The 50,162-nt window shown below is 69.4% G+C and carries 49 protein-coding genes (1 of these 49 only partly in view); 23 read left to right on the top strand and 26 right to left on the bottom strand.

What is annotated here, in order from left to right; genetic code table 11:
• The 3 genes from nadC to nadA all read right to left on the bottom strand — a co-directional run.
• Positions 1 to 797: the 5' portion of a carboxylating nicotinate-nucleotide diphosphorylase gene (nadC, locus tag NA8_RS12540; RefSeq protein WP_063050548.1), read on the bottom strand. Its footprint begins 64 nt before the window's first position; the window shows 797 of its 861 coding nt (coding positions 1–797); it begins with the start codon at positions 795 to 797; its stop codon lies off the left edge, out of view.
• 70 nt (positions 798 to 867) lie between these two features.
• Positions 868 to 2,433 (bottom strand): L-aspartate oxidase, encoded by a 1,566-nt coding sequence (locus tag NA8_RS12545; RefSeq protein ID WP_063050549.1) that lies wholly within the window; start codon positions 2,431 to 2,433, stop codon positions 868 to 870.
• Between the two features lie 121 nt (positions 2,434 to 2,554).
• A complete protein-coding gene (gene nadA / locus NA8_RS12550) occupies positions 2,555 to 3,598 on the bottom strand; it encodes a quinolinate synthase NadA (protein ID WP_063050550.1) in 1,044 nt (347 codons plus the stop codon).
• Between the two features lie 76 nt (positions 3,599 to 3,674).
• Between nadA and NA8_RS12555 the strand changes: the two genes are divergently transcribed.
• Positions 3,675 to 4,436, top strand: coding sequence for an NUDIX hydrolase (locus tag NA8_RS12555; RefSeq protein WP_063050551.1), 762 nt, complete (start codon positions 3,675 to 3,677; stop codon positions 4,434 to 4,436).
• 626 nt (positions 4,437 to 5,062) lie between these two features.
• Entirely contained in the window at positions 5,063 to 5,266 is a 204-nt protein-coding gene (locus NA8_RS12560) for a cold-shock protein (RefSeq protein WP_040741190.1), read from the top strand.
• A 30-nt stretch (positions 5,267 to 5,296) separates the two neighbouring features.
• Here NA8_RS12560 and NA8_RS12565 read toward each other — a convergent pair whose 3' ends face one another.
• The 5 genes from NA8_RS12565 to bioB form a co-directional block, all read right to left on the bottom strand.
• A complete protein-coding gene (locus tag NA8_RS12565) occupies positions 5,297 to 6,916 on the bottom strand; it encodes an alkaline phosphatase D family protein (protein WP_063050552.1) in 1,620 nt (539 codons plus the stop codon).
• An 83-nt stretch (positions 6,917 to 6,999) separates the two neighbouring features.
• Positions 7,000 to 7,533 (bottom strand): DUF1353 domain-containing protein, encoded by a 534-nt coding sequence (locus NA8_RS12570; protein ID WP_063050605.1) that lies wholly within the window; start codon positions 7,531 to 7,533, stop codon positions 7,000 to 7,002.
• An 88-nt stretch (positions 7,534 to 7,621) separates the two neighbouring features.
• A complete protein-coding gene (locus NA8_RS12575; RefSeq protein WP_063050553.1) occupies positions 7,622 to 8,266 on the bottom strand; it encodes a DUF2567 domain-containing protein in 645 nt (214 codons plus the stop codon).
• On the bottom strand, positions 8,266 to 8,493 hold the full coding sequence (bsaP, locus tag NA8_RS12580; RefSeq protein ID WP_062970925.1) for a biotin synthase auxiliary protein BsaP: 228 nt from the start codon (positions 8,491 to 8,493) through the stop codon (positions 8,266 to 8,268). Before bsaP ends, NA8_RS12575 begins: the two co-directional genes overlap by 1 nt.
• A 33-nt stretch (positions 8,494 to 8,526) precedes the next feature.
• Positions 8,527 to 9,573, bottom strand: a complete 1,047-nt coding sequence (bioB, locus tag NA8_RS12585; protein ID WP_063050554.1) for a biotin synthase BioB — start codon at positions 9,571 to 9,573, stop codon at positions 8,527 to 8,529.
• Positions 9,574 to 9,677: 104 nt separating this feature from the next.
• Between bioB and NA8_RS12590 the strand changes: the two genes are divergently transcribed.
• Positions 9,678 to 10,262 (top strand): TetR/AcrR family transcriptional regulator C-terminal domain-containing protein, encoded by a 585-nt coding sequence (locus tag NA8_RS12590; protein WP_063050555.1) that lies wholly within the window; start codon positions 9,678 to 9,680, stop codon positions 10,260 to 10,262.
• A 33-nt stretch (positions 10,263 to 10,295) separates the two neighbouring features.
• On the opposite strand, the gene NA8_RS12595 is transcribed toward NA8_RS12590, so the two are convergent.
• The 8 genes from NA8_RS12595 to NA8_RS12630 form a co-directional block, all read right to left on the bottom strand.
• Positions 10,296 to 11,438 carry an alpha/beta hydrolase family protein gene (locus NA8_RS12595; protein ID WP_157106663.1) on the bottom strand — a complete coding sequence of 381 codons (1,143 nt, stop codon included), beginning with the start codon at positions 11,436 to 11,438 and terminating at the stop codon, positions 10,296 to 10,298.
• 109 nt (positions 11,439 to 11,547) lie between these two features.
• Complete coding sequence (locus tag NA8_RS12600) at positions 11,548 to 12,900, bottom strand: LLM class flavin-dependent oxidoreductase (protein ID WP_063050557.1); 1,353 nt, start codon at positions 12,898 to 12,900, stop codon at positions 11,548 to 11,550.
• The gene (locus NA8_RS12605; RefSeq protein ID WP_174550073.1) at positions 12,897 to 13,649 is read right to left on the bottom strand and encodes an ABC transporter ATP-binding protein; all 753 of its coding nucleotides are present in this window, start codon (positions 13,647 to 13,649) and stop codon (positions 12,897 to 12,899) included. The genes NA8_RS12600 and NA8_RS12605 overlap by 4 nt, the downstream gene beginning before the upstream one ends.
• The gene (locus NA8_RS12610) at positions 13,625 to 14,485 is read right to left on the bottom strand and encodes an ABC transporter permease (RefSeq protein ID WP_157106672.1); all 861 of its coding nucleotides are present in this window, start codon (positions 14,483 to 14,485) and stop codon (positions 13,625 to 13,627) included. The genes NA8_RS12605 and NA8_RS12610 overlap by 25 nt, the downstream gene beginning before the upstream one ends.
• Positions 14,485 to 15,576, bottom strand: coding sequence for an ABC transporter substrate-binding protein (locus NA8_RS12615; RefSeq protein ID WP_084466737.1), 1,092 nt, complete (start codon positions 15,574 to 15,576; stop codon positions 14,485 to 14,487). Before NA8_RS12615 ends, NA8_RS12610 begins: the two co-directional genes overlap by 1 nt.
• 63 nt (positions 15,577 to 15,639) lie before the next feature.
• Entirely contained in the window at positions 15,640 to 16,803 is a 1,164-nt protein-coding gene (locus NA8_RS12620) for an alpha/beta hydrolase (RefSeq protein ID WP_063050558.1), read from the bottom strand.
• Positions 16,804 to 17,175: 372 nt separating this feature from the next.
• Positions 17,176 to 17,850, bottom strand: coding sequence for a dethiobiotin synthase (gene bioD, locus NA8_RS12625; protein ID WP_063050559.1), 675 nt, complete (start codon positions 17,848 to 17,850; stop codon positions 17,176 to 17,178).
• A complete protein-coding gene (locus NA8_RS12630; RefSeq protein ID WP_063050560.1) occupies positions 17,847 to 18,995 on the bottom strand; it encodes an 8-amino-7-oxononanoate synthase in 1,149 nt (382 codons plus the stop codon). The genes bioD and NA8_RS12630 overlap by 4 nt, the downstream gene beginning before the upstream one ends.
• A 73-nt stretch (positions 18,996 to 19,068) precedes the next feature.
• On the opposite strand from NA8_RS12630, the gene NA8_RS33730 reads away from it, so the two are divergent.
• Positions 19,069 to 19,443 carry a hypothetical protein gene (locus tag NA8_RS33730; protein ID WP_157106664.1) on the top strand — a complete coding sequence of 125 codons (375 nt, stop codon included), beginning with the start codon at positions 19,069 to 19,071 and terminating at the stop codon, positions 19,441 to 19,443.
• Here the strand turns inward: NA8_RS33730 and NA8_RS12640 are convergent.
• Positions 19,430 to 19,912 (bottom strand): MarR family winged helix-turn-helix transcriptional regulator, encoded by a 483-nt coding sequence (locus NA8_RS12640; RefSeq protein ID WP_157106665.1) that lies wholly within the window; start codon positions 19,910 to 19,912, stop codon positions 19,430 to 19,432. The two genes, NA8_RS33730 and NA8_RS12640, sit on opposite strands and share 14 nt — an antisense overlap.
• A gap of 59 nt (positions 19,913 to 19,971) precedes the next feature.
• Between NA8_RS12640 and NA8_RS12645 the strand changes: the two genes are divergently transcribed.
• Complete coding sequence (locus NA8_RS12645; protein ID WP_063050562.1) at positions 19,972 to 20,343, top strand: cupin domain-containing protein; 372 nt, start codon at positions 19,972 to 19,974, stop codon at positions 20,341 to 20,343.
• A gap of 4 nt (positions 20,344 to 20,347) precedes the next feature.
• On the opposite strand, the gene NA8_RS12650 is transcribed toward NA8_RS12645, so the two are convergent.
• Positions 20,348 to 21,628 carry an adenosylmethionine--8-amino-7-oxononanoate transaminase gene (locus NA8_RS12650; protein WP_063050563.1) on the bottom strand — a complete coding sequence of 427 codons (1,281 nt, stop codon included), beginning with the start codon at positions 21,626 to 21,628 and terminating at the stop codon, positions 20,348 to 20,350.
• A gap of 291 nt (positions 21,629 to 21,919) precedes the next feature.
• Here NA8_RS12650 and glgX point away from each other — a divergent pair, with 291 nt between their 5' ends.
• Both glgX and treY read left to right on the top strand, forming a co-directional pair.
• On the top strand, positions 21,920 to 24,040 hold the full coding sequence (gene glgX, locus NA8_RS12655) for a glycogen debranching protein GlgX (protein ID WP_063050564.1): 2,121 nt from the start codon (positions 21,920 to 21,922) through the stop codon (positions 24,038 to 24,040).
• Between the two features lie 35 nt (positions 24,041 to 24,075).
• A complete protein-coding gene (treY, locus tag NA8_RS12660; protein ID WP_063050610.1) occupies positions 24,076 to 26,484 on the top strand; it encodes a malto-oligosyltrehalose synthase in 2,409 nt (802 codons plus the stop codon).
• Here the strand turns inward: treY and NA8_RS12665 are convergent.
• Together NA8_RS12665 and NA8_RS12670 are read right to left on the bottom strand one after the other, a co-directional pair.
• A complete protein-coding gene (locus tag NA8_RS12665; protein WP_084466738.1) occupies positions 26,470 to 27,681 on the bottom strand; it encodes a T6SS phospholipase effector Tle1-like catalytic domain-containing protein in 1,212 nt (403 codons plus the stop codon). The two genes, treY and NA8_RS12665, sit on opposite strands and share 15 nt — an antisense overlap.
• A gap of 93 nt (positions 27,682 to 27,774) precedes the next feature.
• Entirely contained in the window at positions 27,775 to 28,008 is a 234-nt protein-coding gene (locus tag NA8_RS12670) for a hypothetical protein (RefSeq protein WP_063050565.1), read from the bottom strand.
• 87 nt (positions 28,009 to 28,095) lie between these two features.
• Between NA8_RS12670 and NA8_RS12675 the strand changes: the two genes are divergently transcribed.
• Together NA8_RS12675 and ilvA are read left to right on the top strand one after the other, a co-directional pair.
• Positions 28,096 to 28,530: a nitroreductase family deazaflavin-dependent oxidoreductase gene (locus NA8_RS12675; RefSeq protein WP_063050566.1), complete on the top strand. Its 435-nt coding sequence runs from the start codon at positions 28,096 to 28,098 to the stop codon at positions 28,528 to 28,530.
• A 67-nt stretch (positions 28,531 to 28,597) separates the two neighbouring features.
• The gene (gene ilvA, locus NA8_RS12680) at positions 28,598 to 29,962 is read left to right on the top strand and encodes a threonine ammonia-lyase IlvA (protein ID WP_157106666.1); all 1,365 of its coding nucleotides are present in this window, start codon (positions 28,598 to 28,600) and stop codon (positions 29,960 to 29,962) included.
• 110 nt (positions 29,963 to 30,072) lie between these two features.
• Here the strand turns inward: ilvA and NA8_RS12685 are convergent, their stop codons facing one another.
• Positions 30,073 to 31,323 carry a serine hydrolase domain-containing protein gene (locus NA8_RS12685; RefSeq protein ID WP_063050567.1) on the bottom strand — a complete coding sequence of 417 codons (1,251 nt, stop codon included), beginning with the start codon at positions 31,321 to 31,323 and terminating at the stop codon, positions 30,073 to 30,075.
• Between the two features lie 110 nt (positions 31,324 to 31,433).
• Entirely contained in the window at positions 31,434 to 33,176 is a 1,743-nt protein-coding gene (gene treZ, locus NA8_RS12690) for a malto-oligosyltrehalose trehalohydrolase (protein ID WP_157106667.1), read from the bottom strand.
• 300 nt (positions 33,177 to 33,476) lie between these two features.
• Between treZ and NA8_RS12695 the strand changes: the two genes are divergently transcribed.
• Positions 33,477 to 34,094: a class I SAM-dependent methyltransferase gene (locus NA8_RS12695; protein WP_063050568.1), complete on the top strand. Its 618-nt coding sequence runs from the start codon at positions 33,477 to 33,479 to the stop codon at positions 34,092 to 34,094.
• A gap of 3 nt (positions 34,095 to 34,097) precedes the next feature.
• Here the strand turns inward: NA8_RS12695 and NA8_RS12700 are convergent, their stop codons facing one another.
• Positions 34,098 to 34,499 carry a hypothetical protein gene (locus NA8_RS12700; protein WP_063050569.1) on the bottom strand — a complete coding sequence of 134 codons (402 nt, stop codon included), beginning with the start codon at positions 34,497 to 34,499 and terminating at the stop codon, positions 34,098 to 34,100.
• A 154-nt stretch (positions 34,500 to 34,653) separates the two neighbouring features.
• Here NA8_RS12700 and NA8_RS12705 point away from each other — a divergent pair, with 154 nt between their 5' ends.
• Both NA8_RS12705 and NA8_RS12710 read left to right on the top strand, forming a co-directional pair.
• The gene (locus tag NA8_RS12705; RefSeq protein WP_063050570.1) at positions 34,654 to 35,226 is read left to right on the top strand and encodes a TetR/AcrR family transcriptional regulator; all 573 of its coding nucleotides are present in this window, start codon (positions 34,654 to 34,656) and stop codon (positions 35,224 to 35,226) included.
• Between the two features lie 73 nt (positions 35,227 to 35,299).
• Complete coding sequence (locus NA8_RS12710; protein ID WP_063050571.1) at positions 35,300 to 36,496, top strand: Cmx/CmrA family chloramphenicol efflux MFS transporter; 1,197 nt, start codon at positions 35,300 to 35,302, stop codon at positions 36,494 to 36,496.
• A gap of 82 nt (positions 36,497 to 36,578) precedes the next feature.
• On the opposite strand, the gene NA8_RS12715 is transcribed toward NA8_RS12710, so the two are convergent.
• Together NA8_RS12715 and NA8_RS12720 are read right to left on the bottom strand one after the other, a co-directional pair.
• Entirely contained in the window at positions 36,579 to 36,788 is a 210-nt protein-coding gene (locus tag NA8_RS12715; RefSeq protein WP_063050572.1) for a DUF397 domain-containing protein, read from the bottom strand.
• A complete protein-coding gene (locus NA8_RS12720) occupies positions 36,785 to 37,672 on the bottom strand; it encodes a helix-turn-helix domain-containing protein (RefSeq protein ID WP_063050573.1) in 888 nt (295 codons plus the stop codon). Before NA8_RS12720 ends, NA8_RS12715 begins: the two co-directional genes overlap by 4 nt.
• A 230-nt stretch (positions 37,673 to 37,902) precedes the next feature.
• Here NA8_RS12720 and NA8_RS12725 point away from each other — a divergent pair, with 230 nt between their 5' ends.
• The 4 genes from NA8_RS12725 (at position 37,903) to NA8_RS12740 (ending at position 39,110) form a co-directional block, all read left to right on the top strand.
• Positions 37,903 to 38,085, top strand: a complete 183-nt coding sequence (locus NA8_RS12725) for a hypothetical protein (RefSeq protein WP_063050574.1) — start codon at positions 37,903 to 37,905, stop codon at positions 38,083 to 38,085.
• Positions 38,086 to 38,286: 201 nt separating this feature from the next.
• The gene (locus NA8_RS12730) at positions 38,287 to 38,559 is read left to right on the top strand and encodes a hypothetical protein (RefSeq protein WP_063050575.1); all 273 of its coding nucleotides are present in this window, start codon (positions 38,287 to 38,289) and stop codon (positions 38,557 to 38,559) included.
• A gap of 6 nt (positions 38,560 to 38,565) precedes the next feature.
• Positions 38,566 to 38,913 carry a hypothetical protein gene (locus NA8_RS12735; RefSeq protein WP_063050576.1) on the top strand — a complete coding sequence of 116 codons (348 nt, stop codon included), beginning with the start codon at positions 38,566 to 38,568 and terminating at the stop codon, positions 38,911 to 38,913.
• Positions 38,910 to 39,110, top strand: a complete 201-nt coding sequence (locus tag NA8_RS12740; RefSeq protein WP_157106668.1) for a hypothetical protein — start codon at positions 38,910 to 38,912, stop codon at positions 39,108 to 39,110. The genes NA8_RS12735 and NA8_RS12740 overlap by 4 nt, the downstream gene beginning before the upstream one ends.
• Positions 39,111 to 39,128: 18 nt before the next feature.
• On the opposite strand, the gene dnaE is transcribed toward NA8_RS12740, so the two are convergent.
• Entirely contained in the window at positions 39,129 to 42,677 is a 3,549-nt protein-coding gene (gene dnaE, locus NA8_RS12745) for a DNA polymerase III subunit alpha (protein ID WP_084466740.1), read from the bottom strand.
• 318 nt (positions 42,678 to 42,995) lie between these two features.
• On the opposite strand from dnaE, the gene NA8_RS12750 reads away from it, so the two are divergent.
• From NA8_RS12750 to NA8_RS12780, 7 genes are all read left to right on the top strand, one after another.
• Positions 42,996 to 43,433 carry a hypothetical protein gene (locus NA8_RS12750; RefSeq protein WP_063050614.1) on the top strand — a complete coding sequence of 146 codons (438 nt, stop codon included), beginning with the start codon at positions 42,996 to 42,998 and terminating at the stop codon, positions 43,431 to 43,433.
• A 248-nt stretch (positions 43,434 to 43,681) separates the two neighbouring features.
• Entirely contained in the window at positions 43,682 to 44,878 is a 1,197-nt protein-coding gene (locus NA8_RS12755; RefSeq protein WP_063050578.1) for a sensor histidine kinase, read from the top strand.
• 49 nt (positions 44,879 to 44,927) lie between these two features.
• On the top strand, positions 44,928 to 45,725 hold the full coding sequence (locus tag NA8_RS12760) for a LytR/AlgR family response regulator transcription factor (protein WP_063050579.1): 798 nt from the start codon (positions 44,928 to 44,930) through the stop codon (positions 45,723 to 45,725).
• Positions 45,722 to 46,087, top strand: a complete 366-nt coding sequence (locus NA8_RS12765; RefSeq protein WP_063050580.1) for a hypothetical protein — start codon at positions 45,722 to 45,724, stop codon at positions 46,085 to 46,087. Before NA8_RS12760 ends, NA8_RS12765 begins: the two co-directional genes overlap by 4 nt.
• A 78-nt stretch (positions 46,088 to 46,165) precedes the next feature.
• Entirely contained in the window at positions 46,166 to 47,920 is a 1,755-nt protein-coding gene (locus tag NA8_RS12770; protein WP_063050581.1) for a sodium/solute symporter, read from the top strand.
• A gap of 158 nt (positions 47,921 to 48,078) precedes the next feature.
• Positions 48,079 to 48,435, top strand: coding sequence for a DUF485 domain-containing protein (locus NA8_RS12775; protein WP_063050582.1), 357 nt, complete (start codon positions 48,079 to 48,081; stop codon positions 48,433 to 48,435).
• On the top strand, positions 48,432 to 50,069 hold the full coding sequence (locus tag NA8_RS12780; protein WP_174550074.1) for a monocarboxylic acid transporter: 1,638 nt from the start codon (positions 48,432 to 48,434) through the stop codon (positions 50,067 to 50,069). Before NA8_RS12775 ends, NA8_RS12780 begins: the two co-directional genes overlap by 4 nt.
• Positions 50,070 to 50,162: the final 93 nt, after the last annotated feature.

The following is a 50,162-nucleotide window of genomic DNA, read 5'->3' on the forward strand; positions in this document are numbered from 1 at the left end:
TCGACGCCGGTGCGGGCGTAGTCGGCGGCGACGTCCAGGCTCAGGCCGCCGGAGGACTCCAGTTTCGTCTGCGGGGACGCGGCGTTGCGGCGCTGGACTGCCGCCTGGGTCTGCCAGAGCGGGAAGTTGTCCAGCAGCACGAGTTCCACGTTCTCCGCGAGCACGGCGTCGAGTTGTTCGAGGCTGTCGACCTCGACCTCGCAGGCGATGTCGGGAGCGGCCGCGCGGACCGCGCGCAGCGCCTCGACCACCGAACCCGCGGCGACCACGTGGTTGTCCTTGATCAGCGCGGCGTCGCCGAGACCCATGCGGTGGTTGACACCGCCGCCGACCCGCACGGCGTACTTCTGCAGCCCGCGCAGTCCGGGCAACGTCTTGCGGCTGTCGCGGATGCGACAGCGGGTGCCCGCGACGGCGTCCACCCAGGCGGCCGTCGCCGTCGCGATGCCGGACAGATGACACACCAGGTTGAGCATGGTGCGCTCGGCGGTGAGCAGTTTGCGCGTCGGCGCGATCACCGTCAGCACGGGCTGTCCCGGCGACACCCGGGTGCCGTCGGCGACGCGATCGGTGATCTCGTACTCGCCCGCGCCGATCACCTCGTCGAGTACCAGCACACCGGCGTCGAGCCCGGCCACGGTCCCCGGTTCGCGCGAGACCACCGACGCCTTGATCACCGCCGCCTCGGGCACGGTGGCCGTCGTCGTGACGTCCGGGCCGTAGCGCAGGTCCTCGTCCAGCGCGGCGCGGATGAGGCGCAGCACCTCGTCGCGATCCAGGGCGGCATCCAGAGCCATCGAAGTGTTCCTCTCTCGCCGAGCGGGGCGGTGGACAGCTCGTGGCATGTCCTGCTCGGCGCGCGTGTGGTCAGGGAAGTGGTGCGTACTCGGGCGCGCCGTCGTCGTCCAGCCGGATCGGGAGACTGTGGCGGAGTTCGTCCACGGCGTCCGGGTGATCCGACCGGGTGTGACAGCCACGGCTCTCGGTGCGGGCGAGCGCGGCCAGCAGCAGGGTGCGTGCCGCGAGGGTGAGCGCGGCGTCCTCGATTCCGGTGATCGGATGTGCGGCGGTGTGCGGGTCGCGGCGGACGACCACGTCGTCGAGCCGCTTGAGCGCTTCGGCGAGGCCGGCGCGGTCGCGGACCACCGAGGCGTGCGTGGTCATCAGGCTCTGCACCACAGCGCGGTCGGCGAACTCGGCGGTGCGAGTGGAGATCTCGCTCACCCCGGCGCGCTCACCGAACCGCTCGGCAGCGGCGGCCCCGGCGCGCTCGCCCACCACCAGTCCCTCCAGCAAGCTGTTGGACGCCAACCGGTTCGCCCCGTGCAAACCGGTGCGCGCGACCTCACCGGCCGCGTACAGGCCGGGCACTCCGGTACGGCCGTGGGTGTCGGTGACGACTCCCCCGCACTGGTAGTGCGCGGCCGGCGCGACCGGGATGAGGTCCGTGCGCGGATCGATGCCCGTCGCCAGGCACGAGGCGGTGATCGTCGGAAATCGTTGCGCGAAACCGTCGATCGAGCGCGCGTCGAGATAGACGTGCTCGGTGCCGAGCGCCCGCATGCGCGCCGCGATGGCACGGGAGACGACATCGCGGGGAGCAAGGTCGCCGCGCGGATGCACCCGCGCGGTCACCGAATTGCCCTCGGTGTCGACCAGCGTCGCACCTTCGCCGCGCACTGCTTCGCTGATCAGCGGCCTGCGCCCCATTCCGCCCGGGGTGTACAGCACGGTCGGGTGGAACTGCACGAACTCGAGATCGGCGACAGCCGCACCGGCCCACAGTCCGAGCGCGATGCCGTCCGCGGTGGCGCCCGGCGGATTGGTGCTCAGCGCGTACAACTGACCGAGGCCGCCGGTGGCCAGCAGCACGGCAGGCGCGTGGACGACACCGAAGCCCTTCTCCGACACCGCGACCACGCCCCGCACACCGTTCGGCCCGGTGACGATCTCGCCGACCGCCGCGCCGAACAGCACCGGCAGACCGGCTTCGTTCAGCGCCCGCTGCACCTCCGCGCCGGTGGCATCGCCGCCCGCATGGATGATCCGGCGGGTGCTGTGGCCCCCCTCGCGGGTCCGCGAGATCTGGCCGTCGCGGCCGAGGTCGAACACCGCGCCCAGGTCGGTCAGAGCGGCCACCGCGGCCTGCCCGCCCTCGACGATGGAACGCACGGCGTCCACCTCGCACAATCCGGCGCCCGCCTCCACCGTGTCGTGCACGTGTGATTCGACCGAGTCACCGTGCGGCGCGACGACGGCGATGCCGCCTTGGGCGTACTGGGTGGACGTATCGGTCGGGCCGCCTTTACTGAGCGTGAGCACCCGCAGACCACGCAGTGAGGCGGTACGCGCCGCGGTCAGTCCCGCGACGCCGCCGCCGATCACGACCAGATCGGCCTCGGCCTCCCAGTCGATCGAAACCCGGGTTGTCATCGGCCCGCGCCTCTCTGTCTCCCGATCCGCGAACGTTCCCCCGCGCGGACACGGTGGTCAGCGCCGTGGCCACCGTGTTCCGCCGGAGAACGACCCACCGCCCTACGGACAGCGGTCGGACTCATTCACCGCCGCCGGGATTGCCGATCGCGATCATCCGCTGCACCGAATTGCGTCCCAGCGCGGCGGTTTCGGGATCGACGTACACCTCGTCACGGCCTTCGACCAGGCAGCGCAGCAGCGCCGCCGGGGTGATCATCTTCATGTACTTGCACGACGCCCGGTCGTTCACGGCCTGGAAGTCGATGCCGGGGGCGGCCTTGCGCAGCTGGTGCAGCATGCCGACCTCGGTGGCCACCAGCACCTGACTCGACTTCGCCGCCTTGGCGGCGTCGATCATGCCGCCGGTGGACAGGATGTGCACGCGATCGGCCGGGAACGCGCCCTCGCCCGCCAGGTACAGCGCCGAGGTGGCGCACCCGCATTCGGGGTGCACGAACAGTTCCGCGTCCGGATGGGTGCGCGCCTGCTCGGTCAGCTCGTCGCCGTTGATGCCCGCGTGCACGTGGCACTCACCGGCCCAGATGTGCATGTTCGCGCGGCCTGTGACCCGCTTGACGTGCGCGCCGAGGAACTGGTCCGGCAGGAACAGCACCTCGCGGTCCGGGTCGATCGAGGCGACCACGTCCACCGCGTTGGACGAGGTGCAGCAGATGTCGGTGAGCGCCTTCACCTCGGCCGTGGTGTTGACGTAGGACACGACCATCGCGTTCGGGTGCTCGGCCTTCCACGCGCGCAGTTCGTCGGCCGTGATGGAATCCGCGAGCGAACAACCGGCGCGCTGATCCGGGATGAGCACGGTCTTGGCCGGGCTGAGAATCTTGGCGGTCTCGGCCATGAAGTGCACGCCGCAGAACACGATGGTGTCCTCCGGCGCCTCGGCCGCGATCCGCGACAGCGCCAGCGAATCGCCGACGTGGTCGGCTACGTCCTGGATCTCCGGCAGCTGATAGTTATGCGCCAGGATCGTCGCGTTGCGCTCCCGAGCCAATCGCTTGACTTCCTGCGCCCACTCCGGCGTTGCCTCGACACCCGCGAACCCGGTGGGCCCGTCGAACACCTGCCCCATCAGCGGGGGCGCCAGTTTCGCACCCGTCGTCGCCATGGATGGCTCCCTTCCTCGTGCGGTCGGCCGCGCGCCGATTCGCACCAAACCAGGTTTTCGACTTACAATCGAAAACGTGGCCCATAGTAGCACCATCCACGAATCGCTCACCGCGGTGTTCCAGGTTCGCCGCTTCCCCGCCGACATCGCCGCAGGTCACCGCCCCGCAGACCGTGCGGAAAGCATGCTGCGGCGGTGCCCGCCCGATCAGCGGACCGAACTCGCGGTGTTGCTGTGGGAACGGGCACTCGACCCACAGAAGGGCACCTGGTCGCTACCCGGCGGCAGGCTGCGCGACGACGAGGATCTCGACACCTCCGCCCGCCGCCAGCTCGCCGAGAAGGTCGACGTGCGCGAGCTGAGCCATCTGGAACAGCTCTCGGTGTTCAGCGCCCCCGACCGGGTGCCGAGCCCGCGCCGCATCGCCTCGGCCTACCTCGGCCTGGTTCCGCTGACCGCCGACCCCCACCTGCCCTCGGACACCGCCTGGCACCCGATCTCGGCGCTGCCGGACATGTCCTTCGACCACCGCACGGTCGTCGACCACGCCCGCACCCGCCTGGCGGCGAAACTGTCCTACACCAATATCGCCTTCGCCCTCGCGCCGGACCGTTTCACGATGTCGACGTTGCGTGAGATCTATTGTGCGGCGCTCGGTTACGACGTGGATACGACGAACCTCCAACGGGTGCTCTCCCGTCGCAAGGTGATCACCCCCACCGGCGCCACCGCCGCCCCCGGCCGTGCGGGCGGGCGCCCCGCCGCGGTCTACCGCTTCACCGACTCGGGGCTGCGAGTGACGGACGAGTTCGCCGCCCTGCGCCCGCCAGGCTCCTGATCGAGCGCCCCTCGTCAGGGGCACGTGCGCGAGAGAATTCCAGATCAGTAGTCGGTGGCTACTTTCCGGTGCTTGTCCTGGCGTCGATACTGCCGCTTACTCGGTACCGGACGAGCGGCGTTGCTGCGGCGCAAGGCATCTCGCCGCCGCCAAGCCGCCAGATCCGCGCGCTCCTGTGCAACGGGAGGCGTCTCGGCCCCCACGTGATGCGCTCGATCCATCGCCCTGCCCCCTTTCGACGCGGCTGCTTCCGGCCGCCCACGCTATCTCCGACACCGTCCCCGCCTCCACTGTTTTTCGCCGCGGACAACAGGCCACGGCGGCCGTCCGGATACGTTCGCCAGGCGGGAACCGCTCGCGTATCCCGGTGCCGGTCTTCGCCGCAGCCGAACATCACGGCTTGGACAATCGACCGGCCCGAAGCCGATGGAAAAGCGCGTCGGCCGCCCCCACGGCCCGATCGAGCGTGTCACGCCGTGGATAGGCGAGTGCCGCTTGTGTCGGTTAGCTCACAAACCGAGGTCCGCGGTGTCGCGCGGTGCCGATTCGTGGCAGTGTTGACCTCTGAGACCGGGCTATCGAAGTGATTCGCTCGGCTCACCTACAGAAAAGAATGAAGTAAAGCAATGGCTCAAGGCAGTGTGAAGTGGTTTAACAGCGAAAAAGGCTTCGGCTTCATCGCGCAGGACGGCGGCGGCGCCGACGTCTTCGTTCATTACTCCGCCGTGTCCGGCTCGGGATTCAAGTCCCTTGAAGAAGGACAGCGCGTGGAGTTCGAGATCGGCCAAGGACAGAAGGGCCCCCAGGCTCAGGACGTCCGCGCGATCTGATCGACGTAGCTAGGTAAGAGCCCCGCGCCTCTAGAGGCGCGGGGCTTTTGCGTGCGGTGGCGCGAGTTCCAGTTCGGCCACCTTGACCAGCCCCTCGTCCGGCCGTGCGGTCTCCAGCGTGAACCGTGCGGAGCGGCCACGGACGACGAGGGAGGCGATCGAGTTGCCGAAATGCGGGCCGCTGATCTTCCGCCACCGGACCGGATCGGGTGAGATTCCACGCCGATCCGCGAGCCACCGCAGCGCCGACGCGATCGGCGCCGCCCACGACAGTGCGAACGCCGGATGGAACATCTCGGGCGGTTCGTTGTGCACCGGCGAGCACACCAGTTGCAGCACTTGCGATTTCGTCGGCGGCGTGTACGTGGCGCGTGCGACATAGCTGTGGTGCACGTCCCCGGACAGCACACAGATCGTGCCCGGTGCGCCCGGCGCGTCACCCAGCCGATGAATCAGCCGGGCCAACCGTTCGAAGGACGCGCGGAACGCGGGCCAGTGCTCCAGATCCGCTGCCTGCCTGACCTTCTCGCCGAGCCGGCCGCGCCATCCCGGCAGATCCGCGGCACGCTCGTTGAGCGATTGGAAGTGGCTCAGCGCGGGCGCCATGAGCCATGGCAGCGATGATCCGATCAGCAGGTGGTCGAAGTCGCCCGCGGCGTTCCGCTCGATCCAGTCGAACTCCTCCGGCCCGACCATCAGCCGCTGCCCGTCGAGGATCCGGCCGTTACGGGTGTCGATCACCAGCAGCCGGACCCGGCCGAAGTCGCGGTAGTAGCTCCAGCGGGCGGGTTTGCGGCCGTCGACCTCCTTGTCGGCCTGCTCCGCGAAGTCCTCCAGTAGCTCCCGCACGTCCGTACCCGCCCCGGTGACCTGGCGGTAGAGCGGGTCCTGCGCCAGCTCGCCGGGGCCGAGGTTGCCGATGTGCTGGTACACCCAGTAGGACGCGAGCCCGGCGCGGATGCGCTTGCGCCACCACGGCTTCGCCGCCATCTGCTCGCGCCATGCGCGCGAGGTGTTCCAGTCGTCTCGGACATCGTGGTCGTCGAAGATCATCGACGTCGGCACGGTCGACATCAGCCAGCGGATCTCCGGGTCCGCCCACGACTCGTGGTACAGCTCCGCGTATTCGCGGAACGACACGACCTCGCCGCGCGGCTCCTGCCCGTCGCGCCGCTTTGCGAGCCACTCCCGCATCCGCGGTGTCGGCTCGTCGGCGTAGACCTGGTCGCCGAGGAGCAGCAGGGCATCCGGCCATTCCCGCTCGGGCGAGCGCATCATGCGCCGGGCGTACGCGTCCAGCGCGTCCACCCCCAGCTTGTCGGCCTCCAGCGCGCCCGGCGCGGCCTTGGCCGCCCGGCACGACCCGAACAGGATCTTCTCCACGGTGCGCGTGCGAATCCGGCAAGGCGGCAGCTCGGATCCCGGTTCGGGCCACACCGCCACACCATCGAGCCGCACCTGGTAGGGAACCGACGCACCGGGTTGCAGTCCGTCGATCGAGACCAGCGCGAAGTGCTGCTCCCCCACCTGGAACGTGCGGGCGAGCCGTCCCAAGACATCCACCTCGCACGCGTCATCGGTTTCCACCCAGACGGTCGCCGACGTCGCGTCGACATGCCGCAACACCGGCCCCAAAACCAGATCCGCCATACCTCGAACGCTACGTGGTGGGTGGAGATTGTGCCGACCTCGCCGCGAGCGCGAGATGTCGCCGGAGGGGTCGTCGTGACCGGTCAGGCCGTCTTCATCTGCGGATCCGGGGGCGGGGCTTCGGTCCGCCGAGTCACCCGGGATGCGGCCCAGAAGACCAGTTCCACCAACCAGAACAGCAGGAGGAAGACCGTCACCACGGTGACGGGTACCGCGAGGAAGAGCACCGACGGAACGGCGACGACGACGAACCGGGCGACGTCGGCCGGGCCGGCGCCACGCAACCCGTGGGCCGCGCGTACGGCCGCCCACATCATCCAGCGGTGCGGCAGTGATACGCCGAGCTCGTGCAGGCTCCGGCGGAAGATGCCGTCGGCGTCGGCCACGCTCACCGTGTCCGAACCGAGCAGGTAGTCGTGCAGGATCGCGGCGCGGGTGTAGCTGCCGTAGCGCGGGATCAGCCAGATCAGCGCGCGCGGTACCGAGGCGAAATCGGTCCGGAAACCGGCGGGAACCACGAATTCCTCCGTCGCGCCGCGATAGACGAGGGGTTCGGCCACCCGCCAGAACTTGGCGTCGAGCTCTTCGACGACCGGCCCGCCACCGACAAAGGTCACGTCCTGTTCCTTCCGCGCACGCTTCGCTCCCTCACCCACGGTGGCAGGCAAGCCTTCCGTCGTCGCGGCGGCCCGCACGGGCGACGCGTCAGTACCGCGGGCGGTATTCGGGTACCGAATACCCTTCCGCGGCAGGCTCGTAGCCACGATAGGGCAGCTGCGCCCCACTCCCGGTTTCACCGTAGGACCGAAGGGAGCCGAAGGCTTCCTCCTCGTCGCGGGCGGTGCGGCGTCCGCTGCCGAGATCCTCGGACGTACTGAGCGCGGCGAGGAACAGCATGACGAACGACGCGATCAGCGGCTGCACGATGAACGCGAGCGCACTGCCGAGTTCGATGGGCAACGTGACGATCTGCCCGACCGGCGGGTCGTGCGGGCGCGGATGCAGCCATTCGGCGACCTGCTCCCCCACCTGCGCCATCACCACCGCGCCCACGCCGGAACCGACCAGCAGACCCAGTTGCAGCAGCGGCCCGCGCGCCGAGCGCCACCGCCACACGGCGAGCGCGCAGAGCAGACCGAGCACCGCGCCCGCGAGCACGAACAACGCCAGGGCGTCGAATTGATGCGCGCTCTCCCCGGTCAGCGCGACTCCGCGGCCCGGCTCGACCACCAGCAGCCGCTCGGTCGGCGCCAGCAGGCCCCATCCGGCTCCGGCGAGCGCGCTCACCACCACCACGGCGACGGCGATCACCGCCGCCGCGCGCACCTCACCGCGCAACGGCGACGCCACTAGCGGCGTTCCAGTTCGGCCGAGTCGGTGACGCCGTGCCGGGAGCACTTGGCCCACCAGCCGTCCGGGCTCACCTGCACGATCATGCGGCGACCGCACTGTTCGCAGAAACGCGGCGGTTCCAGGCCCAGCGCGGCGGCGGCCGGGATCGCGTCGTCGAGACCCGGCACGATTCGCTTGCCGGTGAACGGGTTGTAGCGCTCGTCCATATTCATGACAGTACCCATGCTCGCCTGCCTCATCGTCGCAACCGAGCCGGGTCAGAGTGTTTCGTTGAGCGCCTTGATCGGCATCTTCAGCTCACCGAGCAGATCCAGGTCCTGTTCGGCCGGGCGGCCGAGGGTGGTCAGGTAGTTGCCGACGATGACGGCGTTGATGCCGCCCAGGATGCCCTGTTTGGCGCCGAGATCGCCCAGGGTGATCTCGCGGCCGCCCGCGAAGCGCAGCATGGTGCGCGGCAGCGCCAGCCGGAACGCGGCGACGGCGCGCAGCGCGTCGGACGCGGGCAGCACCTCGAGGTCGCCGAACGGGGTGCCCGGCCGCGGGTTGAGGAAGTTCAGCGGCACCTCGTCGGGCTCGAGCTCGGCCAGGTTCGCGGCGAACTCGGCGCGCTGCTCCAGCGTCTCGCCCATGCCCAGGATGCCGCCGCTGCAGACCTCCATGCCCGCCGCGCGGACCATGCTCAGGGTGTCCCAGCGCTCCTCCCAGGTGTGCGTGGTGACCACGTTCGGGAAGTAGGAGCGGGAGGTCTCCAGGTTGTGGTTGTAGCGGTGCACGCCCATCGCGGCCAGTTGATCGACCTGCTCCTGCGTGAGCATGCCCAGCGAGCAGGCGACCTGGATGTCGACCTCGTTGCGGATCGCCTCGACGCCGGCGGCCACCTGGGCCATCAGGCGCTCGTCGGGGCCACGCACGGCGGCCACGATGCAGAACTCGGTGGCGCCGGTCTTCGCGGTCTGCTTGGCGGCCTCCACCAGGCTCGGGATGTCCAGCCACGCGGCCCGCACCGGCGACTGGAACAGCCCCGACTGCGAGCAGAAGTGGCAGTCCTCAGGGCATCCGCCGGTCTTGAGGCTGATGATGCCCTCGACCTCCACTTCGGGACCGCACCACTTCATGCGCACCTCGTGGGCCAGGGCGAGCAGCTCCTCCAGCCGGTCGTCGCCCAGACGCAGCACCTCGAGGGTCTGCTCCTGGTTCAGCCCCTCCCCGCGTTCGAGCACCTGCTCGCGGGCGATCGACAGAATGTGCGACGTCCCGACCTGCGTCGGTCCTGGCGCGGCGGCGTCTACGGGTGCCTGGGTCACTGCAACGAATCCCTTCGTCCGGCCGAGGTGGCCGTGCAACTTGAACGGTGTTCAGGCTAGGGTAGCGGTAGGAGTGAGTCAAAGCACGACGGGAAGGGCATCGAGTGCAGCTGCACCGGGCGGACGTGGTCGACGGCGCCATCGCGATTCTGGACCGATACGGCCTGGCCGACCTCACCATGCGCAGGCTGGCCGGTTCCCTCCACGTCCAGCCGGGCGCGTTGTACTGGCACTTCCCCAACAAGCAGGCGCTGCTCGGCGCGGTCGCGGACAAGATCCTCGCGCCCATGGAGGACCCGATCCAGGCCGAGGAATGGTCCGGGCAGATCACCGAATTGGCCCACCGGCTGCGCGACTGCCTGCTGGCCTACCGCGACGGCGCCGAATTGGTCTCGGCGACATATGCTTCCCGGCTCACCACGAGCAAGGGACGAGAACGACTGGTGAGCGCCGCGATCCGCGCGGGCATGCCGCGCCAGGAGGCCGAACTCACGGCGTTCACGCTGCTCTACTACGTCCTCGGCGAGACCGTGGACGAGCAGTCGAGGATGCAGATGGACTCGGCGGGCGCACTGCCCGACGGCGCGTCGCCGCTGGAGGAAACCACGGACGCCACAGCCCGTTTCGACTTCGGTCTGCAACTGTTCGTCGCGGGCGTGCGCCACCTGCTCGGCACCCGCGTCCGCTGAGGCCGGGCGCGGCTCGCGGGTGCGCGTCCGGCGTCAGCGCAGGTGCGCGTTCAGGAAAGCCAGCGCATCCGGAAGCGAAGCCAGGAACGCGCCGCTGTGGTCTTTGCCAGGGTATTCCTCGACCGTCACCCGTATCCCGGGGTTGGCCTCCTGCAGGCGCCTCCCGTAGTCATCGGTGTCGGTAGGAAGGACATCGACGTCGTCGGTGCCGTAGCCGATCATGAGATCACCGGTGAACCGGTCTTGCGGGTATCCCGCCAAGGCGGTGACGTCGTCGGCGAAGGTAGGCGTCGGCCGGTCTGGGTCGGCGAACAGCGCCGCCGGTCGACGGCCCTGCGCGCTCAGGACCAGATCGGAAAGGCAATCGTAGGCGGCTTTCGCCACGAATTCCTTGCCGAAGTCGGAGAGATACGGCGTGACGCTGCCGGGTTTCCATTCCTCCAGCGAGGCCAGGAAGTACGCCGCGTAGGCGATCTGGTTCTTCGAGCCGGTCGAGGTCGGCCGGAACATCTCCGGCAGGCTCTTGCTCGGGTCGGTGCGCAGACCGGTGGCTACCACCCCGCTCAATCCCGTGGCGGGACCGCCTTTCTCGGCATTCGAGGCCGCCGCGCTCATCGCGGCGTGCGCCCCTTCCGACTGCCCGATCACCACCCATCTACGCGACAGCGGAAAGGGGGCGTTGCGAATCGCCGCTACCGCGTCCGATATCGACGCTCCCTCGATGTTCGAGTTGTAATAGCTGAACTGCCCTGCGGTGCCGAGCCCTTGATAGTCGGGAGCCAGCACCGCGTACCCGTCGGCCAGAATCCGATCGAAGTAGGCGGAATTCCGCTCGGACTGCGGGCGGCGCGACGGCGCGCAGGCATCGCCGATGCCCGCCGTCCCGTGTGCCCACACCACCAGCGGCCACCCGCCCTGCGGCGGCAGTCCCGCGGGCAGATACAGCGCGCCGGACGCCTGCGCGGGCATTCCGTGCTGATCGGTCGTGGTGTAGCCGACCTCGAACGACGCCGCGGCCGCGGCGAACGACCAGGCGGGATCGAGCAGTCCGATGCTGCTCAGCCGTCCGGTTTCCGGACCTTCCGCCGCCGCCGATGGCATCGCGACAGCGGCCGCGACGCAGATGCTCATCCAGGCGGCGGCAAGACCGTTCCGCCGAAGCAACCAGAGGGACACGCCGCAGCACCATACCGACGCAAGCCGGGCAGCATCCCTGTCGACACCCGCCAGTAGTGACAATTCCGCCGACCGGAAACCGCCCCGCGGCTGCGAGGCTCCGCGCCGTTCACCGCGTCAGCGCGGGCCGGCGGGCGAAGCGGCTGTCGGGGCGGGGCAGGCCGAAGTGGTCGCGCAAGGTGGTGCCGGTGTACTCGGTGCGGAACAGTCCGCGCTCTTGCAGGATCGGCACGACCGTTTCGGCGAAGACTTCCAGTCCGCCCGGGTAGTACGGCGGCATCACGTTGAAGCCGTCGGCGGCGCCTTTGCGGAACCATTCCTCGATGGTGTCGGCGACCTGTTCGGGCGTTCCGGCGAAGACCCGGTGACCGCGCGCGCCCGCGAGGCGGTGCAGCAGACCGCGCACGGTCGGCCGTTCGCGCTGCACGATGCCCGCGACGACCTGCAACCGGCTCTGCCCGTTGTCGGTCACATCGCCCGCGGCGTCGAACAACTCGACCGGGATCGGCTCGTCCAGCGGCAGGTGCCGCAGGCTGATCCCGACGATGCCCTCCAGCTGGGCCAAGCCGTATTCCGGCACGGTGAGCTCGTTGAACTCCTGTTCCAATCGCTTGGCCGCGGCCTCGGTGTCGGCGATGAACGGGCTGATCCCGGGCAGGATCTTGACGTGCTCGGGATCGCGCCCGAAACCGCGGGCCTGTTCCTTGATGTCGGCGTAGAACGCTTGCGCGTCGCCGAGCCGCTGATGCGCGGTGAAAATCGCCTCGGCGTACTTGCCCGCGAACGCCCGGCCCTCGTTCGACGCGCCCGCCTGCACCAGCACCGGGTAGCCCTGCGGGGTGCGCGGTGCGTTGAACGGCCCGCGCACCCGCAGGTATTCGCCCTCGAAGTCGATCGGATGGATCTTGTCCGGATCGGCGTACACGCCGGAGGCCCGGTCATCGACGATGGCGTCGTCCTCCCAGCTGTCCCACAGCGCGACCACGGCGTCCACGAATTCCCGTGCTCGCGCGTACCGTTCGGCGTGGTCGGGATGCTTGTCCAGGCCGAAGTTCGCCGCGGCGAGATCGGTTCCGGTGGTCACGATGTTCCAGCCCGCGCGCCCGCCGGAGATGTGGTCCAGCGTGGAGAACAGCCTGGCCAGGTTGTAGGGCTCGTAGTACGTGGTCGAGGCGGTGGCGATGAGGCCGAGATGCGTGGTCGCCGTGGCGATCGCGGTGAGCAGGGTGATCGGCTCCAGGCCGGAGGCCGCGTTGTGCCGAACGTTGGTGCGCAGCGCGGGACCGTCGGCGAAGAACACCGCGTCCAGCTTCGCCGCTTCGGCGGTCCGTCCGATCTCTTGGTAGTAGGCGACGTCGTAGATCCGCTCGGGGCTGCTCCACGGATGGCGCCAAGCGGCCTCGTGATGGCCGGAGGGGTAGATGAAGGCGTTGAGGCTGAGTTGGCGCGGTGCGGTCGTCATGAGGCTTTCTTCTCGTCGGTAGGTGTGTTCGCGACCTCGACGCCCAGGCCGGCCAGCAGCAGGGATCGGTGCCGCAGGAACGCGGGATCGCCGTGGCGGCGGGGACGTTCCAGGTCGATGCGCTGGTCCACCGCGATGAGCCCGTCGTCGAGCACCAGGACGCGGTCGGCGAGCAGCACCGCCTCGTCCACGTCGTGGGTGACCAGCAGGACGGCGGGCCGGTGCTTCGCGCACAGGTCTTGCAGCAGCGCGTGCATCTTGATCCGGGTGAGCGCGTCCAGCGCGCCGAAGGGCTCGTCCGCCAGCAGGAGTTCGGGTTCGCGCACCAGCGAACGCGCCAGGGCCACGCGCTGTTGCTCGCCGCCGGACAGCTCCTTGGGCCAGGCTGTCTCCCGGCCTGCGAGCCCGACTTCCGCCAGTGCCGCACGACCACGACCGGCCGCGTCCGAACCACCGAGACCGAGGGTCACGTTGTCCAGCACGCGCGACCAGGGCAGCAATCGGGAGTCCTGGAACACCACGGAACGCTCGGCGGGCACGCTCAGCTCGCCGGATCCCGGCACGTCGTAGTCCAATTCGGCCAGCGCCCGCAGCAATGTGCTCTTGCCCGACCCGCTGCGGCCGAGCAGTGCGACGAACTCGCCGCGGGCGATGTCGATATCGAGGTCGCGCAGCACCACCCGGTCGCCGAAGCCACGGCGCAGCCGCCGGGCGCGCACGACGTTCAGTCCCCGAGTGTCTGCCGCCATGACAGCGCCTTCCTTTCCGCGGCGCGCACCAGGATGTCGCCGAACAGGCCGAGCAGGCCGTAGATCACGAGGCCGACGACGATGATGTCGATCTGGCCGTAGGTGCGGGCCTGGGTCATCAGGTAGCCGATGCCGCTGGTGGCGTTGACCTGTTCCACCACGACCAGCGCCAGCCACGAGATGGTGACGGCCAGCCGCAGGCCGGTGAAGAAGCCGGGCAGCGATCCCGGCAGCGCGATCCGCCCGACGAATCCCCACCGCGACAGCCCCACCGTCTGGGCGAGTTCCACGTACCCGGCGTCGACGCTGCGCAGGTGCGCGTGTGTGTTCAGGTAGATCGGGATCGCCACGCTGGTGGTGATCACCACCAGCTTCATCTCCTCGCCGATGCCGAACCACACGATGAACAGCGGGATCAGCGCGAGGGTGGGAATGGCGCGCTTGATCTGGATCGGCCCGTCCACCAAAGCTTCACCGACGCGGCTCAGCCCGGCCAGCAGCGCCAGGACCAGGCCGATCGCCACGCCGAGCCCGAGACCGATCGCGGCGCGCTGCACGGAGGTCAGCAGATTGCCCTGCAGCCGGCCGTCGGCGATCAGGTCACCGGCGGTCTCGGCGACCGTCCACGGTGCGGGCAGGGTTTCCGGATCCAATGCGCCCGTGGCGGAACCGGCCACCCACGCGGCGACCAGCAGCGCGGGGCCCACCGCGATGCCGAACGGGATCGGGCGGCCCGGCCCCAGGCGCGGCCGGGCCGGTTTGCGTTTCGCCAGAACCGGCTGCGCGGAGCGGCCGAGGCCGATGCGGCGCAGTACCGCGGCGTCCAGGGTCGCCATCATCGTGCCTTCGGTTCGAACGACGCGCCGCTCTCGGTGACCGCCTGGGTGATCGCGGCGTCGAAGCGCAGGTCGAAACCGTCGGCCGCCCGCACCTTCTCGGGCAGTTCGCCCGCCTTGGCGATGGCATCGATGGTGGACTGCTGGCGGTCGACGAGCTGCTGGTCCAGATGCGGGAAGACATAGGTGCCCAGTGAGTCCACGATGCGCTCGGCGTCGTCTGCGCTCACCTTCTGGTTCTCCACGTAGTACCGGCGTGCCCACTCCTCCGGGTGGGTGTTGGCCCACTGGTAGGCCCGGACGAACGCACCGACCAACGCGCGGGTGGCGGCCGCCTTCGCCGGGTCCCGCACGACGGCGCGGCGGGCATACAGGTAGGCGAGGCCGCCGTAGATGCCCGCGGTCTCGGAGTCGGGGACCAGCGAGGCGCCCGGTGTGCGCAGGAACCGGGTGACGTTCGGTTCGATCAGCGGCGCGACATCGACCTGGCCGGTGCGCACGGCGTCGGGGAACTCGGCCAGTTGCAGCCGGATCAGCTGCACGTCGGAGGTGGTGAGCCCGGCCTTGTCGATGGCGCGCAGCACGGCGGCCTGCTGGGCCGTGCCCTCGGCGTAGGCGATCTTCCTGCCCTTCAGATCGGTGAGCTTCGGCACCGACTTGCCCGGCGCCACCGCGAGTTTCAAGGCGGTGGTGCTGGTCTGGTAGGACGCGACGATCGGCACGTCCTGCCCCGCCACCAGTGCGTGGATCGGCGGGACGTCGCCGACCTGCGCGACGTCGGCGGCGCCCGCGCGGAACGCCTCCAGGATGGCGGGGCCGCCGACGAAGTTGGCGAACTCCACCTCGAACGGAAGCTTGTCGAGTTCGCCGGAGATGCGCAGCACGGACTGCAGGCGCTCGGACTGGTCGGCGATTACGAGAGTGGTCCCGGCGGGAACCTCGGTGGGCAGTGGTCCGTCGGCGGTGGGACCGACCGGCTCGTCGTCCTCAGCGCAGCCGGTGAGTCCGAGTGTCGCAACGGTTGCCACGGCGAGCAATGCGGCGGTCGTGCGGCCGCGGCGGCCGGACCGGAACGTACTTGGTCGGAACATAGGCGAATTACAGCAAGGGCAAACCGGCCGGGATACGGTTTGTCTCAGCCTGGTTCGAACCCCTCAGCGCGGCGGCGCGGCCACCATCGTCGACCGGACCTGCTGCTGGTAGCGCTGCAGGAACGGCAGAATCTGCTGCTCGATCACCGTGTTGTATTCCCGTGGGCGCTGCATCGGGTTGGCGTGCCCGGTGTTTCGCGCGAGCACCACCAGCAGCGTGCCGTCCACGCCGCCGGATCGCTCGATCAGCGCCCGGTGGGAATACTCGACGTCGACCACGCGGTCGGAGCTCGCGTCGCGCGGCCGGATGAAGACGATGGCGGGTCGCGGCTTGTCCGCCACGGGCTGGGCCAGAGTGCGCAAGTCGTGGGTCGCGCCACCGGCCACGATCGCGGTGAACTGGGATTCGATCAGACCGTTGCTCGCGGCGTCGCGTGAGACGATCTTGTCCCGCATCACTTCCGCCAGCACCTCGCCGAGCTTGCCGAACTCGAGCCCGAACGGCCCGTCGCCGCGGTCGAGAAAACGGTCCCGGCGGGCGTAGGTCTCCACGGCCAGCCGCAGGCTGCGGCTTTCCCGGGCGCCGGGCAGCCAGCCCATCCAGCGCAGCATGTCCTCCCCGCGACCGCGGCTCTCCGGACGGACCGCGTTCAAGTCCACCGGTGTGCAGTCCAGGATGACCCCGGCCAGCCTGCGGTCGCTGTCGCGGTGGATGTGCTCGGCGACCTCGAGCGCGATCACGCCGCCCATACTGTGGCCGACGAGCACGACATTGCGCAGGCCGGACAGTTCGGCGGCGCGGACGATGAGGTCGGCGATCACCTTGGTGTCGATGCCCTGGTTGTCGTAGCGGATCGCCCACACCATGCCCATCCGGCGCAGCGCGGGCAGCGCGGCGGCGATGTCACTGGCATCGAGACCGCCGAGCCCGACCAGGTCCACCACGACGGTGTCCCAGTTCTGCGAGTCCGCCGGCGGGGCGACGGGCAGGATGGCGGGCTCGGTGCGCGCCAGCCGCGCTTGTTCCGGCGCGACGTCGTACTTCCAGTACTGCGCGAACACCACGAGTCCGGCCAGCAGCAGTGCGGCCACCCGAAGCAGCGTCACCTTGGTACGGCGCAACGTCTTCCACCCGTGCCCCAGGCTCGTGTCCCGCAGCCGAGCTCGGCGTCGCGCGTCGTCCCAGTCGGAGACGGTGGACGGGTGCCGGGCGTCCATCGGCGACATCCATCCCACTGTAGGCACGGGTGCGGAGGGTCGCCACGAACCCGCTACCGCTCAGCGTGCCGCCGCGCGCATGGCCGCGAGTTTGCCCGACGAGACGCACCGACCGAGTCTTTGTCTTCGGGCGCGACGGCTTCCGGCCACAGCGGCGTGCACTGACTTCGACATCGGTGCCGCCCCCGGGGTCGTGCAGCGAGCAGGTGATGGTTTTGCTCACCGGTCGCCGCAGGGTCGACGGGTTCGCACGAGATGATCTGCCTCACTGTTCGTACGGAACAGCCGTGCGGAACGCGCCGTGGTGGGTGTCACTGTGCGCGGTGGTCTTGCCGGTGCCGGTGGGTTCGTCGTAGGTATGTCGCCAACCGGTCCGGCTCGTCAGCGAAAAGGTGACCAGGCGGGATCGAACCACCCCGCGGCGGCGGCGGTGAATCGCGCGCGCTGCCAGCCGCCCGCGCCTTCCGGCACCGAGCCCACCAGGTCGACGCCGGTGACGCGGGACAGATCGGTGCGGTTGCACTCGGCGGCGAGGTCCGGTTCGGTGGGCCAGGAGCCGATCACCAGGCCCGCGCACCGCACGCCCGCCGATTGCAGTGCGCGGGTGGTCAGTTCGGTGTGGTTGAGCGTGCCCAGCCCGGCGGCGGTGACCAGCAGGACGGGTGCGCCGAGTTTCTGGGCGAGGTCGAGCAAGGTGAAATCGCCCAGGCGCACCAGCAGTCCGCCCGCGCCCTCGACCAGGACCAGGTCGGCGTCCGCGAGGGAGTCGACGGCGGCGGCGGTGTCGGCGAGCGTCAGCTCGGGCAGCCCGGCGCGGCGTGCTGCGGTGTCGGGCGCCAGCGGGTCCGGGTAGCGGGCGAGTTCGACCGTCCGGGTGACGCCCGACAGCCGCTCGATCTCGGCGAGGTCACCCGGTTCGCCTGCCGCGACACCGGTCTGGCCCGGCTTGCACACCGCCACCGAACGACCGCTTGCCCGCGCGACGGCGGCGACGGCCGCGGTGACGACGGTCTTGCCGACGTCGGTGGAGGTTCCGGTGATCAGCAGGACGGTCACGCGGGCACCGCCTCTCGCGCCTCGGCCAGCACCTCGCCGAGCACCGCCGCGATGGCATCGAGTTCGACCGCGGTGAGGTTCGCCCGAGCGGTCAGGCGCAGTCGCGACGTGCCTTCTGGAACCGTCGGCGGACGGAAGCAACCCACGTCCAGCCCGCGTGCCCGGCAGGCCTGAGCGGCGTCGAAGGCCACCTGCGCCGGGCCGAGCACGACCGACACTACCGCCGACGGCGGCGTGGGCACCCCGGCGATCCGGGCGATGTCGGCGGCGCGGTTCAGCACCCGATCGGCCAGCTCCGGTTGGGAGCGCAGCAGGCGCAGCGCGGCCCGCGCGGCGCCGACGGCGGCGGGCGCGAGACCGGTGTCGAAGATGAACGTGCGCGCGGCATCGATGAGGTGGGCGCGCACCCGCGCACTGGCCAGCACCACACCGCCCTGCGCGGCAAGGGATTTCGACAGCGTGGCGGTGATCACCAGGTCCGGCGCCCCGGCCAGCCCGCACTCGTGCACCAGCCCGCGCCCGCCCGCGCCGCGCACGCCGAGGCCGTGCGCCTCGTCCACCACGAGCACCGCCCCGTTGGCCCTGGTCACCCGGAGCAGTTCGGTCAGTGGCGCGAGATCGCCGTCGGCGCTGAACACCGAATCGGTGAGTACGAGCGCGCGTTCCTCGGTGCGCTCCGACAGCAGCCGGTCCACCGCCGCGACGTCGAGATGCGGCGCGATCTCCACCCGGGCGCGCGACAGCCGGCACGCGTCCACCAGCGAGGCGTGACTAGCGGCGTCGGAGATCACCAGCGAGCCGCGCCCGGCGAGCGCGGTGACCGCGCCCAGGTTGGCCGCGTACCCGGATGCGAACACGAGTCCCGCTTCGGCGCCGACGAATTCGGCCAGCTCCGTCTCCAGCAGTTCGTGCTCCGCGGTGGTGCCGGTGACCAGGCGCGACCCGGTCGCCCCCGCGCCCCAGCGGCGCACCGCGTCGATGGCGCCTTCGATCACCTCGGGGTGGCGGACCAGGCCCAGGTAGTCGTTGGAGGCGAGATCGATCGACGACGCCTGTGCGGCGCGCGGGCGCAGCTCGCGGCGCAGTCCCGCGGCCGCGCGCGCGGACGCGCGTTCGTCCAACCAGCTCAGCGGATCGGTAGTCACAGCTCCGCAGCATACTTGAACGCTGTTCAGGACGCCCACCCACTGGCCCGCTGGTACCGTTGAGCCAACGTTGGTGGTTGTCACCGGCCTGCGGTGGCGAAGTTTCACCGGGGAGGAACACAGCCGGATGCCGCGGTGGGCGATAGTCGTCGAGGAAACAACGGGCTCGGGGGAGCAAAAGCGCTGGTCACCCCGGATTCTCACCGAAGTGGTCGGTACGCGCGCACAGGCATTGGCGAAGCTGGCCGGCGTGCTGCCCACCTACACCCCGGAACATCCCAAACTGCGCGGCCGCCGCATCGTCCTGCGCGACGGCGACACCTACTTGCTGATGGTTCGCGGCTGGTCGGACGACTACCACTGCATCTTCCGGGTGTGGGAGATGGTGTCGGACAGCGATCGTCCGGAGATCCCCGGCACCCCGCACGACAAGCTCACGGACCGGTGAACCAATTCGGCGTATCGAGCCGGAACACCTCACCGGGCGTCAGCACGCGCAGATCGCGTTCCAACTCGGCCAGCCGGTGCGCGCCGAGCAGGTTCGCCCAGCGGTCGTGGATCCGGTCGAAGGCGCGCGCCGATCGGGTCAAGACGTCCTCGGCGCGCTCGGTCAGCGTGTAGACCTTGCGGCGAGCGTCGGTCGGATCGTGCCCGCGACGCAGGTAGCCCAGCCGCTCGAGCGTCTCGATGTGCTTGCCCGCGGCCTGTTTCGAGACGCCGAGCGCGCGCCCGAGGTCCGCGGCCGTGCAGCCGTAGGGTCCGCCCGCGCGGCCGACCGCCTGGAAGACGAACCCGTGCATCGGCCGCAACTCGACATGCCCGTGCTCGGCCAGTTCGGCGTGCACCTCGTCGACCACGGCACGGAAACCGAGCAGCATGCGCAGCGGCAACTCGTAACCACCCGCGTCACTTGACATGATGGACAACCTCGTTGACTATATAGACAACCATGTTGTCTATCTTAGGTGGTAGCCCGATGACCGTCATCCGACACTCCGACACCCGCCGCACCGAAACCGCCGGCGGCGTCATGACCACACTCGCCTCTCCCACCCAGGGCGGCTCCGGGCTCGCGCTGTGGCGGGTCGAGGTACCCGCGGACACGGCCGGACCGCTGCACTTCATCGACGCCGAACAGATCTGGACCGTCCTCGCGGGAGGCGCCGACATCGCGCTCGACGGCACGGAACTCACTGCCGCCGAGGGCGATACGGTGATCCTCCCGGCGAATGTCCTGCGGCAGGTGCGCACCCGGAACGGCTTCACCGCCATCGTCACCGCACCGGCGGGCGCCCGCGCCGGAACACCGGACGGCGACGGCACGATCGTCCCGCCGTGGATCGCCTGACCGGTCACCGAGCGGTCTGCGCGGCCACCGCGGCGCGCATCCCGGCGGTGATCGTCGCGATGTCGCCGGACGTGCTGATGAACGGCGGCATGGTGTACACCAGGTTGCGGAACGGACGCAGCCACACCCCGGCGGCCACCGCGGCGTCGGTCGCGGCGCGCATGTCCACCGGACGGTCCAGCTCGATCACGCCGATCGCACCGAGCACCCGCACCTCCACCACGCCCGGCAGGCCGCGCACCGGAGCCAGGCCCGCCGCCAGCTCCGCCTCGATCCGGGCCACCTCGCCGCGCCAGTCGCGCGAGCGCAGCAACTCGATCGACGCGACGGCGACCGCGCAGGCCAGCGGGTTGCCCATGAACGTGGGACCGTGCATGAGCCCGCCGTGCGCCGCGCTGATCGTCTCGGCGATCCGCGTGGTGCACAGGGCCGCGGCGAGGGTGAGATAGCCGCCGGTCAGCGCCTTGCCCACGCACATCACATCCGGGCTCACCCCTGCCACGTCGGCCGCGAACAGCGTTCCGGTGCGGCCGAATCCGGTCGCGATCTCGTCGAAGACCAGCAGCACGCCGTGTTCGTCGCACAGCCTGCGCAGGTCGGTGAGATAGCCGGGGTGGTGCCAGCGCATCCCGCCCGCCCCCTGGACGAGCGGCTCAACCACGACCGCCGCGAGTTCGCCCGCGTGCGCGGCGATCAGGCGCTCCAGTTCCGCCGCGTACTCCGGCCGGTACTCACTCGGCGGCACCGGCGCGAACACCTGGTTCACCAGGATGTCGGTCCACAGCGAGTGCATGCCGCCCTCGGGGTCGCACACACTCATCGGCGTGAACGTGTCGCCGTGGTACCCGCCGCGCCAGGTGAGCAGCCGCCGTTTCTCCGGCTTGCCCAGCGAGCGCCAGTACTGCAGGCACATCTTCACGGCGACCTCGACCGACACCGAGCCGGAGTCGCACAGGAACACTTTGTCCAGCCCGGCCGGTGTCGATTCGACCAGCAGTGCGGCCAGCCGGGCCGCGGGCTCGTGGGTGAGCCCGCCGAACATCACGTGACTCATCCGCCGCGACTGGTCGACCAGCGCGGCGTCGAGCACCGGATGCCGGTATCCGTGGATGGCGGCCCACCAGGAACTCATGCCGTCGACCAGCTCGCGGCCGTCGGCCAAGGTCAGCCTGGTGCCCGCGGCGGCGGCCACCACCAGCGGTTCGGTCGTCGCGGGGAAGCCACCGTAGGGATGCCAGACGTGTTCGGCGTCGAGTGCGGTGATCTCGTCGGGGGTCAGTGCCACAGGAATCCTCGCGTCACGGCCCCGGCCGTCCGGGGCGGCTTGAACGCCGTTCAAGTTAGCACCCGAGCTGGTTGGCTACCTCGAGCAGGTCGGCGGAGTTCGGCCGTTTCCCGCCCGAGCGGGCCGCTGTCCGGCCTTCCCGCGACGGGCCGCACCCGGCGGTCTCGAGCGCGTCGCGGTACTTCTCGGCTACCGCCGCCGCTGGCCGGAAAACGCTTTCGACCTCCCCTGATCCGGTCGGCTGGAACCACCCGCACTGCGGAGTGCCCCGCTGGCGCTACTGTCGTTGCCATGGCTCAGCCCGACGCAGCGCCCGGCGACGCGACCCCACTGGGTGTCTGGCCCGGCACCGCCTATCCCCTCGGGGCCACCTACGACGGCGCGGGCACCAATTTCTCGGTGTTCTCGGAGGTTGCCGACGCGGTCGAACTCTGTCTGATCGACGGGGACGGCGCCGAGACGCGGATCGCGCTCGACGAGGTCGACGGCTATGTCTGGCATGCCTACCTTCCCGCGATCGATCCCGGTCAGCGCTACGGATTCCGGGTGCACGGCCCCTACGACCCCGACCGCGGCTTACGCTGCGACCCGAGCAAGTTGCTGCTCGATCCGTACGGCAAGGCGTTCGACGGCGACTTCGACGATGACCCCTCGCTCTACACCTACGGACTGGACTCGCTCGGCCACACCATGACCGGCGTGGTGATCAACCCGTACTTCGACTGGGGCGCCGACCGCGCGCCCAACCGCCCCTACCACGAGACCGTGATCTACGAGGCGCACGTCAAGGGCATGACGATGACCCATCCCGACGTGCCCGAGGAATTGCGCGGCACCTACTCGGGCATCGCGCACCCCGCGATCGTGGATCACTTGAAAGGGTTGGGCGTCACCGCGATCGAGCTGATGCCGGTGCACCAGTTCCTGCACGATCGTGTGCTGCTGGACCAGGGACTGCGCAATTACTGGGGCTACAACAGCTTCGGCTACCTCGCGCCGCACAACGGGTACGCGACGATGGACCGCGCCGGGTCGGCGGTCACCGAGTTCAAGGCGATGGTGCGCGCACTGCACGCCGAGGGCATCGAGGTGATCCTCGATGTGGTCTACAACCACACCGCCGAGGGCAACCATCGCGGTCCCACGATCGGCTTCCGCGGCATCGACAACGCCGCCTATTACCGCCTGGTGGACGACGATCCCTCGCACTACATGGATTACACGGGCACCGGCAACAGCCTCAACGTGCGCCACCCGCACACCTTGCAGCTGATCATGGACTCGCTGCGCTACTGGGTGCTGGAGATGCACGTCGACGGCTTCCGCTTCGATCTGGCCGCGACGCTGGCGCGGGAGCTGCACGACGTGGACCGGCTGTCGACCTTCTTCGACCTGGTGCAGCAGGATCCGGTGGTGAGCCAGGTCAAGCTCATCGCCGAACCGTGGGATGTCGGCGAGGGCGGCTACCAGGTCGGCAATTTTCCCGGCCTGTGGACGGAATGGAACGGCAAGTTCCGCGACACCGTGCGCGACTACTGGCGCGGTGAACCGGCGACACTGGGTGAGTTCGCCTCTCGGCTCACCGGCTCCTCGGACCTCTACGAGGCCACCGGCCGCAGGCCGAGCGCGAGCATCAACTTCGTCACCGCGCACGACGGATTCACGTTGCACGACCTGGTGTCCTACAACGAGAAACACAACGAGGCCAACGGCGAGGACAACCGGGACGGCGAGAGCTGGAACCGCTCGTGGAACTGCGGCGTCGAAGGGCCGACCGACGATCCGGACATCCTCGCCCTGCGCGCCAGGCAGAGCCGCAACCTGCTCGCGACGCTGATGCTCAGCCAGGGTGTGCCGATGCTCGCGCACGGCGACGAGATGGGCCGCACCCAGCACGGCAACAACAACGTCTACTGCCAGGACTCGCCGCTGGCCTGGATGGACTGGTCGCTGCGGGAGGAGAACGCCGAGCTGCTCGAATTCACCCGCGCGGTGATCGCGTTGCGCACCGAGCACCCGGTCTTCCGGCGCCGCCGCTTCCTGGCGGGCGGCCCGACCCGTTCGGCGGGCCACGCCCGCGACATCGCCTGGCTCACCCCCTCCGGCGAGGAGATGACCGAAGCGGACTGGGACAGCGGATTCGGCAAGTCGCTGGCGGTCTATCTCCACGGCGAGGCGATTCCCGAGCCCGGTCCCCGCGGCGAACGGATCACCGACGACTCGTTCCTGTTGTGTTTCAACGCCCACGACGAGGCCATCGACTTCGTGCTACCCCGCACCGGCGACGGCGGGGAATGGTCGGTGGCACTGGATTGCTCGACGCCGACCGGCCTGGCCGACGCCGGGTACCCCGGTGGCGCGACCGTCACCGTCGAAGCTCGCTGTCTCCTCGTCCTCCGCCAGGCCGCCTGACCAGAATGCCGATGAACCCACCCGATTCCACCGAGATGCACGTGACCGACCCGGTATCGCTGCGACGCAAGCCCGCCCGCCAGACGACGATCCGCAGCGCCTACCGGCTCCAGCTACGACCGGACGCACTGACCTTCGCCGAAGCGCGCGCCATCGCGGAATACCTCCAGCAGCTGGGCATTTCGCATCTCTACCTCTCGCCGATCCTGACCGCGACGCACGGCTCGACGCACGGCTACGACGTCACCGACCCGACCACGGTCTCCGCCGCCCTCGGCGGGCCGACCGGGCTCAAGGCCCTCGCCGACGAGGTGCGCAGCCGCGGCATGGGACTGATCGTGGACTTGGTGCCCAACCACGTCGGCGTGGCCGATCCGCGACAGAACGCCTGGTGGTGGGACGTCCTGCGGAACGGTCAAGAGTCCAGGTTCGCGTCGTACTTCGACATCGACTGGAGTCCCGGCAACGGCGCGGGCGGACGGCTGGCGCTGCCGGTGTTGCAGAGCGAGAACGATCCGGCGGCCTTGACCGTGGACCGCTCCGGCGCCGAACCCATGCTCGCGCTGCACGATCTGCGTTTCCCGATCGCACCGGGCACCGACGGCGACAACGCCCTGCGCATCCACGACAAGCAGCACTACCGGCTGGTGAGCTGGAAGGCCGGGCTGTGCACCTACCGGAGGTTCTTCGCGGTCAGCAGCCTGGCCGCGATCCGGCAGGAGAACCCCGAGGTCTTCGAGGTCACCCACCGGGAACTCGCCGCGTGGTGCGAGCACGACCTGATCGACGGCGTGCGCATCGACCATCCCGACGGTCTGGCCGATCCGGCAGGCTATCTGACCCGGTTGCGCAGGCTGATCGGCCCGCACCGGTTGCTGCTGGTGGAGAAGATCCTGGCCAACCGCGAGCCGTTGGACGCGACGCTGCCGATCGACGGCACCACCGGCTACGAGGCCCTGGCCGATTTCGGCGGCGTGCTGATCGATCCGCGCGGCGAACACGCGCTCACCGAACTCTCGCGCCGGGTCGCCGGGCACGGCAGCGACCGGGCCTGGATCGGCGAGACCGAGCACCGGATCAAGCGAGCGGTCGCGGAAACCATCCTGACGCCGGAGATCCGGCGGCTGGTCGCCGCGATCAAACAGGACGCGAACGCCGAGAGCTTCGACACCATGGCGCTGACCAACGCCACCATCGAGGTGCTGGCGTTCATGCCGGTGTACCGGGCCGACTACGCTCCGCTGGCCGGGATGGCGGGCGCGGTGATCGCCGAGGTGGAGAAGCGCAACAGCGAGCTCACCGCGCCGCTGGCGGTCCTGGTCGCGGCGCTGGCCGCCGACGGTGCCGCAGCGGTGCGCTTCAGCCAGGTCTGCGGCGCGGTGACCGCGAAGGCGGTCGAGGACACCATGTTCTATCAGGCCGCGCGGCTGGTCTCGTTGCAGGAGGTCGGCGGCAACCCGGCGCGTTTCGGTCACTCGCTCAACGAGTTCCACCTGTCCAACAGCCAGCGCGCGCAGCTGTGGCCCGCGACCTTGACCACTCTGTCCACGCACGACACCAAACGCGGCGAGGACGTGCGCGCCCGCATCGGCGTCCTGTCCCAGGCCGCGGAGACCTGGGCGCGCAGCGTCGACTCCTGGCTGGAGACCGCTCCTGCGCCGGACGGCGCGACGGCGCTGTTCCTGCTGCAGAACATGTTCGGCGTGTGGCCCGCGGACGGCAGGCCCGCCGCCTCGGTGCCCGGCCTGCGCGAACGCCTGCACGCGTTCGCCGAGAAAGCGATCAGGGAGGCGAATACCAAGACCTCCTGGGAGGAGCCGGACGCCGAGTTCGAGTCCGCCGTGCACGCGTGGCTGGACGCGGTGATCGACGGGCCGGTGGGCTCCGAGCTCGGCGACCTGGTGCACGAGCTGGCCCCGCACGCCTGGTCGGACTCGCTGTCGCAGAAACTGCTGCAACTGTGCGGACCGGGCATTCCGGACGTCTATCAGGGTTGTGAGCTGTGGGAGGACTCCCTCGTCGACCCGGACAACCGCAGGCCGGTGGATTTCGCCGCCCGCGCGGGCATGCTCCAGTCGCTCACCGGCACACCGGCGCTGGACACCACCGGCGCGGCGAAGATGTGGATCGTCGCCTACGCGCTGTGGTTGCGCCGCGAGCGTCCCGATTGCTTCGTCGGCGGCACCTACCGGCCGCTGTTCGCCACCGGCGACCACGCGGCCAAGGTGGTGTCCTATGCCCGCGGCCGCACCGGTGAACCGCCCGAGGTCATCGTCGCCGCCACCCGGCACAGCGTGAGCCTGGCCGAGACCGGGTGGGGCGATACGTTCCTCGACCTGCCCGCGGGCAGCTGGACCGACCGGTTGACCGGCCACACCTTCCAGGGCCGGGCCAGGCTGGAGAAGATGTTCGGCAGGCTGCCCGTGGCGCTACTGGTGCGCTGAGAGCTCGAGCGGGGGCGCGTCGGGCACCGCGGGAACCCGCTCGAGTTCCTTCGCGAATACGCCGCGCACCTGCTCGAAGGTCTTCTCCGGGATCACGCCGCCCAACTCTTCGCGCCAGCGCCGTAGATTCGCGGGATGATAGTCCAGCGCGTCCCGCGTGCTGACCGACAGCCGGACGCCTGAATCGGTGGGCGTGGCGATCCGCCGCCAGGAATCCCAGTGGAAGCGGCGGCTGCGCGGATTGCGCAGGGTGCGCACCACATTCAGAACGCGGTAGCCGATGCTCAGCGAATCGTGCAGCCGCATGTGATCACCCTTGGTGGTGTCGCAGCGCTTGGACAGCGCGTCCAGCCGATCCCGGTCGAAGGCCAGCCCGACCGACTCCGCCTCCCGGACCATCCATTGCAACGTCGCGTCGGACAGGCCGCATTCGGCGTAGCCGCCGCCGATATCGGTGTGCACGCCGGGAAACCACACCTGCTTGACCCGCTCGAAACCGCGCCGGTACTTCACGGTCGGTTCGACCGGTACCTCCCACACGGACGGTTCGAAGTTGCGCCGCCGTTCGTCGATGGCCAGCGCCTGGCGGGCGCAGTGCACATGGCGGGAGAGCTTGACGTCGTGGAAGCGGTGCCGCAGCGAGGTGACGCCGGGGACGCCCAGCGCGCCGACGGTGTCGAACACGCCGAGGAAGTCGATCTTCGCTCTCCTGCAGTTCTTCCGGCGGAACTCCTGCCATTCCTCCGGCTCGGCCGGATCCGGGTCCTCGGGCGTCGGCGCGGGCGGGCGCTGCCGATAGATGCGCAAGGCGTCCGGGTACTTGCCCGCGATCATCGCTTCCGGGGTCATGATCCCGATCCTGCTGATCAGGCCGGCCAGGCTGCGCGCGGTGAAGGCGCCGCGACTGAAGCCGAAGATGTAGATCTCGTCGCCCTTTTCCCAGTTCAGGGCGAGATGCCAGTAAGCGGACGACAGGTTCGCCTCGAGGCCGAGTCCGAAGGCGCCGCCCAGCAGGCGATCGCTGAGGAAGCCGCGGGCGCCCGGGCCGGAGACGTAGGTGACCCACTGCTGGATCGTCTCCCCCGCCGGGCCCGGCGCGTCGAACCGGATCGTCTGCGCGATCTTGACGATGTTCGACACCGTGCTGCTCGACTCGGCCTTCCAAGTGCCGTCGCAACATACAACGAGACGTTTCATGCGCTGATCCTCCCGCCGGCGTCCCACCGAAACCCGCGTATTCCACTACTCGAATTCATCGCGTGAGACGGGAAAGCGTTAATGCGGGGGAAGCTACGGCATGTCGCCGGGCCGCTCGCCCAGACCCGCGAGCGCCAGGCCGATCAGCCACCGCGCCGCCGCGAGCGCCGCCGCCGCCAGCACCGCGATCTGCGGCGAGCCCGTGATCAGGACCAGGACCAGGCAGGTCGCCAGCCCGACGACGAGTGCGTCGAGCTTGTAGGCCGGCCACGCGCTACCGGCGATGTCGATCGTGGTGCCGCGCGCCGAAGAGTGAACGACCGCCATCTCCTCAGGGTAGTCGGAATCAGAAGTTCGGGCCAGCGAACTTTTGTCGCGGGGAACACACCGATTCGCCGCGGCGTTGCGGCAGACATGCCACTGACAGGTGAATACGAACCGAGCACATCCGACTGGGCCCGCGAGCAAGCCGAGAAGTACGAGAACTCCGGCGGCACCGAGGGCGCGACCTTGCAGGGCAAGCCCATCATCCTGCTCACCACCAAGGGCGCGAAGAGCGGCAAGCTGCGCAAGACTCCGCTGATGCGAGTCGAGCACAACGGCGAGTACGCGGTGGTCGCCTCCTTGGGCGGCGCGCCGAAGCACCCTGTCTGGTACTACAACATCAAGGCCGAACCGCACGTTGAGTTGCGCGACGGCACGGTCAACAAGGACTACACCGCGCGCGAGGTCTTCGGCGAGGAGAAGGCACAGTGGTGGGAGCGCGCTGTCGAGGTGTGGCCGGACTATGCGAACTACCAGACCAAGACCGACCGCCAGATCCCCGTCTTCGTCCTCACACCCAGGTAGTTCCTACGCAGGTAGCCCAGCGTGTCATTGCCACCCGCCGCAGCTCACCGCTGCCGCGGGTGGCACCATGATTCGGGTGTCCGATCCGCTTGCTGTCCTCGACGCACTGTCCGCTTCTCGCCCCGCGCTCACCGCGGACGAGATCGATGCTGCCGCCAAGCGAATTGCCGACGTCATCGATCCGACGCCGCTCCAGCACAGCGAGCGGCTGTCCAAGCTCACCGGGGCGAACGTCTATCTGAAACGCGAAGACCTCAGCGCGGTTCGCTCCTACAAGCTGCGCGGCGCCTACAACCTGGTGATCCAGCTGACCGAGGCCGAACGCGCCGCGGGCGTGGTCGCGGCCAGCGCGGGCAACCATGCCCAAGGCGTGGCGTTCGCCTGTCAGACGATGGGGATCAAGGGCCGCATCTACGTCCCGACCACGACACCGAAGCAGAAGCGCGATCGCATCCGGGTACACGGCGGCGAGTTCGTCGAGCTGATCGCGGTCGGCGAGACCTACGACGCCGCCGCCACGGCCGCCGCCGCCGACGTGGAGCGCACCGGCGCGACCATGGTGCCGCCGTTCGACGACGCGCGCACCGCCGCCGGTCAGGGCACCATCGCCGCGGAGATCCTGGGGCAATTGGACGGTACGCCGGACCTGGTGATCGTGCCGGTGGGCGGCGGCGGCTGCCTGGCCGGTATCGGCACCTACCTGCGGGCGCGTTCCCCGCGCACCGCCATCCTGGGCGTAGAGCCCGCGGGCGCCGCGTCGATGACGGCGGCCCTGGTGGCGGGCGGTCCGGTCACGCTGCCGGAGATCGACCCCTTCGTGGACGGCGCAGCGGTGCGCCGGGTCGGCGCCGTGCCGTACGCCGCGGTGGCCGGATTCGGCGGGCGAGTGGTCTCGCACGCCTCGCTGCCGCTGCTGACCGTCACCGAGTCGCCCAGGGGCGCGGGCGCTTTCCAGATGATGCAGGTCGACGAGGGCGCGATCTGCACGACCATGCTCGACCTGTACCAGAACGAGGGCATCATCGCCGAGCCCGCGGGCGCGCTCACCACGACGGCGCTGGCGGAGATCAGCGTGGAGCCCGGCTCCACGGTGGTGTGCCTGGTGTCCGGCGGCAACAACGATGTGTCCCGCTACGGCGAGATCATCGAACGCTCGCTCGTGCACAGCGGCCTCAAGCACTACTTCCTGGTGGATTTCCCGCAGGAACCCGGCGCGCTGCGCCGTTTCCTCAACGAGGTACTCGGCCCCGAGGACGACATCACCCTGTTCGAGTACGTCAAGCGCAACAACCGGGAGACGGGCGCGGCGCTGGTCGGCATCGAACTCGGCGCGCCGAACGGGCTGGGGCCGCTGCTGGAGCGGATGCGCCATTCCCCGATCCAGTGCGAGCGCCTCGAGCCCGATTCTCCGGCCTATCGCTATCTGACCTGAGCGAATTGTCCAGCGGTTCGAGCCGACCCGAGCGGGATGTCCGGCGGGTCGCCCCGGCCTGAGCCCCATCCTCGGCGGGTCGACCCACCTCAGCCGGACCCGCCGCCGGGTCAGGCCGCCTTGGGCGTTTGCGCCGCCGGTATCCGGCGGCGGGAAGCGCGCAGGCAGTTCATCATGAGCGGCAACAGCCAGAACGCCGCCGTCTGGTCGTAGCCGATCTGCGCGGCGGACAACCGGTTGTGCACGAAGCCGACCGACAGGCCCAGTCGGGGTTCGGCCCAGCCGAAGGAACCGCCGAGCCCGATGTGCCCGAACCCGGCGTGGGCACCCGGCGCCGGCAGCGAGTGGTAGCCCAGCCGCCACATCATCGGCAGGTAGAACAGCGCGCGGTCGGGCTGATAGGTCTCCACGCGGCGCAGCGCCTTCATAGTGCGGCGGCCGAGATACCTGCTGCCCGCCACAGTGCCGTCGCCCGCGAGCGCGCCGTACATCGTGGCCAGCGCGGGCGCGGTGCACACACCGTTGCCCGCGCCGAGTTCGGTCTCCAGGATCGGCGGGCTGGCGCCCTCGAGAATAGCTTCCAGACCGGGCAGGAACAGGCAGCGGGTGGCCGCGCCGAGCGCGCCGGGAATCCGGTGGCTACGGCCGAGAACCGCGGCCCCCAGCGGCCTTCCGAGCATGCTCAGCTGGGTGCCCGCCAGCGGCGCGTAGGTGATCGCCGCACCGGCCGGTGGCTTGCCCAGATGCAGACCGTCGATGCCGAGCGGCTCGGCGACCTCGGTTTGGAACAGTTCGGCCAGGCTCGTGCCGGTGATGGCGCGGGTCAGGCCGCCGACCAGCCAGCCGAAGGTGAGCGCGTGGTAGGTGGGCACGCCGAGTAGGCGGTCGGGCTTCGCCGCGGCCAGGCGCTGCTCCATCAGCTCGTGATCCAGCACGTCGGCCAGTCCGCCGGTGGCGAGCGGGGCCAGCGCGGACAGTCCCGCCCGGTGGGTGAGCAGCTGGCGGACGGTGATCTTGCGCTTGCCGTTGGCGCCGAATTCCGGCCAGTACTGCGCGACGGGCGCGGAGTAGTCGAGCAACCCGCGGTCGGCGAGACGATGCACGACGGTGGCGGCGATCCCCTTGGTGGCCGAGAAGATGATCGTGCCGGTGTCTCTGGTCCACGGAGCGTCACCCGCGGAACCGACCCAGATGTCGACCAGCGGCTCTCCGTGCCGGTGCAGCGTGAACGCCGCGCCCGCACCCCGGCGAGTGCCGAATGCCCGTGCGAAAGCACGCACGAACGGTGCGAATTCGGCGGCTGCGCTGCCACCCATCCCCGGGGGAAGAACCGCGAGGTCCCCGGAAGCGACGTTGCTCATCTCTCCACGGTAATGGCATGGGACGATTCCGGCAAAGCTCCTGTCTCGGACAGTTGCCCGGCCGTTATCCCGAAACTGCCCGAAAGGCGGCCCGGAGCTGGGGTTCCACGCTATCGGCGCGGGCCGGGCAGCGCGGTTTCCAGCAGGGTGAACGAGTGGCCGGGAACGGTTGTGGCGGAAGGGCCGATCGTCGGGGATTCCCAGGACAGCAGCGGGATGCCAGCGATCGGGATCGCGACCTGGTCCTCGCCGAGGTTGCACACCAGGGCCAGCGTGCCCCGGCGCACGACGATCCACCGCGCGGCCTCGTCGTAATCCACCGAAACGTGGGTCAGCCAGGGATCGCTGAGCTCCGGCCGGTCGCGGCGCAGGGCGAGCAGGGCGCGATAGCAGGACAGCAGCCGGGCGTGCTCCGGCTCGTCCGCCTCGGTCCAGTCGAGTTTGGAGCGCAGGAACGTCTTCACGTCCTGCGGGTCGGGCACCTCGCCCGCGGGCCAGCCGTGGGCGGCGAACTCCTTCTTGCGCCCGGATGCGGTGGCGGCGGCGATTTCTGGGTCGGTGTGCGAGGTGAAGAACTGGAACGGTGTGCGCGCCCCCCACTCCTCCCCCATGAACAGCATCGGCGTGAACGGGCCGCACAGGACGAGGGCGGCTTTGATCGCGAGCTGGCCGTCGGTCAGGTAGGCGCTGGGGCGGTCACCGAGCGCCCGGTTGCCGATCTGATCGTGGTCGCAGGTGTAGGCCAGCAGGGCGCTGCCCGGGATCAGGCCGCGATCGATCGGCCTGCCGTGGGTGCGGCCCCGGAAGCTGGAATACGTTGCGGCGTGGAAGAACCCGTGCTTCAGGGTGCGGGCCAGGCAGCGCAGCGAGCCGAAGTCGGCGTAATAGCCCTGCCGCTCACCGGAGACGGCGGTGTGCACGGCGTGGTGCAGGTCGTCGTTCCACTGCGCGGTCAGTCCGTAGCCGCCGGCCGCACGCGGGGTGATCAGCTTCGGGTCGTTGAGATCGCTCTCCGCGATCAGCGTCAGCGGCCTGCGCACGTGGGTGGCCAGCCGCTCGACGGCGACCGACAGCTCGGCCAGCAGGTGGGTGGCCGTGCGGTCGACCAGGGCGTGCACCGCGTCCAGGCGCAGCGCGTCGATATGGAAATCGCGCAACCAGCGCACCGCGTTGTCGAGGATGTATCCGCGCACATGGTCGGACTGCGGGCCGTCGAGGTTGAGACTCCGCCCCCAGGTGTTGTGGCCCTCGGTCAGGTAGGGCGCGAAGCGCGGCAGGTAGTTGCCGGACGGGCCGAGATGGTTGTAGACGACGTCCAGGCAGACCGCCAGCCCGCGGACATGGCAGGCGTTCACGAAGCGCTGGAGGCCGTCGGGCCCGCCGTAGCTCTCCTGCACCGCGTACCAGAGCACGCCGTCGTAGCCCCAGTTGTGCGTGCCGTCGAAGGCGTTCACCGGCATCACTGCGACCACGGTGACGCCCAGTCCGACGAGATGGTCCAGCCTTTCGATCGCGGCGTCGAAGGTGCCTTCGGGGGTGAACGTTCCGATGTGCAGTTCGTAGTAGACCGCACCGGCGTGCGGCCGCCCGGTCCAGCCCGCGTCGGTCCACCCCGTCGGATCGACGGTGTGCAGCGCCGAGCGGGCGTGCACCCCGTCGGGCTGGCGCGGCGAGCGGGGATCGGGCAGCACGGTCGGGTCGTCATCGAGCAGGAAGCCGTACCTCGCTCCGCTCGCGGCCGGAACATCGGTGCGCCACCACCCGTCCGGCGACCGAGTCATCGAGTGGACGACACCCTCCAGATCCAGTCGCACCGCCTCCGGCCGCGGCGCCCACACCTCGAACACAGTCACCGCGCCAGCATCGCACGGGCACGCCCGGCCCGCCGGACACGGATACCGGCCTCGGCGCAGCGGCGTGCGCGGCCACCGGATACGGAGGCCCACCCCGATCACAGCGACGTGCGGAGCCGCCGGACACAGACCCCGACCCCACGCCACAGCCGCTTGTGCGGTTCCGGCCGCCCGGCCAACCGGCTGAAGTCGCTTCACGTGGTCCGCGCAACCACGGTGACCGAGCCGGGCGCGGACACCCGCCGGGTTGTGGCCGTAGGACCCCTGGCCCGGACGGGCGATGCCTGCAAGAGTGTAGGCGTGGGTGTCTATGCGGAGCACGTGGTTCCCCGGATCGTCAACCTGGCCTGCGGGATGCGGGACCTGGATCCGCTGCGCGAGCGGGCGTGCGCCGGGCTGCACGGGCAGGTCGTGGAAGTGGGTTTCGGTTCGGGACTGAACGTGCCGTTCTACCCGGCGACGGTCGCGTCGGTGCGTGCGGTCGAGCCCGCCGATCTGGGCTGGCGGCTGGCGAGCGACCGCGTCACCGCCGCCACCGTGCCGATCGAGCGGGCCGGGCTGGACGGGCAGGCGCTGCCCTTCCCGGACGACACCTTCGACTGCGCGCTGTCGACCTGGACGATGTGCACCATCCCCGACATCGCCGCCGCGCTCGCCGAGGTGCGCCGAGTGCTCGTCCCCGGCGGAACCCTGCATTTCGTCGAACACGGGCTGGCGCCGGACGAGAAGGTGCGCAAGTGGCAGAACCGGCTGAACCCGGTCCAGAAACGACTGTTCGGCGGCTGCCACCTCAACCGCGACATTCGCGGCCTGGTGACAGACGCCGGTTTCGAGATCCGCGACGCCGAGTCGTTCTACGGGGAGCACGCTCCCCGCTTCCTGGTCGCCCAGACACTCGGTGTCGCGGTGTCGCCCTGACGATCAGACGATGCGGACCGACAAGGTATAGGTCGCGTTGCCGCGACTCGGCTCCACCGAGATGGTGTAGTAGCCGCTGCCCGGCAGGGTGATCCGGCTCCAGGTCTCCTCGAGGCACAGGACGCTTCCATCGGGCGCGGTGGTGGCGAACCGCGCGTTACCCTCGACCGAGGTGAGTTCCGTGATCAGCGTCTGACCCGCCCGCGCCTCGAACGCGTAGGTGTCGGCGTCGCCGCGAACCACCGCGCCGTCGATCGACGTGTGGTCGCTCCCCGGCGCGAACTCGATCTCGTACACCGACCCCGCGTTCGCGGCGCCCGCGCCGGCCGCCGCCACGGCGAACGCGACCGCGAGCACGGTGGCGCCGAGTACGAGCAGGCGCAGGCTCCGGAGTATGGCTTGCATGACGATCCTCTTTCTGGAGTGGACGACTTGCCCACAACTGTCCGCCAACCCGCCAATCGAATGCTTAACGGCCGCTTACACATCGGACACCCCAGGTCGGAGCCCCTGACGATATATTGTAACGATCTGTTCAAAACCGTGCTAGCGTGAACCCATGCCACGCCCCAGGTTGTTCGACGAGGACCGCGCGCTGGACGCGGCGATGCACGCGTTCTGGCGCACGGGGTACGAAGCGACCTCCACCGAAGACCTCTGCGCCGCGACCGGACTGGGCCGCAGCAGTATCTACAACACCTTCACCAGCAAACGCGACCTGTTCGAGCGCGCCCTGCGCCGCTACATGACGACCAAGAACGCCGCGACATTCGACCTGCTCGACAGCCGGACGGAGGTGCGCGCGAAGATCCACGCACTGCTGTGGCAAATCGTCGAGGCCCCCGAGGAAGACCCACTCGGCTGTCTCGTGGTCAATTCGACGATCGAGTTGGCCCCGCGCGACCCCGAACTGGCCGCTGTACTCGCCGCCGACCAGGAGCGACGGCTCGCCGTGCTGACCGACGCGTTCGAGACGGCCAGACGCGCGGGCGAGATCGCACCGGACAAGAACCCGTCCGCCCTGGCCCACTTCGTGATCGCCACCATCGGCGGCATGCGAGTGGCCGCACGCGGCGGAGCGGATCGCGAGACGCTGGCCGCTATCGCGATTACCGCGCTCGACGCGCTCTGAACCTTCCACCCCCTGGCGACGGCTTTGCCGTGCCCTCATTTTGGATAGATCAGTACAATATAAGGAGGTACCGATGCCCGTGGCGATCTACGTCCTGGGTCTGTCGATCTTCGCCCAGGGCACCTCGGAGCTGATGCTCGCTGGCCTGCTCACCGAGATGGCCGCGGACCTGGGCGTCTCCGTGCCGCGCGCGGGCCTGCTCATCTCGGGGTTCGCCCTCGGCATGCTGGTGGGCGCGCCGGTGCTGGCGGTGGCGACGCTGCGCTGGTCGCGGCGCACCGCGCTGCTCGCCTTTCTCGCTGCGTTCGTCGGCACCCACGTCGTCGGTGCATTGACCTCGGACTACTGGGTGCTGTTCGCGACGCGAGTGGTCGGCGCGTTCGTCTACGCCGGGTTCTGGGCGGTAGCGGCGACGACGGCGATCGGCCTGGTGCCCGCCACCGCGCGCGGCAAGGCGATGAGCGTCGTCGCGGGCGGGCTCACCCTGGCCATCATCATCGGGCTCCCGGCGGGCACCGTGATCGGGCAGCAACTGGGTTGGCGGGCGGCGTTCTGGGCGGTAGCGCTGCTGTCGGCGGCGGCCGGGATCGGCGTGCTGGCGAAGATCCCCGGCGGACGGACCGACGCACCGACCCGAATGCGCACCGAACTGCGCACGATGACGCGCCCCGCGCTCTGGCTGTCCTACGCCACCACCGCACTGGCCATCGCCGCCCTGATGGTCACCTTCGCCTACCTCGGCGCACTGCTGTCGCGCGCCACCGGCTTGGCGGACGGCTGGATCCCGGTGGTACTCGGCATCTACGGGCTCGGCGCGTTCCTCGGCATCGCCGTAGGTGGGCGCACCGCCGACAGTCGGCCGCTGACCAGCCTCTACGTCGGCATCACCGGCGGCGTGCTCACCTCGGCGCTGCTGGCCCTCACGATGGAACACCCCGCGCCCGTCGTGCTGTTGTCATTCCTGTTGGGAGCCTTCGGGTTCGGCATCAACCCGACCTTGAACAGCCGCGTCTTCACCCTCGCGGGCGACGCGCCCACCCTGGCGGCAGCCACGAACATCTCCTCGTTCAACGTCGGCATCACCGCAGGACCTTGGATAGGCGGCCTGGCCATCGGCGCGGGCCTCGGCTACGCGGCGCTGGCCTGGATCGGCGTGGTTCTCGGCCTCGCCGCCCTCGCCGTCATCGCGTGCAGCCACGCCCTGCACCGAAAGGAGGTCGTGCGAGCTACGGCCGACACACCTGCCCCGGCACTGGCCGACATAGTCTGACAGTCCTTCGCGAAGGCAGCGGCCCTGCCCCGGCCCCATGCAGACCGGATGCAGAGCCGCTGCTGCGGTCGGTGGGACCTGTTCAGCCCGGCCGGTTGAACTCTCCGCCCCGGACACCAGCGGCGAAGGCATCCCACTGGCCCGGCGCGAAGATCAGCGCCGGACCGGTCGGATCCTTCGAATCGCGAACACCGACACGGCCCGCCTCCAGCCAGGCGACTTCGATGCACGCCTCTTTGCCAGTGCTCCGGCCCGATTTGAACCACTGCGCGCCGGATAGGTCGATGGTCACTGCTCGTAACTCCTTGCCATCTTCCTGAGAAGATCTCTTGATGGTTGCTCCTCCAGGGCAGCGCCCTGGAGGGTTTCGTGAAGCACTCGGAACTGGTTGACATCGTCGTCTTCCTCGAAAAACATTGTTCCGATGGTGGTTTCGCTATAGACGATCGGCGGCTCTGTATACCCCCGGCCGTCCGGCGGGAAGTCGAGAATGATGTACGGGGTTGCCACGACATGGCCTGGGTAGCCCGCCGAATACGGCAGTATTCGGACGGTGACATTCTCCAGCGTGCTCATGTCAGCTAAATGTCGCAATTCTGCCGACATCGTCCGAGGCGAGTCAACGATCGTGTGCAACACACTCTGGTGCAGTATGAACTCGGCTCGCACCGGGCTGCGGGTGCGTGTGAGGATTGCGGATCGCTGTAACCGCAGCGCAACCCGCTGTGCGATATCGCCTTCTGTCTCGTCCGATCGCATCGGCCCTTCGACAGCCGTCGCGTAACCCTTGGTCTGCAACAGGCCCGGAATGATCACTGGCTGGTAGAAGTTGAGTTCGGATGCCCCCGATTCCAAACCCAGGTACGTGTTGTACCCAGGCACAATCAGATTGCGCGATGCCTGCCACCACGATTTCGTAGCTGATTGCTGCGCCAGGGCTTTGAGCTGCTCGACGTGATCCGCGTCGAGGCCGTACAGATTGCCGAAGGCTTCCACATCGCGCAGCCTGATCTTGTCGTTCTGCCCCTTCTCGATCCGGCCGACCGAGGTCTTGCCCATCTCCATGAGCTGCGCGGCGCGTTCGAGCGTGAACCCCGCACCTTCACGCGCCTCCCGCAGCGCCCGGCCGAGTTGCCGACGCGGCAGTGTCGAACCAGGCTGATCGTCCTTCCCCATTACTCCCCTTTTCCCCTGCTCGGTCCGAAACGGCCCAGGTCCCGGTCCGATTCGGACGCTGGATCGCGGTGGACCGGTCCGGGCTCTGGGCGGATGGCCGACTTCAACGGACCGTCCGTTTCCCGCCTACGGATGCTGTGTGCGTCGAGCAACATAGCCGCATGGCTCAGCAACATGGAAGCCTCTCCGTCGCACAAGTCCGAATCCTGCGGGTGCCGAGCTGCGGAGGGATGCCCACCGAACATCAGATCAAGGTGTCGACCGGCCTCACCGGTTGGAACACCCGCCAAGCTCTGGCGAACCTGTCCAGCCACGAACTCATCGTGACCGAAGCCCGAAAAGGCCGCTACGAAATCACCCAACGAGGCCGAAACACGCTGGCGACCGAGGAATCCGGCAGCCACCAGGCGTGACGGCCACGCTTTTCAAGATCAACGGCACATGGTGGAGAGGGTCTATTCGCGAGACGCCGCAGCCGCGTGCCACTCGACATCACCGGCCCCGGTGGGCCATGGAGGAATTCGAATATGTTGCGTTATGGCGGAAGTAATGCGGTTCTTGTTGCGCCGCCGAGCATTTGCGGGCTTGCGGAGGTCGAGCTGGCGCATCGACAGATGCGACGGCACCGGGAATGCCGGATCGATCGGTGCGCGTGGAAGTCGGTCGCCTTCTACACACTCGTGCGGCACGGCCGGATCGTGCCGCAGAAGACGAGTCCACGCGAACGCGCACACCAGCGTGGCATCGACTTCCCCACCGAGCACCCCGGTCCGGCGCTGTCCGCCGACAGCATGCCGGAACCTCGAACGTTCCAGCAGGTGCTCGATGGTCTGAGCAAGCTAGCCGAGGGGCTGCGCACCGATGTGGGCAACGGCTGCCAGCGGTGAGCGGACGTGGGTATATGGACCATGCTGTCGAGCATCGCGGCGGTGTTCGCCGGATGCGGCGCGGCATTGCTCGGCGTCGGCTGTGTGTGGCCGACCGGCCGGCCGGGACGTCCCGCGCGCGGGCACAGGGCCGCCCGTACGCGAGGCCACGTGGGCCCGATCCAGTGGCCGGAAGCGTGGACATGCGCCGCACCCGCCCAGCCTTTGACCATCACCGAGGCCCACCGAGCGATGCAACTGCACCGCGATCACGACTGCGGCCGCAAACGCACCGCGTTCGCCGCCTTGGTCGCCGCCGGACGCATCACGCCGGATTCCGCACGACAACACCGCCCATGGAGGAACTGCTTGTGAACGGAACCGAAGCAGTCACACCGGACCCGAACTCCGAACGGCTCCGAAACCTCACCGACCGGGCCACGCGGGCGGGCTACTGCCTGATACGCGATCCGATATCACCGCGCGCTTGGAATCTGCTGGACGCCGAAGACGGTGCCATCGTCGTCTCCGCCCCGAATCTCGAGCAGATCGAGCAGTGGCTCGATTCTTGACCGCACCGAACCCGCCGCTCAGCCGGCCAGGCAGCCCGGGCCCAGCAGCGCCTTGAGGTCGCCCATCAGTGCCGAGGACGGTGAGACTCGCAGGCGTTCGTCGAGTTTCAGCAGCGTGGTCTTGTCTCGGGCGCCGACGTGCCGGATATGGACATCCGACGTGCCGGGGTGCCTGGACAAGACCCGCTTGAGTTCGCCGATCTTGTCCGGTGTGCACATGCGGGTGGTGACGGTGACCGCGAGCGGCTTCGCGACGCCGACCGCCGACAGGTCGGGCACGGCGAGATCGTTGGCGATCAGCGAGATGCGGTCGTCGCGGACCGAGACGCGCGCCTTGACCAGCACCACGGCGTCCTCCACGACGTCCATCCCGTACACCGAGTAGGACTGCGGGAAGAACAGCACCTCGATACCACCGGTGAGGTCTTCCAACTGCGCGGAGGCCCAGGCCAGGCCGTTCTTGTTGATGCGCCGGTTGACCGAGGCCAGGATGCCGCCGACGGTCACCTGGGTGCCGTCCTTGATGTCGCCCTCCAGGATGGCGGGGATCTGCGTGTCGGCCTGCGCCGCGAGCACATGCTCGACGCCGTTGAGCGGATGCCCGGAGACGTACAGGCCGAGCATCTCCCGCTCCAGCGCGAGCCGGTGCTTGGACTCCCATTCCTCTTCGGGAACCTTCACGTTGAACACCGAGGTCACCGACTCGTCCGCATCCAAGCCGCCGAACAGGTCGAATTGACCGATCGCCTCGGCCTTCTTGGTGGCCATCACGGCATCGATGGCGTCGGAGTGGATCAGCATCAGGCCCTTACGGGGATGCCCGAGGGAGTCGAAACCACCAGCTTTGATGAGGGATTCGGTGACCTTCTTGCTCGCGGCGATCGCGTCGATCTTGTTCAGGTAGTCGGAGAAATCGGTGAACTTCGACTTCTCCTTGCGCGCCTGGATGATCGAGGCGACGACGTTCGCGCCGACGTTGCGCACCGCGCCGAGACCGAAGCGGATGTCCTTGCCGACGGAGGCGAAGTTCTGCTCGGACTCGTTGACGTCCGGCGGCAGCACGGTGATGCCGAGGCGGCGGCAGTCGGAGAGGTAGACCGCGGCCTTGTCCTTGTCGTCGCCCACGGAGGTGAGCAGGCCCGCCATGTACTCGGCCGGGTAGTTGGCCTTGAGGTAGGCGGTCCAGAACGAGACCAGGCCGTAGCCCGCGGCGTGCGACTTGTTGAACGCGTAGCCGGCGAACGGAAGGATGGTGTCCCACAGCGCCTTCACCGCGGCCTCGGAGAAGCCGTTCGCGGTCATGCCCTCGTGGAAGCCCTTGTACTCGGCCTCGAGCACCTCGAGCTTCTTCTTACCCATGGCCTTGCGCAGCGCGTCGGCCTTGCCCATCGAGTAGGAGGCGACCTTCTGCGCGATGAACATGATCTGCTCTTGGTAGACGATCAGGCCGTAGGTCTCGGCGAGGATTTCCTTGAGCGGTTCCTCCAACTCGGGGTGGATCGGCTTGATCGGCTGCCGCCCGTTCTTGCGGTCGGCGTAGTCGTTGTGCGCGTTCATGCCCATCGGGCCGGGGCGGTACAGCGCGAGCACGGCGACGATGTCGTTGAAGCCGGTGGGCTGCATGCGGCGCAGCAGGTCGCGCATGGGGCCGCCGTCGAGCTGGAAGACGCCGAGGGTGTCGCCGCGCGAGAGCAATTCGTAGGTCGCGGGGTCGTCCAGCGGCAGGTTGTCCATGTCCAGGTCGATGCCGCGGTTGGCCTTGATGTTGTCCAGCGCGTCACCGATGACGGTGAGGTTGCGCAGACCGAGGAAGTCCATCTTCAGCAGGCCGATGGCCTCGCAGGACGGGTAGTCCCAGCCGGTGATGATCGCCCCGTCCTGGGGCCGCTTCCACACCGGGATGGCGTCCATCAGCGGTTCGGAGGACATGATCACCGCGCAGGCGTGCACACCGGCGTTGCGGATCAGGCCCTCGAGTCCGCGCGCGGTCTCGTAGATCTTGGCCACGTCCGGGTTGTTGCCGATGAGCTCGCGGACCTCGGCGGCCTCTTTGTACCGCTCGTGATCGGGGTCCATGATGCCCGACAGCGGGATGTCCTTGGCCATGATCGGCGGCGGCAGCGCCTTGGAGATCTGGTCGGCGATGGCGAAGCCGGGCTGACCGAACTGGACACGCGCGGAGTCCTTGATCGCGGCCTTGGTTTTAATCGTGCCGAAGGTGATCACCTGGGCGACCCGGTCGGTGCCCCACTTCTCGGTCGCGTAGCGAACCATCTCACCGCGACGGCGATCATCGAAGTCGATATCGATATCGGGCGCGGATGGGCGCTCCGGGTTGAGGAACCGCTCGAACAGCAGGCCGTGCGGCAAGGGATCGATATTGGTGATGCCGAGCGCATAGGCCACCAGCGAACCGGCCGCCGAACCACGGCCGGGGCCGACCCGGATGCCGACCTCCCGCGCGTGCTTGACGAGGTCGCCGACGACGAGGAAGTAGGCGGGGAAGCCCTTCTGCTTGATGACGTCCAGTTCGAAGTAGGCGCGGCTGTAGTACTCGTCGGGCACGCCGTCCGGGAACCGGCGCGCCAGGCCGCGGTCGACCTCTTTGCGCAGCCAGGAATCCTGGTCCTCGCCCTCGGGCACCGGGAAGATCGGCATGCGGTCCTTGAAGGCCCACACGTCGTCGTAGGACTGGACCCGCTCGCCGATCAGCACCGTGTTGTCGCATGCGCCGGGCACCTCGGCGTCCCACAGCGCGCGCATCTCCTCGGCGGACTTCAGGTAGTAGCCGTCACCGTCGAACTTGAACCGCGTGGGATCCGACAGCGTCTTGCCGGTCTGCACGCACAGCAGCGCCTCGTGGTTGGCGGACTGGTCCTTGGTGACGTAGTGGCAGTCGTTCGTGGCCAGCGCCGGAATGCCCAGCTGCTTGCCGACGTTCAGCAAACCCTCACGGACCCGGCGCTCGATGGACAGGCCGTGATCCATGACCTCGAGGAAGAAATTCTCCTTCCCGAAGATCTCCTGCCACTTGGCCGCGGCCTCGAGCGCCTCGCGCTCGTGCCCGAGGCGCAGGCGGGTCTGCACCTCGCCGGAGGGGCAGCCGGTCGTCGCGATGATGCCTTCGGCGTACTGGGCGATGATCTCCGCGTCCATGCGCGCCCACTTGCCGAGCTGGCCCTCGATGGAGGCAAGCGAGGAGAGTTTGAACAGGTTGCGCAGGCCGGTCGCGTTCTCGGCGACCATGGTCATGTGCGTGTAGGCGCCCGAGCCGGAGACGTCGTCGCCCTTCTGGCTCGGATCGCCCCACTGCACGCGCTTGGTGTCGAACCGGGAGGCGGGCGCGATGTAGGCCTCGATGCCGATGATCGGCTTGATGTCGTGCTTCTTGGCCGAGTTGTAGAACTCCGACGCGCCGTACATGTTGCCGTGGTCGGTCATCCCGACCGCGTTCATCCCCAGCCGTTTCGCCTCGCTGAACAGTGGCGAGATCTTGGCCGCACCATCGAGCATGGAGTACTCGGTGTGGTTGTGCAGATGGACGAACGATCCGGACGAGGCGGCCAAGACGGTCCTTCCTCCCAAGGTCTCGACGGGGGTTGGCTGGACCGATTCTAGGCGTGCCCACCGACTGCTTCGGACCGGCGCGCTGGCGCCACCCGGGCGTCCGGCGTGTCGGTGGGGAAGATCACCGGCGCGTCCTGGGGACTCGCCGTATGAGTGGCTGATTTCCGCGAGTGTCGGGGTCTTGCCGAATTCGGGAACACCCGAACGGCGGCCGGGGCTCGGCGGTAATCTCTGCTTCCCTCCCCACGACGATGCCGGCGCTTCTCGGGGACGGGCCAGCACGGCAGACCGGATTTTCCCGAAATCGTGGAGGTGTCGATGAATTCGACGACAGCGCTCTTGATGGTCCCCGCTACGGCGATGGCGGCACTGGCCGCGACGGCCGCGCCCGCCGCGGCCGCGCCCGCCGCATTCGCCACTGTGTACACCCTGGCCCAGGGACCGTGCGTGGGTCAGGTGGAGATGTCGGTCAACGGCAACGCCTACCCCAACCAGGCGGCCTTCACCGTGGGCGCGACGCTGGTCGGCGCCGGGCCCTGCACGCTGCCGGTCACGCTGAACTATCGCAACGTCGACACCGGTCAAGAAGGTACGTTCCAAGTGGTCGCGCAGGGCCCCGGCTACTGGGGCAACAGCGGCCACTCCGCGCTGTTCCTTCCCGGCATCGGCCAGTTCACCGCGACGGTCAGCATCGGCGCGGCGCACTTCCCCGAACCCGGCACCGTCGAGTTCACGGTCCCGCAGTACCAGGGCTGAACTCCGGCGGACCGGGACCGGGACCGGGACTGCGCCGCGGCACCGGCCGCCGCTGACCAGCACCGCGTGCCTCACGCAATCCTATCGATGCTCAGGGACTCGATCGCGGGCCCCGGATCCGCCACCACCCTGCCGCGCGATCCGGCCGATACTCCAGGCCCGATCTCACATCAGGACCGCCACCGCTCCGCGCACGATTGCGGCCGGCGCGATAATCAGCCCATGCAGTCCGTGCGGCGAAGCCCGCCATGACCACCGCACTCGCCGTCGCGACCGTGGCGGCGCTGATCGCCGGTGCGCTGCTGATCTGGTCGCGCACCCGCAGAGTGGTGACCACGCCCGCCGAGCGGGCGGTGCATTCGGCTTTGCACACCGCGTCGCTGGCGGCGGTCCCGCTGCGGCGCGGGCTGACCGAGCAGTCGGCACGGGAGGCGGCGCCGCACCTGCGCGCGCTCACCGGTGCCGAAGCGCTCGCGCTGGCCGACCCCGACGGCACGTTGCTCGCCTGGGACGGCCCGCACGCCGAACTGGCCGAATACTTCGGCGAAGCCGCCGTGCGCGCCGTCGCGGGCGAGCGCCCAGTGCTCGTCGCCGGACCGGGACGCGGCGAACACGCGGGACGCACGCTGATCGCGCAACCGCTGCTGGTCGAATCCAACGGCGTGGCCGGTGTGCTGGGAGTCGTGAGCGCCGGGCAGCCGGGACCGGGCCGGCTGGGTGCGGTCGCCGAGGTGGCGCGGTACGCCTGCGGCCAGCTCGAACTGGCCGAGCTGGACGCGTCGCGGGCCCGGCTGGACCGCGCCGAGGTGCGCGCGCTGCGAGCCCAGATCAGCCCGCACTTCATCTACAACGCGCTGAACACCATCGCCTCGTTCGTCCGCACCGACCCGGCGCGGGCCCGCGAGCTGATCCTCGAATTCGCCGACTTCACCCGGTACTCCTTCCGCGCCGCGGGCGAATTCACGGTGCTGTCCGACGAGTTGCGCAACATCGAGCGGTACCTCGCGCTCGAACGCGCCCGTTTCGGCGACGCGCTCCAGGTCCGGCTGCGGATCGCGCCCGAGGTGCTCGGCGTGGTGCTGCCGTTCCTCGCGCTTCAGCCGCTGGTGGAGAACGCGGTGCGGCACGGGCTGGCGGGCACCGCGCACGGCGGCACCGTCAGCATCGTCGCTGCCGACGCGGGCACCGAATGCGTGATCAGCGTCGAGGACGACGGCGTCGGCATGGACCCGGATCTGCTCCGCTCCGGCGCACTGGACACTGTTGACACCGGGACGGGCCCGGCGGGCTCCGGTGAGGCCGCGCACGTCGGGCTGGCCAATGTCGACGACCGGTTGCGCGCGGCCTTCGGCGACGACTACGGCCTGGTCGTGGAAACCGCGCCCGGCGCGGGCACGAAGGTCAGCCTGCGCGTCCCCAAGTTCCGCGCGGGCATCCGGGCCTGAGACCGCCACGCGGCACCCTGGATCCGGAGAGCCTTACGATGGTGCGATTGTGACCCGCGTTACCGGCAAACCGGCGGGCGCGCTGCGCGTGCTGGCCGTGGACGACGAGAGACCGGCTCTGGACGAGCTGGTGTATCTGCTGCGCGCGCGGACCGAGATCGGCGAGATCCACGCGGCCTGCGACGCCACCAGCGCGCTGCGGGTGCTGCGCGCCCATCCGATCGACGCGGTATTCCTGGACATCAACATGCCGGGACTGGACGGCATGGAGCTGGCGGGCATCCTCTCGGAGTTCGCCGCCGCGCCCGCCGTGGTCTTCGTGACCGCCCACGACGACCGGGCGATCGCGGCGTTCGACCTGGGCGCGGTGGACTATCTACTCAAGCCGCTGCGGGAGGACCGGCTCGCGGAGGCGGTGCGGCGGATCGCCGCTGCGCGCAGCGCGCCACACCCGCCCGCCGCCGACGCCCGCACCGACCCGAACGAGGTCATCCCCGTGGAACTCGGCGGAGTGACGACGCTGGTACCGAGATCGAGCGTGAGCTGGGTGGAAGCCGACGGTGACTACGCGCGGCTGCACACCAGCGCCGGATCGCACCTGGTGCGGATTCCGTTGTCGGCGCTGGAGGCTCGCTGGCACGACGCGGGATTCCTCCGGGTGCACCGGTCGTATCTGGTGGCGCTGCGGCTGGTCACCGGGCTGCGCAGCATGGGTTCAGGGACGGTGGTGTGCCTGCGGGCCGAGGGCGACGCGCAAGCGGTCGAACTGCCGGTCAGCCGAAGACAGGTTCGTGAGCTGAAACAACGGCTGGTGCACCGGCCCCGGCAGCACTGGGGCAACCAGTGACCGGGCCGCAGCGTCCGGGCCGCAGGCGCGTCGTGCTCTCCGAGCGACGTGGCGCGCGGCGGGTGCGCACGCGGGTGGAGGTCGCCGAGCAGACCGAGTTCGGCGAAGCGCTCATCGGGGGCCTGATCCGCGCCCAACTCGGGCTCGCGCTACGCGTGGGCCTGGTGAGCATCGCGCTGCTGTGCGCGCTACCGGTGCTGTTCCGCACCGGTTCGTTCGGCTCGATGACGGCGCTGGGCATCCGGTTGCCGTGGCTGCTGCTCGGCGGAGCCGTCTACCCGCTGCTGTTCCTGCTCGGCCGGACGTATGTGCGCTTGGCCGAACGCAACGAACAGGACTTCCTCGAACTGGCCGAGGACTGATGGTGCGCCCTCCACCATGAACACGTCGATTACGTCCACATCGCCCGCCGAACCGATGTGCCCGCTCCGGAGCACTGCATGACCTCGGGGACGGCGCCCGCGCTTACCGTGGCCGCGCTGGTCCTCGCTGCGCTGGCGACCGTCGCGATCGGCGCGTACGGCGTGCGGCTCGCGCGCACCACCTCCGACTTCCTCGTCGCCTCGCGCAGCGTGGGACCGCGCTGGAACGCCGCCGCGATCTCCGGTGAATACCTCTCGGCCGCCTCGTTTCTCGGCGTGGCCGGGTTGATCGCGAAATACGGCGCGGACGCGCTGTGGTACCCGGTGGGCTTCACCGCCGGATATCTCGCGCTGCTGCTGTTCGTCGCCGCTCCGTTGCGCCGCTCCGGCGCGTACACGGTGCCCGACTTCGCCGAATTCCGGTTGGGCTCACTGCGTTTGCGCAGGCTCGCGGCCACCGTCGTGGTGCTCATCTGCGCGGTGTATCTCATTCCGCAGTTCCAAGGGGCCGGGCTGACCCTGCACATCCTGCTCGGGGTGCCGGACTGGGTGGGCGCGGTGGCGGTGGGCGCGATCGTGCTCGCCAACGTGGTGGGCGGCGGGATGCGCTCGATCACCCTGGTCCAGGCGTTCCAATACTGGCTGAAGCTGACCGCGGTGGCCCTTCCTGCGCTGGTGCTGCTCGGGCACTTCCTCGCCGACGAGCGGGAACTGGGCGCGCCCGCCCCGCCGGTGGTGTCCGAGCGCACGACCGTCGACGTGACCACCGACGTGGTGGTGCGGGTAGGTGCGCCGCAGCAGGTCTCGATCACGGGAACACTCGACGACCGCGCGGTCGACGGCCCGGTGCCGCTGACGCCGGGCACCCACGAGCTGTCCGCGGGCACGCGGTTGGTTCTGGAAGCCGGGGCCGCCGTGCCGGTGGTCGCGGGCGCACCCGCCGACGGCGCGGGCTGGCTGGCGCCGGGCGGCGGCTTGGGTGGACCGCATCCGGCCTACCAGGTCTATTCGCTGATACTCGCGACCTTTCTCGGCACCATGGGCCTGCCGCACGTGCTGGTGCGCTTCTACACCAACCCCGATGGGCGGGCCGCGCGCGCTACGGCGCTCGCGGTGATCGGCCTGGTCGGGCTCTTCTACCTGTTCCCCGTCCTGCTGGGCGTCTTCGCCCGGCTGTACGTGCCGCAACTGCTGATCACCGGGACCTCCGATGCCGCGGTGGTGCTGCTGCCCGGCTCGGTGGTCGCCGGACTGCCGGGGCAGCTGCTCGCGGCGCTGGCCGCGGCGGGCGCGATCGCCGCGTTTCTGTCCACCTCGTCGGGACTGCTGGTGAGCATCGCGGGCGTGCTCAGCACCGACATGCTGCGCGGGCGGATCCGGGACTTCCGCGCGGCGGCGCTGGTCGCGGGCTCGGTTCCGCTGGCGCTGTCGCTGACCGTCGTGTCGCTGGACCTGTCGCGCACCGTCGGCCTGGCCTTCGCGGTGGCCGCCTCCACGCTGTGCCCGCTGCTGGTGCTGGGCATCTGGTGGCGCGGGCTGACCGCGGCGGGCGCGGCGGCCGGCCTGATCGCGGGCGGGCTCGCCGCGGGCACCGCGACCGCCGTCTCGGTCACCGGCGGATTCTCCGACGCGGTGGCGGGCGGCTGGCCCGCAGCGCTGCTCGGCTATCCGGCGGCGATCAGCGTGCCGTTGGCGTTCGCCACCATGGTGCTGGTCAGCTCGTTCACCCGTGGACTCGGCGCCAGGACGGTGAGCCGGATCTTCGTCCGGATGCACGCGCCGGAGCGACTTGGCATGGGCGCCGACCGCGAGCGCAGCCTGCGCTCGGACTGACCGAGGCCCCGGGCGGCCGACCGTTCATCGCGTCACATCGACCGCTCAGCGCAGATTCGGGCACCTTCACAGAGTGACCCACGCCACAGCCTACTGGCGGGCCGCGGGCCTGGCTTACCTTCCTCGGGAAGTAAGCCACGTCACTTGGTAGGACAATCATGACCAGTACCGAACTCGACGACGCCGCCCCGCGGCGAGCGCCGAGCGCAGCAGAATTCGCCGAAGTGCAGGCGAGCCCCCAATTCCAGGAACTGCGAACGCGCCTGCGCCGCTTCGTGTTTCCGATGACCGCGTTGTTCCTGCTCTGGTACCTCGGTTACGTCCTGCTCGGCGCATACGCCCATGACTTCATGAGCCGCCCGGTGTTCGGCGACGTCAACGTCGGGTTACTGCTCGGCCTCGGCCAATTCGTCTCCACCTTCGCCATCACCGCGCTGTACGTGCGGTTCGCCAACCGGGAACTGGATCCGCGCGCGGCGAAGATCCGCGGCTACCTCGAGGGAGAACGAGCGTGAACACCGTGCACACCTACGCCGCAGCCGCGACGGTCGGCAACCCGGTCGCCAATATCGCCATCTTCGGCGTCTTCGTCGTGTTCACGATGATCGTGGTGATCCGCGCCAGCCGCAACAACGCCACCGCCGCCGACTACTTCACCGGAGGGCGCGGCTTCTCCGGCCCGCAGAACGGCATCGCGATCGCGGGCGACTACCTCTCGGCCGCGAGCTTCCTCGGCATCGCGGGCGCCATCGCGGTCTACGGCTACGACGGTTTCCTCTATTCCATCGGATTCCTGGTCGCTTGGCTGGTCGCGCTGCTGCTGGTCGCCGAAATGCTCCGCAACACCGGCAAATTCACCATGGCCGACGTGCTGAGCTTCCGGCTGAAGGAAGGCCCGGTACGCACCGCCGCCGCGCTGTCCACGCTCACCGTGTCGCTGTTCTACCTGCTCGCGCAGATGGCGGGCGCGGGCGGCCTGGTCGCGCTGCTGCTGGACATCTCCGACAAGACCGGGCAGTCCATCGTGATCGCCGTGGTGGGCGTGCTGATGATCGTCTACGTGCTGGTCGGCGGCATGAAGGGCACCACGTGGGTGCAGATCATCAAGGCGGTGCTGCTGATCGTGGGCGCGGCGCTGATGACCGTCATGGTGTTCGCGAAGTTCGGTTTCAACTTCTCCGACGTTCTGGGCTCCGCGCAGGAAGCGGTCTCCGGCTCGGCGAACAAGGCCGTCGCCGCGCGCGACGTGCTCGCTCCCGGCGCGCAGTACGGCGGCAGCGAGACCTCGAAGCTCAACTTCCTCTCCCTCGGTTTGGCATTGGTGCTCGGCACCGCGGGCCTGCCGCACGTGCTGATGCGCTTCTACACTGTGCCCACCGCCAAAGAGGCACGGCGCTCGGTGGTCTGGGCGATCGGCCTGATCGGCGCGTTCTACCTGTTCACCCTGGTGCTCGGCTACGGCGCGGCGGCGATCGTCGGCCCGGACCGCATCCTCGCGGCCGCGGGCGGGCAGAATTCGGCGGCGCCGCTGCTGGCCTTCGAACTCGGTGGCGTGGTGCTGCTCGGCGTGATCTCCGCGGTCGCCTTCGCCACCATCCTCGCGGTGGTCGCGGGCCTGACCATCACGGCGTCGGCCTCGTTCGCCCACGATATCTACGCCAATGTCATCAAGCGCGGGAAAGCCGGTGAGCGCGAACAGGTCCGCGTCTCCCGGATCACGGCGGTCGTGATCGGCGTGCTGGCCATCGCCCTGGGCATCCTGGCCAACGGGCAGAACGTCGCCTTCCTGGTGGCGCTGGCGTTCGCGGTCGCGGCATCGGCGAATCTGCCGACCATCCTGTTCTCGCTGTTCTGGCGGCGGTTCAACACCACAGGCGCGCTGTTCAGCATGTACGGCGGCCTGATCTCGACGATCGTGCTGATCGTGTTCTCCCCCGCGGTATCCGGCAGCAAGACCGCCATGCTCCCCGGATCGGACTTCGACTGGTTCCCGCTGTCCAACCCGGGCATCGTCTCCATCCCGTTGGCGTTCGCGCTCGGCGTCATCGGCACCTTGGTCGGCGGCAGGTCCGAGGACCCGGCCAAGGCCGCGGAGATGGAGGTCCGCTCGCTCACCGGCGTGGGCGCGGAGAAAGCGGTGGTGCACTGATCGCTGCCCGGCCTTCCTCGTCCCCCTTGCTCTTTCGTTAGGAGATCTCGCGTGACCAGCGCAACCACCGATGACCGCGACACCACCACCGCC

The sequence above is a fragment of the Nocardia arthritidis NBRC 100137 genome (assembly GCF_001612765.1).
Lineage (GTDB): Bacteria > Actinomycetota > Actinomycetes > Mycobacteriales > Mycobacteriaceae > Nocardia > Nocardia arthritidis.

Coding starts and splice junctions, on each gene's coding strand:
- NA8_RS12605 (WP_174550073.1), bottom strand. CDS start 13,649: ATGGCGGCAGACACTCGGGGACTGAACGTCGTGCGCGCCCGGCGGCTG.
- NA8_RS12620 (WP_063050558.1), bottom strand. CDS start 16,803: ATGTCGCCGATGGACGCCCGGCACCCGTCCACCGTCTCCGACTGGGAC.
- NA8_RS12770 (WP_063050581.1), top strand. CDS start 46,166: ATGACCTCGGGGACGGCGCCCGCGCTTACCGTGGCCGCGCTGGTCCTC.
- NA8_RS12725 (WP_063050574.1), top strand. CDS start 37,903: ATGCCCACCGAACATCAGATCAAGGTGTCGACCGGCCTCACCGGTTGG.
- NA8_RS12600 (WP_063050557.1), bottom strand. CDS start 12,900: ATGACGACCGCACCGCGCCAACTCAGCCTCAACGCCTTCATCTACCCC.
- NA8_RS12710 (WP_063050571.1), top strand. CDS start 35,300: ATGCCCGTGGCGATCTACGTCCTGGGTCTGTCGATCTTCGCCCAGGGC.
- ilvA (WP_157106666.1), top strand. CDS start 28,598: ATGATTCGGGTGTCCGATCCGCTTGCTGTCCTCGACGCACTGTCCGCT.
- treY (WP_063050610.1), top strand. CDS start 24,076: ATGCACGTGACCGACCCGGTATCGCTGCGACGCAAGCCCGCCCGCCAG.
- NA8_RS12700 (WP_063050569.1), bottom strand. CDS start 34,499: ATGCAAGCCATACTCCGGAGCCTGCGCCTGCTCGTACTCGGCGCCACC.
- NA8_RS12645 (WP_063050562.1), top strand. CDS start 19,972: ATGACCGTCATCCGACACTCCGACACCCGCCGCACCGAAACCGCCGGC.
- NA8_RS12615 (WP_084466737.1), bottom strand. CDS start 15,576: ATGTTCCGACCAAGTACGTTCCGGTCCGGCCGCCGCGGCCGCACGACC.
- NA8_RS12675 (WP_063050566.1), top strand. CDS start 28,096: ATGCCACTGACAGGTGAATACGAACCGAGCACATCCGACTGGGCCCGC.
- NA8_RS12610 (WP_157106672.1), bottom strand. CDS start 14,485: ATGGCGACCCTGGACGCCGCGGTACTGCGCCGCATCGGCCTCGGCCGC.
- NA8_RS12565 (WP_063050552.1), bottom strand. CDS start 6,916: ATGGCGGATCTGGTTTTGGGGCCGGTGTTGCGGCATGTCGACGCGACG.
- NA8_RS12545 (WP_063050549.1), bottom strand. CDS start 2,433: ATGACAACCCGGGTTTCGATCGACTGGGAGGCCGAGGCCGATCTGGTC.
- nadA (WP_063050550.1), bottom strand. CDS start 3,598: ATGGCGACGACGGGTGCGAAACTGGCGCCCCCGCTGATGGGGCAGGTG.
- NA8_RS12670 (WP_063050565.1), bottom strand. CDS start 28,008: ATGGCGGTCGTTCACTCTTCGGCGCGCGGCACCACGATCGACATCGCC.
- NA8_RS12640 (WP_157106665.1), bottom strand. CDS start 19,912: ATGTCAAGTGACGCGGGTGGTTACGAGTTGCCGCTGCGCATGCTGCTC.
- NA8_RS12775 (WP_063050582.1), top strand. CDS start 48,079: ATGACCAGTACCGAACTCGACGACGCCGCCCCGCGGCGAGCGCCGAGC.
- NA8_RS12665 (WP_084466738.1), bottom strand. CDS start 27,681: ATGAAACGTCTCGTTGTATGTTGCGACGGCACTTGGAAGGCCGAGTCG.
- NA8_RS12730 (WP_063050575.1), top strand. CDS start 38,287: ATGCGACGGCACCGGGAATGCCGGATCGATCGGTGCGCGTGGAAGTCG.
- NA8_RS12560 (WP_040741190.1), top strand. CDS start 5,063: ATGGCTCAAGGCAGTGTGAAGTGGTTTAACAGCGAAAAAGGCTTCGGC.
- NA8_RS12685 (WP_063050567.1), bottom strand. CDS start 31,323: ATGAGCAACGTCGCTTCCGGGGACCTCGCGGTTCTTCCCCCGGGGATG.
- glgX (WP_063050564.1), top strand. CDS start 21,920: ATGGCTCAGCCCGACGCAGCGCCCGGCGACGCGACCCCACTGGGTGTC.
- NA8_RS12705 (WP_063050570.1), top strand. CDS start 34,654: ATGCCACGCCCCAGGTTGTTCGACGAGGACCGCGCGCTGGACGCGGCG.
- NA8_RS12720 (WP_063050573.1), bottom strand. CDS start 37,672: ATGGGGAAGGACGATCAGCCTGGTTCGACACTGCCGCGTCGGCAACTC.
- NA8_RS12750 (WP_063050614.1), top strand. CDS start 42,996: ATGAATTCGACGACAGCGCTCTTGATGGTCCCCGCTACGGCGATGGCG.
- NA8_RS12755 (WP_063050578.1), top strand. CDS start 43,682: ATGACCACCGCACTCGCCGTCGCGACCGTGGCGGCGCTGATCGCCGGT.
- bsaP (WP_062970925.1), bottom strand. CDS start 8,493: ATGGGTACTGTCATGAATATGGACGAGCGCTACAACCCGTTCACCGGC.